Origin of the sequence: Streptococcus sinensis (assembly GCF_000767835.1) — a bacterium.
Taxonomy (GTDB): Bacteria; Bacillota; Bacilli; order Lactobacillales; family Streptococcaceae; genus Streptococcus; species Streptococcus sinensis.
Window position 1 is genome coordinate 1 of sequence record NZ_JPEN01000012.1, and the last position, 57,671, is coordinate 57,671.

The window sequence follows — 57,671 nt, forward strand, 5'->3', positions numbered from 1 at the left end:
CTTTATTTTCGTGTTTCTGTGGGTGACGGCTATGTCGTCATGGCTGTCTGTCCCAGCCTCTTTCTGTTGTTAATAATTCAAAAACTGTTGATTTCCTGCTTTTCGATTTGTTTACCATGCTGGCAGACTGAGCAGGCGAGGTAGATTTTTTTGCCATAAGGAAAGATTGGAATCTAGTAAAGTGTAAACTTTCAGCCAGTTTCAACAATGTCGCAAGGTGCAGCATTGTTATAGTTTGCGCACTTGACACCTGCTTTTGGTCTGTCCCAAAGCTTTTTGATAGCCTTTATATCCTCAGATAATCATCTTGAGTTCCCTTCTTTATTCGTTGGGTAGCAAGCTTATTTGCTGAAGTCATAGTCCTTGATAATCTCGATTTTTTCAATCTTGATGTCGTCTTTGGGTTTGTCGTTGCTGTCAGTTTCTGCAGCAGCAATTTTATCTACTACATCCATGCCTTCAATCACTTGCCCAAAGACAGTATATCCACCATCAAGACTTGGATTTCCACCGTTTTTGTAAGCTTCAATGATTTTAGCTGGAAATGTATCTGTAGGTAATTGGTTGGATAAATCTTTCTTACTTTGGTTGATGAAAAATTGACTGCCGTTCGTGTCTTTTCCGGCATTGGCCATGGCTAATGCACCACGCAAGTTGTAGAGATAAGGGGAGTATTCGTTTTTGAAGCCGTTTCCTGAGTCAATGGCAGTATCTTTTCCTTTCCAAATGGATTCGCCGCCTGTGCCATTTCCTTTTGGATCACCTGCCTGAATCATGAAATCATTGATAACGCGGTGAAAAATGATGCCATTATAATAACCTTCCTTAGCATGTGTCAGAAAATTTTCGACAGCTAGAGGAGCGTATGTTGGAAAAAGCTTGAGTCGGATGTCTCCTTGAGTAGTAGTGATTTTGACCTCGGCTTCGTCTTCGGCAACTTCTGTAGATAGCTGTGGGAAGTTGGCATTTTCGTTGGTCATAGCATCCTTGTATTGCTCGCGGAGCTTCTGCGTCTCAGCATCTTCAGAGCTGGTATTGGTAGCAGAAGACTGATTAGTAACGCTGGAGGACTTGGTGGAGGACTCTTCTTTGGCGGAGCAGCCTGTCAGGGCAAGAGCGGATAAAAGACTGAAAAGAATAATTTTTTTCATAAGGAACCTTTCTGATCATAAGTTTATAAACTATTGATATTTTACTATAAGTGGTTTAGTTTTTCAAACTTTCCTGTGTCAGAAATTCCAAGAGCAGGGATTTGAGACTTTCTGGGCGCAGATTGTGGCTGTCAATATCTCGCAAGCTGACCCATTCAGGCTGGTAAATGTTTTGACGACTACTGCGCTGGACTTCCTCGCCCTGCATCAGAGGAGTGTCAGCTGTACTTAGGTCGGTATAAAAATAATGCTCCTCTTTCCCCTGATTATTAAGGGAAAAAGCCGTGCGCAGTTGGTCAGCAGAAAAGGTAAGATCGACTTCTTCCTTAATTTCTCGCAGAGCGGCTTCTAAAGGTCTTTCTTCAGGTTCGATAGTTCCCCCAGGAATCACGAAATACTCTTGTCCATCCTTCCAACGGTGAATCAGCAAAATCTTATCCAAGAAAGGATTGTAGATAATGATACCTGCTCGCATCCTTTTTCTCCTTTTCAATGGTTTTCTTCTACTTAGTCTAGCAAAAATAGCCGAAGATTGCCAATCTGAACCTATGAAAACATTTTCTTGAAATTCTGCTTACGAGAAAAAATATTTATGCTAGAATGAATGTTATTCATCACAAATGGAGTGCTTATGCCTAGAAATTTTAAGGAAGCTATGTTCTTCACCTTGCTCATGTGTAGTCTGATGGTCCTGGGAATGTCCATTTGGAATCTCTATCTACTAGGCCATTTCTCTTTGGGAAATTTAGCCGCTGGCTTTTTACCAGGTTTTATAACTGCTTTTTTATTAGATGTTCTTTTGGTAGGACCCTTGGTCAAAGGACTGTCCTTCCGCTTTTTGAAAGACTATCACAAGCGCTGGCAAAAGAGTGCGGTCATATCTGGGGGTATGGTGCTAGCAATGGTATCATTGATGTCTGTTTATGGGTTGCTTTTTAATAGAGTACCTTTGTCAATGGAAAGCTATTTGGGAGAGCTTGGGGAACAAATTTTGTAATGGCTTTTCCGCTCAACTTTCTGCTGGTTGGTCCCTTCTCTCGTTTTATAATAGGGCGTATCCAGAAACCTTTCCCATGCGAGGAAAAGCTCGAAGACTTTGAAGACGACGATGAACTTCCGACGATTATTTAAGGAAAAATTGTGGTAAAATAATGTGAGAATCATTCGTTTAGTTTGACAAAAATTTGTAGTCCGTCTGAAGGAGGCTTGATTATGGCAAGACGATTAACAAGAAATGCCAATGATAAAATCATTGCAGGGGTGTGCTCCGGCTTAGCTCGATATTTTAATATAGATCCAGTCATTATCCGTGTTATCTGGGGAGTTTCTTTTTTGGCTTATGGGATAGGACTTCTTCCCTACCTCATTTTCTGGTTGATTCTGCCAGAAGAATAAGTCCAAAGCTAGTTGCAAAATGCAGCTGCTTTTCTTTTTAAATAAATATATTTCCAAAAATGAAATTAAGGGTACTTAACTGTTGACAGTCCTTCTAAATAGGAGTATAGTAAGAGTGTAAATCGGTAGGTGAGGCTACCATAAGGATACGGATGACTACCGCAAAGCAGTGGAGACACTACTCGTTGGTCAACAGTCCTGATCGCCAAGGTCAAGACTAAGTTCATTACATCGCCTTATGGAGTTAAAGCTTGAACGGTCAATGCTTGCTTTATGTGTGTTTAAAACAATGAAGCGAATAACCTGACATGCAAACACCCCTGCCGATATTGGCAGGGTCTTCTTTTTTGCTGAAAGTAGTTTAAGTAAGTAAATAGTTGATTCCCTACAAATCAAGAATAAAAGAAAGGAGAAGCACGATGCAAATTGACGATCATCCGGAACCGCACATACACAGCCAATCGCTGATTTGTGTCGTTCTGTCCTCATAAAGTGATTGGTCTCTGTGTATGAAAATTATCAATCATACATAAAGGAGAAACCAATGAAAACAGTAAAAGAAAGATTAGTTGCAGCTTTGCAGCTTCCTGTAAAAGAGACTTTAGCATTCTACAATAGTGCCTTTCGAGGCCTGACAGAAGAGCAGGTCGAAGAAAATCGGGACCTCTATGGGGAAAATATCATCACGAAGGGGCAAGAAGACTCCATTTTTAAGAAGATTTACGAGTCTATTATTAACCCCTTTACGGTTATTTTGCTAGTGATTGCTCTGGTGTCCTTAGTGACAAATGTCTGGCTGGCCAAGCCCGGTGAGGAAGACCCGACGACTTCCATCATTATTGTCGTTTTGGTGCTGATTTCCGGAGGCATTCGTTTTGTTCAGGAATTGCGGAGCGACCGCGCTGCTAGCAATCTGTCTCGACTGATTGTCAACACAGCTACGGTTATCCGAGAAGGAGCAGAGCAGGAACTTCCGATTGATGAGCTTGTTGTAGGAGACATCATCAAGCTTAGTGCCGGAGATATGATTCCTGCGGATGTGCTGTTGCTGGACTCGCGTGATTTCTTTGTTCAGCAGTCCAGTCTGACAGGGGAAAGTGATGCAGTAGAAAAGCTCTGTTTGAACAAGGCGGATGGGCAAAACTTTGATAGCCTTTTAGAAACAGAGTCGCTGGCCTTTATGGGAACCAACGTTATTTCCGGGAGAGCTACAGCTCTGGTGCTGGTGGTTGGTGACGAGACCATGATGGGAGCCATTGAGCAGACGCTTAATACCTACGATGAGCCGACCTCTTTTGAGCGCGAGATGAATAGCATTTCTTGGCTCTTGATTCGTTTGATGCTGGTCATGGTGCCAGTTGTCTTCTTCATCAACGGGCTGACAGACGGTGACTGGTTGGAAGCAGGGGTCTTTGCCCTCAGCGTTGGAGTTGGACTGACGCCAGAAATGCTGCCGATGATTATCACGGCGAGCTTAGCTAAAGGATCCATTATCATGGCTCAGGAAAAGGTCGTGATAAAAAAACTGAATGCTATTCAAGACCTAGGAGCTATTGATATCCTCTGTACGGATAAGACGGGGACACTGACTCAAGACGAGATTGTCTTGGAATACCCACTAGATATTCATGGTGATTTAGACTTGGCAGTGCTCCGTCGTGCCTTTCTCAATTCCTATTATCAAACGGGCCTTAAAAATCTCATGGATCGGGCTATTATTAACCGGACGGAGAAAGAAGCAGAAAAGCATGAGATTGTCCGTGATTTAGACCAAACCTTTAAGAAAATTGATGAACTTCCTTTTGACTTTGAACGCCGCCGCATGAGTGTCATCGTCAAGGATGATGAGGATGTGATTAGCATGGTGACCAAGGGAGCCTTGGAGGAAATGCTGGCCATCTCTAGCTATGTAGAATACAAGAACCGCATTACGGAACTGACTGATGAAATTCGTCAGGAAATCCTCGCTGAAGTGGCCCAACTCAATGAGCAAGGGCTGCGCGTGCTTGGTGTTAGCTACAAGTCAGACTTAGAAGAAGATTACGCCTTTGAAGTGAAGGATGAGTCCGACATGATTTTGACGGGCTATCTAGCCTTTCTGGATCCACCTAAATCATCCGCGGCTCCAGCCATTGAAACCTTGGCTGAGTATGGCGTTGCTACTAAGATTTTGACGGGCGATAATGAAAAGGTTACTCAGGCAGTCTGTGAAAAGGTTGGCCTTGATGTAGAAAATATCTTGCTAGGTGTAGAGGTAGATGCCTTATCTGATGAGGAATTGAGCCAAGCAGTAGAAAGTACAACGGTCTTTGCTAAGCTCTCGCCTGACCAAAAAGCGAGGATCATCCTTCAGCTCAAGGCCAATGGCCATAAGGTTGGCTACATGGGCGATGGCATCAATGATGCGCCTTCTATGAAAGTAGCAGATGTGGGTATTTCTGTTGATACGGCTGTCGATATTGCTAAGGAAACGGCTGATGTTATTCTGTTAGACAAGGACCTCATGGTTCTGGAGAAAGGGTTGGTAGAGGGACGCAAAGTCTATGCTAATATGACCAAGTATATCAAGATGACGGTCAGTTCCAATTTTGGGAATATCTTTTCTCTTCTCTTTGCCAGTATTTTTCTGCCTTTTCTGCCTATGGCACCAGTTCATTTGATTGTCCTCAATCTGGTTTATGACTTGTCTTGTATAGCTCTGCCCTTTGATAATGTGGACAGGGAATTTCTCAAAAGACCTCATATCTGGTCAGCTAACTCTATTACCCGCTTTATGGCTTGGATTGGACCAATATCATCCGTTTTTGATGTTTTGACCTATCTGGTGCTTTACTTTATTATTGTGCCTATGATCACAGGAGGCAGCTATCAAGTTGGCACTGAACAGGCAGCGATCTTTATCACTCTTTTCCAAACTGGGTGGTTTATTGAGTCTATGTGGACCCAAACTATGGTCATCTATATGCTACGCTCACCTAAATTGCCATTTGTGCAAAGTCGTCCTGCTTTGTCTGTCATTGTTACCACTATGGTGGCTGCTCTCTTTGTTACTTCCTTGCCATATAGTCTCTTTGCATCTGTTCTCAAAACAGCTCCGCTTAATGGCGCGTATTTCCTTTTCCTTCTACTGATTATTGTGCTTTACATGGTTAGTGTAACCTTTGTTAAACGCTTGTATATCAGACGCTATAAGGAATGGCTTTAGAACCAAGAAAATCTCTAAAATGGCTTGCTTATGGCAAGCCTTTTCAATATTTTTTTGATATAATAAGAAGAATAAATTGAAAGAAGGAAATCCAATCATGGGAAAACTTGAAGTTATCGCTCATCCACTTATTCAGCATAAATTGTCTATCTTGCGTCGTACAGATACCTCTACCAAGGCTTTTCGTGAATTAGTAGATGAAATCGCAATGCTGATGGGATACGAAGTTTTGCGCGATTTACCACTTGAAGATGTAGAAATTGAAACACCAATTACGAAAACAGTTCAAAAGCAGATTGCAGGGAAAAAATTGGCCATCGTACCAATCTTGCGCGCAGGTATTGGCATGGTGGATGGCCTTCTGAGTTTGGTTCCAGCAGCTAAAGTTGGTCACATTGGAATGTACCGTGATGAAGAAACCTTGAAGCCGGTTGAATATCTGGTGAAGCTGCCAGAAGATATTGACCAACGTCAGATTTTCGTTGTAGATCCAATGCTAGCTACTGGTGGTTCTGCTATCTTGGCTGTGGACTCTCTCAAGAAACGTGGTGCTAGCAATATTACATTTGTCTGCTTGGTGTCTGCTCCAGAAGGTGTCAAAGCTTTGCAGGAAGCTCATCCAGATGTGGATATTTTCACAGCAGCGCTGGATGACCATCTCAATGAACACGGCTATATCGTACCAGGACTGGGAGATGCGGGAGATCGTCTTTTTGGAACCAAGTAAAAGTTTCTATTTGACCTTTTTTGACCAAAAGGATATAATAGTCTCGTAATTTGAAATTCTATTTCCTAGTTTGATAGAAAATTAAATAAAGAGAAAGAGAGAAAACTATGATTCCTGTAGTTATTGAACAAACCAGCCGTGGTGAACGTTCTTATGATATTTACTCACGACTTTTAAAAGACCGTATTATTATGCTGACTGGTCCTGTTGAGGACAATATGGCTAACTCTGTTATTGCCCAGTTGCTTTTTTTGGATGCTCAGGACAATACCAAAGACATTTACCTTTACGTTAATACGCCGGGTGGATCTGTTTCTGCTGGTTTAGCTATTGTTGATACGATGAACTTCATCAAATCAGACGTGCAAACTATTGTTATGGGAATGGCAGCTAGCATGGGAACCATTATTGCTTCTAGCGGTACCAAGGGGAAACGCTTCATGCTTCCGAATGCAGAATACATGATTCACCAGCCGATGGGTGGCACTGGCGGTGGTACCCAGCAAACAGATATGGCGATTGCAGCTGAGCATTTGCTTAAGACTCGGAAGACCTTAGAGCAAATCCTAGCTGACAATTCTGGAAAATCTGTTGAGCAAGTTCATAAAGATGCTGAGCGGGATTATTGGATGAGTGCCCAAGAAACTCTAGAATACGGTTTTATTGACGAAATTATGGCAAATAACAATTTAAGTTAGTCAATCTACTTAATCTGTTTTGAAAAAAATGCTCCGTAAGGGCATTTTTTTGATATAATCAATAGAGCAAGTAGAACGAAAAATAAAAGAGAGGAGTTTTATGTTTACAAAAGAGGAAAGAATAGGCTTAATTATCTACCTTTATTATAATCGCGATGTTAAAAAATTAGAAGATGTTGGCGATATTGTGTATCATTCTAAAAAGCACCGTTATCTTCAATTGTATGTTAATAAAGATCATGCTGATGAACTAAAAAAACGTTTGTCAAAGGAAAGATATATTAAAAGAATCCGATTTTGTCATATTAAAGATCTAGATACCGATTTTGTTGGTAGTCTCCATAGGAGTCAAGAAAACGCTATTATTTAAAAAATAGTTTATTTGGGTTGACAATTGTCAGATAATTCGGTATATTCTTACTATATCATTTGCAAATAACAAAATAGAGGAGAATTATTATGAAGAAAAAATTTGCACTTTCTCTTGTAGCTTTTGCTAGTGCTGCACTTTTAGCAGCTTGTGGTGAGGTTTCGACAAACAACTCATCCGCTACTGGAACAGAAATTGGTAATACACTTAAGTTCGGTTTCAACTTTGAAGAAACTGGAGCTGTAGCAGCTTACGGTACTGCAGAACAACACGGTGCTCAGCTTGCTGTTGATGAAATCAACGCAGCTGGCGGTGTAGATGGCAAGAAGATCGAAGTCACTGATAAAGATAATAAATCAGAAACAGCAGAAGCAGCTACTATTTCTACAAGCTTGGCGACTCAAGATAAGGTGAATACAATCATCGGTCCTGCGACTTCAGGTGGGGTTGCGGCTGCGATTGCCAATGCTGGTAAAGCTGGTGTGCCCTTGGTAACACCAAGTGCTACACAGGATGATTTGACTAAAAACCAAGACTATCTGTTTCGTGCAACTTTTATAGATGGTTATCAAGGTAAAATCATTTCTAAGTATGTAACTGAAAACTTGAAAGCTAAGAAAGTTGTTCTCTATTATGACAACTCAAGCGACTACGCTAAAGGAATGGCTGAAGCCTTCAAGAAAGAATACAAGGGTGAAATCGTTGCGACAGAAACCTTCGCTTCTGGTGACTCAGATTTCCAAGCTGCTTTGACAAAAATCAAAGGCAAAGAATTTGATGCATTGGTTGTGCCAGGTTACTACACAGAAGCTGGTAAATTGGTGAACCAAGCGCGTGGTTTGGGTATCACTCAAACAATCGTTGGACCAGACGGATTTAGCGATGCTAAGTTTGTAGAGCAAGCAACTCCAGCAGCAGCAACCAATGTTTATTATGTATCTGGTTTCTCAACTTCAGGTGACATGACAGATAAAGCGAAGAAATTCGTTGAAGCCTACAAAGCTAAGTACAATGAAGAACCTTCTATGTTTGCAGCGCTCTCATATGATGCAGTTTACATGGCAGCAGAAGCATCTAAGGGTGCAAAAACATCTGTAGATATTAAAGATAACCTTGCTAAGTTAAAAGACTTTGAAGGAGTTACTGGATCCATTACCATTGATAAAGATCACAACCCTGTTAAGACAGCCTTGATGATTGGTTTGAAAGATGGTAAAGTAGATACTGTTGAGACAGTTAAACCTGAATAAAGGGTCTGAGGCTGGGAGCATTCCCAGTCTTTGGCTTGTTTATTACTTGCTTATGATGTTTGAGTAGAGACGGCAAGACAAGGCTTCGTCTGAGATTGTTGTTTCTGCTCTTATTTTATATTAGAAAGAGTGGTGTGGAATGCTCGAACAAATTCTTCAGCAGCTAGCCAATGGATTGATTTTGGGGAGTGTTTATGCGCTTCTGGCCTTGGGTTATACCATGGTTTACGGGATTATCAAATTGATCAATTTCGCGCATGGTGACATTTATATGATCGGTGCTTTTATGGGATATTACCTGATTAACACCCTTCACCTGAATTTCTTTGTGGCCCTTATTTTATCTATGGTTGGAACAGCTATCCTCGGTGTAGTGATTGAGTTTTTAGCCTATCGACCGCTACGCAATTCGACACGGATTGCAGCCTTGATTACGGCGATTGGGGTTTCTTTCCTTTTGGAATACGGCATGGTCTTCTTTGTAGGTGCCAATACTCGTTCCTTCCCTCAGGTAATTGAAACGGTGCGTTATACGATTGGACCAGTCTCGATTTCCAATATCCAACTAATGATTTTGGGTATTTCTATTTTACTCATGGTTGGTTTGCAGTTTATCGTGCAAAAAACCAAAATGGGGAAAGCCATGCGGGCTGTTTCCGTGGATAGCGACGCTGCCCAACTGATGGGAATCAATGTCAATCGTACGATTAGCTTTACTTTTGCCTTAGGTTCAGCCTTGGCAGGAGCTGCTGGCGTCCTGATTGCCCTTTACTACAATTCACTTGAGCCACTAATGGGAATGACACCGGGTATCAAATCTTTCGTTGCGGCAGTTTTGGGCGGAATCGGTATCATCCCAGGAGCAGCTTTAGGTGGATTTGTAATCGGTCTGTTGGAAACTTTTGCAACAGCAGTTGGACTGTCAGATTTCCGGGATGCGATTGTGTATGCTATCTTGATTGTTATTCTATTGGTTCGTCCTGCTGGTATTCTAGGTAAAAACGTGAAAGAGAAGGTGTAATGTATGAAAAAGAATTTAAAAGTAAATGCGTTATGGCTTGCTCTAATCGTCGCTGGATACGGTTTGATGACAGTGCTTGCCAGTGCAGGTATGTTGAATCCTTTTTATCTTCAAATTTTTGAGCAGATTGGGATTAATATTATTTTGGCTGTCGGACTCAATCTCATCGTTGGTTTCTCTGGGCAATTCTCGCTTGGTCATGCTGGTTTTATGGCGATTGGTGCCTATGCAGTAGCTATTATGGGTTCAAAATCACCGACCTACGGAGCTTTCTTTATTGCCATGCTGGTTGGAGCTGTTATTGCTGGAGCTGTGGCACTACTTGTCGGTGTTCCTACTCTTCGATTAAAGGGAGATTACTTGGCAATTGCGACGTTGGGTGTTTCTGAAATTATTCGGATTTTGATTGTCAATGGAGGCGAATTGACCAATGGTGCAGCAGGTATCCTGTCTATTCCTCCATTTACATCTTGGCAGATGGTTTATGTCTTTGTAGTGATTACGACTATTTTAACCCTCAACTTTCTCCGCAGTCCTATCGGGCGCAGCACCTTGTCTGTTCGTGAGGACGAGATTGCAGCAGAATCTGTCGGTGTCAATACAACAAAAATTAAAGTGCTTGCTTTTGTTTTCGGAGCTATCACAGCCTCTATCGCAGGCTCTCTGCAGGCAGGGTTCGTTGGTTCTGTTGTACCAAAAGATTATTCTTTCATCAATACGATTAACGTTTTGATTATCGTCGTTTTTGGTGGTCTCGGGTCAATGACTGGAACAATTGTAGCTGCGGTGGTACTGGGTATCCTCAATATGCTTTTGCAAGATATTTCTAGCGTCCGGATGATTGTTTACTCACTGGCCTTGATTTTGGTGATGATTTTCCGTCCAGGAGGCTTGCTGGGTACTTGGGAACTGAGCCTGTCTAAGCTCTTTAAAAAGAATAAGGAGGTCAAAGAATAATGGCGCTTCTTGATGTACAAAAATTAACCAAAAATTTCGGAGGACTGACGGCTGTTAGCGATGTAAGTCTGGAATTGAACGAGGGAGAACTGGTCGGTCTTATCGGTCCTAACGGTGCTGGGAAAACAACTCTTTTCAACCTTTTGACAGGCGTCTACGAGCCGAGTGAGGGAACGGTCACTTTGGATGGTCACTTGCTGAATGGCAAGGCACCTTACAAAATTGCAACTCTGGGTCTCAGCCGGACATTCCAAAATATTCGTCTTTTTAAAGATTTGACAGTGTTGGATAATGTGTTGATTGCTTTTGGTAATCACCATAAACCTCATGTACTGGCTTCTTTCTTCCGCCTTCCGGCATTTTATAAAAATGAAAAAGAATTGAAAGCGAAAGCTTTGGAGTTGCTGGCCATCTTTGACTTGGATAAGGAAGCAGAAACCTTGGCTAAAAATTTGGCCTACGGTCAGCAACGTCGTCTGGAGATTGTTCGGGCGCTTGCTACAGAGCCTAAGATTCTCTTCTTGGATGAGCCAGCTGCTGGGATGAATCCTCAGGAAACTGCTGAGCTGACTGCCCTGATCCGTCGGATTAAAAATGAATTTAACATTACCATCATGCTGATTGAGCATGATATGAGTCTGGTTATGGAAGTGACCGAGCGCATTTATGTGCTGGAATACGGCCGCTTGATTGCCCACGGGACGCCAGATGAGATTAAGAAAGATAAGCGCGTTATTGAAGCTTATCTAGGAGGTGAAGCCTAATGTCCATGCTCAAAGTTGAAAATCTATCCGTCCACTACGGCATGATTCAGGCTGTCCGTGATGTCAGCTTTGAAGTCAACGAAGGAGAAGTCGTTTCGCTTATTGGTGCCAATGGTGCTGGGAAAACGACCATCCTCCGCACGATTTCTGGTTTGGTTCGCCCAAGTGCGGGAAAGATTGAATTTTTAGGCAATGAAATTCAAAAAGTACCCGCTCAAAAAATCGTAGCAGCGGGTCTTTCGCAAGTACCAGAAGGTCGTCATGTCTTTCCTGGCTTGACCGTCTTGGAAAATCTTGAAATGGGCGCCTTCCTCAAGAAAAATCGGGAAGAAAACCAAGCTAATTTCAAAAAAGTCTTCTCTCGTTTTCCACGCTTGGAAGAGCGTAAGAACCAAGATGCAGCGACTCTATCTGGTGGTGAGCAGCAAATGCTAGCTATGGGACGAGCGCTCATGTCTACGCCTAAGCTCTTACTCTTGGACGAGCCGTCAATGGGGCTGGCTCCAATCTTCATTCAAGAAATCTTTGATATCATTCAAGATATCCAAAAGCAGGGAACAACTGTGCTTTTGATCGAGCAAAATGCCAATAAAGCCTTATCCATTGCTGATAGAGGCTATGTCCTTGAAACCGGGGAAGTCGTCCTTTCGGGTACGGGACAAGAACTCTTGACTTCCGACGAAGTCCGCAAAGCATACTTAGGTGGCTGAAACAATCTGGGAGATTGTTTCAGGTTACAGATGGGAACTCGCGGTAGCGAGTTTTCTTTGTTTGAAACTTCCATGAATTTTTAAAGTGTTGGTTAGGAAACTGATGCAACAGTTTCTCATTAGTCTTTTCCTAAATCTGTTTCTTCATTTTAAGTATTGGGTGAAAATATGATAAAATATGGGAGGAGGAAAACTGCTCTGGTTTAAATGCAAACTCTAACTCCCTTCAGAAAGATTTGGAAAGAAAATTCAAGGAATACGACGCACTTGTTGGTGGTGATTGGCGAGATACAGAGCAATTTTAGTTTCTGAAATGAAAAAGGGTGATGTTTTCAGGTTGGCTTGACGAATTTATCTTGCGGAATCCAAATTCAGATGCAGAAGTTATGAGTGGAAAAAGCTTCTTGGTATCCAGATTTAGGTACTTTATTGTTGAACTATCTTGAAAACTGGGGATGCCAAAATAGGAGGAAGAGCCTTTTCGTTGTGACCTTATCCGTATATGCACCGATTTTTTATGTTAAGAGGGATATGAGGAGATAGATTGAGTTTCTTTGACTGATATGATAGAGTAGGGAATATTTGTTTTCGAAAACATTTAAAATAAGTTATAGAGGATTTAAAATGAAAATAGTCAGTGAAAGTCTTTTGAAAAAGGTTATTGTAAATCGGCCGCCAGAGAGCCATAAAGGAGATTATGGTCGCCTGCTCTTGATTGGCGGAACCTATCCTTATGGCGGAGCTATTATCATGGCAGCCTTAGCCGCAGTAGGAAGTGGGGCCGGTCTGGTGACAGTTGCGACTGAACGGGAGAATATTTCCGCCCTCCATGCTCATCTGCCAGAAGCCATGGCCTTTGATTTGCGGGAACAAGAGCGGCTGATGGAGCAGATTCGTAAGGCAAGTGTTATTTTAATCGGTCCGGGTTTGGCTGAGAACCCTTTAGAGAAGTCAGTATTACAACTGGTTTTGAATCTTGTGGACAAACGACAAATATTGATTATGGATGGTGGAGCCATCTCGCTTTTTGCCAAGCAAGCTCTGCCTTTTCCAAGCTCCCAGATAATCTTTACTCCTCATCAAAAAGAGTGGGAAAGCATGTCTGGCTTGCCTATCGAGTCACAAGATGAGACATCCAGTCAAAAAGCTGTTGACCAATTTTCTGAAGGTACTATAGTTGTTCAGAAAGGCAATAGAACACGAGTTTTTCAGAGTGGGGTAAAAGACTTTTATCAGCTGCAGGTTGGCGGCCCCTATCAGGCAACTGGTGGGATGGGAGATACCTTAGCAGGGATGATTGCTGGATTTGCAGGACAATTTCAGCAGGCTTCACTTTTTGAACGGGTGACGGCTGCAACTTACTTGCATTCAGCTATTGCGGATGAATTAGCCGAGGAGGCCTATGTCGTTTTACCGACGGAGATTAGTCGGGCAATCCCAAGATGGATGAAGAAAATTTGTCCCTAGTTTTCCTTATCAGTGACTTTTTCTCTTAGTTTTTGCTTAAGCTGGGTTCTATTTAGAAAGTCCCAGCTTTTTAGCTTTTTTCAGGACATTTTTTTAGGTTTGAAATCGGTTTTTTATACAGATTTTTGTTATAATAAAAGTTACGAAAACATTAGGAAATAGAAAGGAGGAGGCATGCCAGATTATTTATCGGTTTCGACTTTGACCCGCTATCTGAAGATGAAGTTTGACCGGGATCCTTATCTAGAACGGGTCTATCTGACTGGTCAGGTCTCCAATTTTCGTAAGCGGCCTACCCACCAGTATTTTTCGCTTAAGGATGAGAAGGCAGTCATTCAGGCGACTATCTGGTCTGGTATGTATAAAAAGCTGGGCTTTGAGTTAGAAGAAGGGATGAAGGTCAATGTCATCGGACGTGTTCAGCTCTATGAGCCAAGTGGGTCTTATTCCATCGTCATTGAAAAGGCTGAACCAGATGGCATTGGTGCCCTGGCTGTTCAATTTGAGCAGCTCAAGAAAAAGCTGGGAGAAGAAGGGCTTTTCCAAGATAAATTTAAGCAGTCCCTACCCCAGTTTCCTAAGAAAATTGGGGTGGTGACCAGTCCTAGCGGAGCTGTCATCCGAGATATCATCACTACAGTCAGCCGCCGTTTTCCTGGCGTGGACATCTTGCTTTATCCGACCAAGGTTCAAGGCGAAGGAGCCGCTTCCGAGGTAGCAGCCAATATCCGTCGGGCCAATGAGCGGGAGGATTTGGATGTTTTGATTATTGGTCGAGGTGGCGGCTCTATTGAGGATCTTTGGGCTTTTAATGAGGAAATCGTTGTACGGGCTATATTTGAGTCTCAGCTTCCTATTATTTCCAGTGTGGGGCATGAGACAGATACAACTCTGGCTGACTTTGTTGCAGACCGACGGGCAGCGACCCCAACAGCAGCAGCTGAATTGGCGACACCAGTCACCAAGCTGGATTTTCTGGGGCATTTGAGCCAGCAGCAAAATCGTCTGTCTAATGCAGCTGCAAATCGTCTGGCTTACCAGCGGGAACGATTGCACAAGCTGGCTTCTTCTGTTATTTTTCGGCAGCCAGAACGGCTTTATGATGGCTATCTGCAAAAGTTAGACCAGCTTAATCTACGTTTAAAGCAAAAAATTCGCGAATATTATAGTGAAGAAGTCCAGCAGGTCAAGATTCTCTGGCACCGCTTAGAGTCTCTGTCACCTCTGCGGCAGGTGCAGCGCTATCAGGAGCAGGTTCACCAGCAGGAACGCTTGTTGCGTAGTAATATGGCGGTTATCTATGACCACAAGGTGGCTGAAGCCAAGCGGCTGTCAGATGCGTTGCTCATGCTGGATACCAGTCGAATTGTGGCGCGGGGCTACGCTATTATCCAAAAAAATGAAACAGTAATCGAGTCCAGTCAGGATATCAAGGAGAAGGACCAGCTGACCATTCTCATGCGAGATGGTCAGGTCCAAGTTGAGGTAAAAGATGTCAAAAGACAAAAAATTTGAAGAAAATTTAGCTGATTTGGAAGCCATTGTCCAGAAGCTGGAAAATGGAGATGTCGCCTTGGAAGAGGCAATCGCCGAATTCCAGAAGGGCATGCAGTTGTCTAAAGAGCTGCAAAAGACGCTAGATCAGGCAGAAAAGACCTTGGTCAAGGTCATGCAGGCGGATGGCACGGAAACGGATATGGAATGACAAGAGAGTTTAAAATCAGGCAAATTGGCCTGACGATTCAAGATTTTTATCAAAGCAAGGAAGTGTCATCAGATTTGACAGAGACCATTCTCTATTCTGTCGAGGCGGGTGGTAAGCGGATTCGCCCTCTCTTGCTTTTGGAATTGTTAGAGGGCTTTGGTCTGGAATTGACTCCCGCTCACTTTCAGGTGGCGGCAGCCTTAGAGATGATTCACACTGGTAGTTTGATTCATGATGATCTGCCGGCTATGGATAATGATGACTACCGCCGTGGGCGTCTGACCAGCCACAAGAAATTTGGGGAGGATATGGCCATTTTGGCGGGAGATTCTCTCTTTTTGGATCCTTATGGTTTGGTGGCAATGGCAGAGCTACCTAGTCAGGTCAAGGTGGACCTGATAGCAGAGCTGTCTCTGGCAGCTGGATCCTTTGGTATGGTGGCCGGGCAGGTTTTGGATATGCAGGGAGAAGGTCGTAAGTTGACGATAGACCAGCTCCAGACCATTCATGCCAATAAGACAGGCAAGCTCTTGGCCTATCCTTTTGTAGCAGCGGGAATCATTGCTCAGGCCAGTCAGTCTGTCCTAGGGAAGCTCCGTCAAGCGGGAGAACTCTTGGGTTTGGCTTTTCAGGTGCGGGATGATATTTTAGATGTGACAGCCAGTTTTGAGCAGATTGGCAAGACACCGCAGAAGGACTTGGCAGCGGAGAAATCAACTTATCCAGCTTTACTAGGTTTAGATGGAGCCAGAACCTTTTTCGATGAAACACTGGAACAAGCAAAAAACCTGCTGGAGCAACTAGAAACAGAAAGTGATTTTTCAGCTGAAGAAATTCAAAAAATAATAGAAAGTTTGAGACTGGATGGCTAAGGAAAGAGTGGATGTACTGGCCTATCGACAAGGCCTTTTTGAGACCCGAGAACAGGCCAAGCGCGGAGTGATGGCCGGCCTAGTCGTGGCACTTGCTAATGGAGAGCGCTTTGACAAACCGGGTGAAAAAATCGATGATGGAACAGAGCTTAAACTCAAGGGAGAAAAACTCAAGTATGTCAGCCGTGGCGGTCTGAAATTAGAAAAGGCTTTACAAGTGTTTGGCCTTTCGGTAGCAGACCGAGTGGCCTTGGATATCGGAGCTTCGACCGGGGGATTTACCGATGTCATGTTGCAGGCGGGAGCACGATTGGTTTACGCTGTTGATGTCGGAACTAACCAGTTGGCTTGGAAACTCCGCCAAGACGAACGGGTCGTCAGCATGGAGCAGTTCAATTTTCGCTATGCGGAACCAGCTGATTTTGACTTCCGACCCAGCTTTGCCAGCATTGATGTCAGCTTTATCTCGCTCAGCTTGATTTTGCCGGCCCTCTATCAGATTTTAGAGGAGGGAGGTCAGGTCGTGGCCTTGATTAAGCCTCAGTTCGAGGCTGGCCGCGAGCAGATTGGCAAGAAGGGGATTATCAAGGACAAGAAAGTTCATTTGGCGGTTCTGGAAACCGTGACAGCCTTTATGCTGGAAGCAGGTTTTTCAGTCAAAGGTTTAGATTATTCTCCGATTCAAGGTGGACATGGAAATGTCGAATTTTTAGCCTTTCTGGAGAAAAGTGAACAGCCGAAAAATGACTTGGAGAAAGACTTAGTCGCTGTCGTAGAGGCAGCCCACAAGGAATTTAAAGATGAAGAAGAAGGATAGATTAGAGAAAATCAGACGATTTGTCAGCGAATTTGAGATTGGCACCCAAGAGGAAATTGTGGAACATCTCAGGGAGTCTGGTATTACAGCGACACAGGCAACGGTTTCACGAGACATCAAGGAGCTAGGGATTGTAAAAATCCCTTTTAAAGATAATACCTATATCTATGAGCTTCCCAAAACAGCGACCAATAGTCTGAAGTTGGCAGAAAATAATATTTTAGCCTGTCAAAATCTGGGAAATATGATTAATCTAACCTTGGTGCCAGGGAGTACTGCTGTAGTCAAACGCCATCTTAGTAAAGAATTTACTGAGGAAATTTTCAGCATCATTGCGGATAATGACAGTATTTTAGTCGTTGCAGTAAGTGAAAGTGCAGCCAAAAAAGTAACGGCTGAAATTGATAATTGGTAGGAAAGCCTATGTTATTAGAAATTTCGATTAAAAATTTTGCCATTATTGAGGAAATTTCCCTTAATTTTGAGCAAGGTATGACGGTTTTGACCGGGGAAACCGGAGCCGGCAAGTCTATTATTATTGACGCGATGAACATGATGCTGGGCAGCCGTGCTACTACGGATGTTATTCGTCATGGGGCACCCAAAGCTGAGATAGAGGGACTTTTTTCGCTGGAAAATAGCAGAGCTTTGCGAGAGATTTTTGAGGAGCAGGGCTGGGAGCTGACCGATGAGCTGATTATCCGTCGGGAAATTCTGCAAAACGGCCGCAGTGTCAGCCGTATCAATGGTCAGATGGTGAATCTGTCTGTTCTAAAGGCTGTCGGTCAACACTTGGTGGATATTCATGGTCAGCACGATCAGGAAGAGTTGATGCGACCTCAGCTTCATATTGCTATGTTAGACGAGTTTGGCTCGGCAGATTTTGTAAATTTAAAAGGTCGCTATCAGGAAACCTTTGACCGCTATCGAAGCCTGCGTAAGCAAGTCCTGACTTTGCAGAAAAATCAGCAGGAGCATAAGGCCAGGATTGAGATGCTGGAGTTTCAGATGGCGGAGATTGAGAGTGCAGCCCTCAAAAGTGGTGAAGACACTGCTCTACATCAGGAGCGAGACCGCTTGCTCAACCACAAGCTCATTGCGGATACGCTGACCAACGCCTATACCATGCTGGATAATGAAGATTTTTCCAGTCTGACCAATGTCCGCTCAGCTATGAATGACCTTGAGTCTATCGAGGATTACGAACCGGCTTACAAGGAACTTTCCAGCAGCTTGTCAGAGACCTATTATGTCTTAGAGGACGTTAGCAAGCGCCTAGAGGATATTTTAGATGGACTGGACTTTGACGGAGATCGGCTACTGCAGGTGGAGAGTCGTCTGGATTTGATTAACAGCATCACACGTAAATTCGGCGGCCAAGTAGATGATGTGCTGGATTACTTTGCTCAGATTTCCAAAGAATACAGCCTTTTAACTGGAAGTAACTTGTCCTCAGAGGATATGGACCGAAAGCTGAAGGTCATGGAGAGAGAGCTGGTAGAGCTGGCCCAGGAGCTGAGTCAGGCTCGTCACAGCCTAGCAGCCCAGCTGGAAGCGGAAATCAAGCAAGAGCTGCAGGACCTCTACATGGAAAAGGCGCGCTTTAAAGTGCAGTTCACTAAGGGAAAGTTTAACCGTGAAGGTAATGAGCAAGTAGAGTTTTACATCTCGGCCAATCCGGGCGAGGATTTCAAACCTTTGGTAAAGGTTGCGTCTGGGGGCGAGCTCTCCCGTCTCATGTTGGCTATCAAGTCTGCCTTTTCTCGTAAGGAAGGCAAGACCAGCATTGTCTTTGACGAAGTGGATACGGGCGTTTCTGGCCGAGTGGCCCAGGCTATTGCTCAGAAGATTTACAAGATTGGCTCTAACGGCCAAGTCTTGGCCATTTCCCATCTGCCTCAGGTCATTGCGATTGCGGATTATCAGTTCTTTATTGAGAAGATTTCGGATGAGAATTCGACCGTCTCAACGGTACGCCTGCTGACGGCTGACGAGCGTGTTCAGGAAGTTGCTAAGATGTTGGCTGGCGAAGATGTGACGGAGGCTGCCTTGACGCAGGCTAGAGAATTATTAAAAAAATAAACAAGCGAGACTGAGACATGAGTGTTTCGGTCTTCTTTAGAAAGTGGCAACTATGACAAAATATTTTGCAATCGGTGATGTCCATGGCAAGGCAGGTATGCTAGATGTGCTGCTCCAGCACTGGGATGGTCGCAGCCAACTAGTCTTTCTAGGGGACTTGATCGATCGTGGCGAGGACAGCCGAGCAGTTTTGGAGCGGGTCAAGGCTCTAGTGGACCAAGAAGGAGCTGTCTGTCTTTCTGGCAATCATGAGTATATGTTTCTGACTTGGCTGGACAATCCTGAAAAGTCTTATGACCACTACCGACGCAATGGCGGAGATACGACGATTAATTCGCTTTTAGGCCGACCACTCAATGCTCCTGTAGACGGGGTGGCGGATGCGGAAGGTGTCAAGACAGAGGCGGCCGATTTAGTCGACTTTATTCGTCAGATGCCTTTCCTGTTGGAGACGGAGCATTACATTTTTGTCCATGCTGGTCTTGATTTGGAACTGAAAGACTGGCGGGAGACCAGTGATTATCAAAAGGTTTGGATTCGGACGCCTTTTCACGAGGGCAGCAATCAGACTGGCAAAAGAATTGTCTTTGGTCATACACCGACATTCTACCTTTTGCATGAGGCGCCGGGAACTGACCAGCTCTGGATGACTGAGGATGGCAAGATTGGCATGGATGGCGGAGCTGTTTATGGAGGTGTTCTTCATGGCATTCTCTTTGGAGATAGCGGAATACTGAAGCACTATTTTGTTGAAAATGATGACTTGGCAGCAAGAAATTAAAAGGGAGTATCTAGGGGAAGGTGAGAATCTGTAAATATTTGATTTGCTGCAGATTGCCAAATCATCAAAACGACCAATTGAAATCTGTTCCCTATAGTTTTAGATTGAAGAAATTATCCATTGAGGTGAGTTTTCTTCAATCTTTTTTATATTCCTAACTAGATACAGGATTTTAGCTTGTTTTTACTTTTTTAGAACTTGAATATACAATATAAGTGCATAATAAAAAAGCAAACTTTTAAGAAAGGATAATTGCCTTCTTAAAAGCTTGCAAGGTTGGTTCTTTTTTTGATTGAAGAATGGGAAATAAAAGTCTTTTTCTTCAGTCGTTACTCATCTGAGTGGACAAAGCTTTGAAATCATTGGGAATTGTCAAACAGTTTTTTATAGGTTTTCATTTTATCTTTTAAAGGAGATAATTGATTCAAATCCAAATAGTGAGGAAAGCCATTTAATTTTCCTTGGGAAGTATACTGGTGCAGATCATATTCTTGCTCCGTATTAGGGGCGGCATTATAATAACCATCATCAGCCCCGTAGGTAGGAATCCAAACCGCAGAAAATTTATCCGTTGAGATGCTATGTTCTTCCATAAAGAAAGTTCCAACATAAATCCCAATATTTTTAGCACCTAGTTCTTCGAGTTTTGAGCGAAAAACTTCAACTCCCGCATTCATGTCAGGCATGGTCTTTTCTTCAACATCGAGCCAATAGTAGGTCGGTTCGTACTTTGAAGCAGCCTTATAAAAATGTTCTGCTTCTTTTGCCATTTCTTTTTCGCTGTCGGCGGCTATATATGCATACACTGCGACGGGGATATTTCTCTTTTGAAACTCAGTGATATGAGTCTTATAAGCTTTATCCAGTCCGTTTAAGTGGGTTGCAGCATTCTCTTTTTTAGCCTGATTGCCACTATGAACTCGAACAATGACGCCGGATATATTTTTTGATAAAATATCATAGTCAATCTCACTTGGTAACTGCCAGCCAGATATATCAATGACAGGTTTATTGATGAATTCTTCATCTAAAATCGAAGTTTGCTCTTCATCTGATGAATTGGCTGTTATTTGTGCAGATTGTGAATTTGTTGCTTTTGCTTGCTTAGCTGCCGAATCAGAGATTTGTTTATTTATTAAAAGAAATACAATGAAACAAATAAAAAACAGGAAGAATGCAAGCGGTTTAATTCTCTTTCTCATACATTTTTATTCTAACCCAAAGTGAAATAAAAAGCAAAAAATATCTCTAAATTTGCAAAATAATGAATAAAATGTCATACAATTGAAATATAAAGAGTTTTAGTTGTTCCATTGCTGTGCTAATTTGAAAAAGTTGGCTCTGAACTTTCCGTAATACTTTTTTTTCAATTGGAAAGGTGATATAATGAAGATTGAATTTTTAGAAATTTTATGGTGAAATATGAAAATTGATAAGAGACACCTGTTGAATTATTCAATTTTAATTCCTTATATGATTCTGTCTGTTATAGGATTGATTATTGTTTATTCAACGACAAGTCCATCCTTGATTCAAGCTGGCGCAAGCGGATTTAGTATGGCTATAAATCAAGGACTATTTTGGATTGCTAGCTTGGTCGCCATTACTATTTTGTATAGGATGAAAATGTCCTTCTTAAAAAACGGTAGTTTCATTACGCTGATTATTTTTGTGGAAATAATCCTTTTGCTTCTTTCGCGCTTTGTAACTAAAACGGTCAACGGAGCTCACGGCTGGCTGATTATTGGCCAATTCAGCGTTCAGCCAGCGGAGTATTTGAAGATTATTCTGATTTGGTTTCTGGCCTATCGTTTTTCCAAAAAGCAGAAAGAAATCGAAATTTATGACTACCAAGCCCTGACTTTAAATCAATGGCTTCCAAAAGCTTTTAATGATTGGCGGATAATCGTAGCCCTGCTGATTGGGATTGTTGCAATGATGCCTGACTTAGGGAATGCGACCATTTTGTTTTTAACAGTCATCATTATGGTGGCGGTCAGCGGCATTGGCTATCGATGGTTTTCCACTATGCTGGGAGTCATTCTTGGAAGTTCAGGGCTGGTCTTGGCTAGCATTTGGCTTATTGGGGTTGAACGGGTTGCAAAGATGCCGCTCTTTGGCTATGTTGCGAAGCGGTTCAGCGCTTTCTTTAATCCTTTTAATGACTTGTCTGGCTCAGGACATCAGTTAGCTAATTCATATTATGCTATGAGTAACGGTGGCTGGTTTGGTTTAGGTTTAGGCAATTCGATTGAAAAACGGGGGTATCTTCCCGAAGCTCATACCGACTTTGTGTTTTCTATCGTGATTGAGGAATTAGGTTTTTTTGGAGCTAGTTTGATTTTAGCATTGCTGTTTTTCCTTATCCTAAGAATTATCCTAGTGGGTATCCGAGCTAAAGATCCTTTTAATTCAATGATGGCCTTAGGAATTGGCGGCATGTTTTTAACACAGACCTTCATAAACATTGGCGGAATTTCTGGTTTGATTCCATCAACTGGAGTGACCTTCCCTTTCTTGTCTCAAGGGGGGAATAGTCTGCTCGTCCTATCGGTAGCCATTGCCTTTGTGTTAAATATTGATGCCAATGAGCGCAGAGAAGATATCTATCAGCAAATGCAAACTGCTGGCCGATAAGAATTTGGCCATTTCTGAAGCATATTTCTAAAGTAGAAAAATCCTTGAAAAATGAGAGGTATAGATTATGTCATTTAACAAATTGGAAAGCTATAGCAATAAAGAAGTCATTCGTGAAGAGGTTTCAATTCTAACAGATCTGCTTGCAGATATTACGCAAAATATCTTAGGTCCCGAGACTTTTGAAAAAATTTCTACTATGAAAGATTTGGCAATTGATTCGAGATATCAAGAATTAAAAGCCATCGTAGAGAAGTTGACGACAGACGAGATGGTCTATATTTCTCGCTATTTCTCAATCTTGCCGCTATTAATCAATATTTCTGAAGATGTTGATTTGGCCTATGAAATCAACCATCAAAACAATGTCAATCGCGATTATTTAGGAAAGCTTTCTACAACAATAGATTTGATTTCAACTCGGGAAAATGCTCAAGAAATTCTAGAGAACCTGAATGTCGTGCCAGTACTGACGGCTCACCCAACTCAGGTTCAGCGCAAGACCATGTTGGATTTGACCAATCATATCCATACATTGCTGCGTCAGCACCGTGATGTAAAGGCTGGTTTGGTAAATGAGAAGAAATGGTTGGCGAATTTGCGCCGCTATATTGAGCTCATGATGCAGACCGACATGATTCGCGAGAAAAAACTGAAGGTAACCAATGAAATTACCAATGTCATGGAATACTATAATAGTTCTTTTCTTCAGGCTATTACCAACTTTATGCTGGAATACAAGCGTTTGGCAGAAGAAAAAGGGATTCATTTAGAAAATCCAAAACCAATTACTATGGGAATGTGGATTGGTGGTGACCGTGATGGTAATCCGTATGTAACAGCAGAAACGCTAAAATTGTCAGCAACTGTTCAAAGTGAAGTTATTTTGAACTACTATATCGATAAGGTCTATACTCTTTATCGAAATTTTTCGCTTTCATCTAAGTTTTCGGAAACCAGTGAAGCAGTAATGAAAATGGCTGCTTTGTCCAGTGATAAATCAGTTTATCGTGAAAATGAGCCTTACCGCCGAGCTTTTCACTATATTCAGTCCAAGCTGATTCAGACCTTGCTTTATTTAAAAGAAGGGAATTTTTCTAGTGAAGGACATCATCTGGCAGATAAGGTTGGTGAGGTTTTGAATGCTAATGCTAGTGTGTCTGTTACCAACAACGGTAAAGAAATCATTCCGAATTATATCCAGTCCCGTATTACAGATACCATAGATGGCTTGAGCAAGGAGCAGGTGTTATCTTACAAGACTGCTCAGGAATTTAAGGAAGACTTGCTAGTTATTCGTGATTCTTTGCTAGAGCACAATGGGCAAGCTTTAGTTACAGGTGAGTTGACTGAATTATTGCAGGCAGTCGATGTCTTTGGTTTCTTCTTAGCAAGTATTGATATGCGGCAGGATTCCAGTGTTCATGAAGCCTGTGTGGCCGAGCTCCTAGCATCAGCAAATATTGTAAAGGACTACAGCTCTCTCTCAGAGGATGAAAAATGTCAGGTTCTGCTTAAACAACTTTTGGATGATCCAAGGATTTTGTCGGCTACTCATGTCCAAAAATCAGAGCTTTTACAAAAAGAACTGGCTATTTTCAAAACTGCCCGTGAGCTTAAAGATGTGTTGGGAGAAGAAGTTATTAAACAAAATATTATTTCTCACTCAACTAGTGTATCGGACTTGCTTGAATTAGCCATTATGCTCAAAGAAGTAGGATTGATTGATGAAAATGGGACACGTGTTCAGATTGTTCCTCTCTTTGAGACCATTGAAGACTTGGATAATTCTTGCGATACTATGGAGAAATACCTGTCCCTGCCGATTGCTCAGAAGTGGATTGCTTCCAAGGATAACTATCAGGAAATCATGCTGGGCTACTCAGACAGTAACAAGGACGGCGGCTACTTATCTTCGTGCTGGACTCTCTACAAGGCTCAACAACAGCTGACAGCCATCGGTGATAAATTTGGCGTAAAAATCACCTTCTTCCATGGTCGGGGAGGTACAGTAGGACGTGGTGGCGGTCCAACTTATGAAGCCATTACTTCTCAGCCGCTACGCAGTATCAATGACCGAATCCGTCTGACCGAGCAGGGAGAAGTCATTGGTAGCAAATATGGAAATAAAGATGCAGCCTACTATAACTTAGAAATGCTGGTTTCTGCTGCTATCAACCGCATGGTAACCCGCAAGAAGAGTGATACTCATACTTCCAATGAGTATGAGCGGATTATGGATCAAGTGGTTGAGCGCAGCTATCAGATTTATCGTGATTTAGTCTTTGGCGATGAGCGCTTTTACGATTATTTCTTTGAGTCCAGTCCGATTAAGGCTATCTCCAGCTTTAATATCGGTTCTCGTCCAGCAGCCCGTAAAACGATTACTGAGATCGGCGGTCTCAGAGCGATTCCTTGGGTATTCTCTTGGTCTCAAAGCCGGGTTATGTTCCCAGGCTGGTATGGTGTTGGGTCTAGCTTCAAGGAATTTATTGATGAAGATCCTGAAAAGAATCTGGCCTTCCTGCAATTTATGTATAAGAGATGGCCATTCTTCCAGTCTCTCTTGTCAAATGTAGATATGGTGCTGTCTAAGTCTAATATGAATATTGCCTTTGAGTATGCACAACTGTGCGAAGACAAGGATGTGCAGGATATTTTCAATATTATCTTGGACGAGTGGCAGCTGACTAAGAAGGTCATCTTGGCTATCGAAGGGCACGATGAGCTCTTGGCGGAAAATGCTTATCTCAAGGACAGTTTGGATTACCGCATGCCTTACTTTAATGTGTTGAACTATATTCAGTTGGAGTTGATTAAACGTCAGCGACGTGGCGAACTTTCACCAGAGCAAGAACGCTTGATTCACATCACTATCAACGGAATTGCTACAGGACTTCGGAATTCTGGCTGATACATGAGAATACAAAATGGCTACTTTACCATTATAAATAACGAAAAATCGGATTTTGTCCGATTTTTCTGTTTTTGTAACCAAAAGACTTTTCCATTCGTTATACTAGTGAAGGAGGGGGGTGAGCTTATCAAACTAGATGAATATGAAACAATCTTGATAGGCTTTGCTCGCGAGATTGTCTCCTATCTGCAGAAGTCAGGGGCTTCTAAAGCGGAAGCAGAAGATGTAGTGCAGGACGTTTTTGTCAAGATGTTAGAAACGGATCTTGTCCTTCCAGAAGATAAGATGCGAGCTTGGATGTATCGGGTTTCCATCCGGCGCTATATCGACAGATATAGGAGAGATAAACGTTATTTGGAGATTTTGCGAAAAGAATTTTTTGGAAAAGATCTGGTCAATCCCTTTGAAAATGAAGATTATGAGTTGCTAAGAAGTATGATAGAAGCTCTGCCACTAAAGGAAGCTACGCTTTTAGAGCTCTATTATTTTCAAGATTTTACGGTCAAGGAGATTGCCCAAATTATGTCTTACTCAGTGAGCAAGGTCAAGATTCAGCTGATGCGCAGTCGTGCTAAACTCCGAAAGGAGCTGGAAAAGAAAGGATATCGAAATGGAAACATTTGAAAATGTTGCAAAGAGAAGCAGAAGAAAAAGACTCTGGAAGACAGTCGTCATTAGTTCCTTTGTATCTTTAGTTCTCTTAGGTCTCCTAGGTCTTCTAGGAAAGGGGCTGGCAGAATTAGCCTCTAGTAACGGACGAGACTTGCAGAAACAGTACGAAGTTATGTCCGAAATCGCCTATCCTAATGTTGACTATGACAGTCTATACTACAATCCGACCTCTTATCTTTCAGGAACATTACGTTCTGATCGTTTTAAAGACCTTGATGGAGTGATGGTGGATTATCCAGCCTATGAGGGGAACTATTCACTAACAGGTTCTTATAAAAATCCGACGTCAGAGGCGACTTATTCCTCTACCTCAGGGACCTATACGCGAGAGCTTCGGCAGAAATATCCGGTCTTTTACAATGTCAATGCCAAACAGACGAAGTCTTCAGATCCAGCACCTCAGGAACTTGTATCTGTCAAAGAAATGCCGAATCAATTGGTGGAAGTAGCTTTGACTTTTGATAAGCCTTATACCTATAAGGAAATCCAGCAGATGATACCGAACAATCTCAAAATCAACTGGTACTGGATTGGCAGTCAGTCAGAAGATGGTGAAAATGGTATGGCATTGCGCACCGATCCTCAGACGACTTACGGAGCTAATAGTACGCTGCTTAATCCCTATCCGTCGGACGGCAAAAAAGAGAGCGAAGAGGCTAAGCAAGAGCAGCAGACCTTCTTGGACTATTTGAAAAAGGCCAATAAAAACCTTTTCCCAACTGTCAACAAGTACAACATGTACGATGACGTTAAGGCCTATCTCAAGAAATTTGGTCAGTTAGATATTCGTGAAGCAGAAAATCGGGATCAATTGACCTTTTCTGGTATTATTCTGACTGGGAAAGCTGAGAATTTCAGCCAATTAGAAGGGAAAGAATGGATTGCTGCTTCGAGTATTGGTGCTTCCGTTTCCAATCAGCCTTACTATCAGTTAGATAAGGAATAATTCACAAAAAAAGACTAAAAGGCTTGCATTTTCAGTGAAATTTGATAAAATAGTAAGGAAAGTTAGACTGTATTGCCTACTGTCTATCTATAAAATATATTTTATTGGAGGCTTTTACTCAAATGGCAAAAGAAAAATACGATCGTAGTAAACCACACGTTAACATTGGTACTATCGGACACGTTGACCACGGTAAAACTACTTTGACAGCAGCAATCACAACTGTTTTGGCACGTCGCTTGCCTTCAGCAGTTAACCAACCAAAAGACTATGCGTCTATTGATGCTGCTCCAGAAGAACGCGAACGCGGTATCACTATCAACACTGCGCACGTTGAGTATGAAACTGCTAAGCGCCACTACGCTCACATCGACGCTCCAGGACACGCGGACTACGTTAAAAACATGATCACTGGTGCCGCTCAAATGGACGGAGCTATCCTTGTAGTAGCTTCAACTGACGGACCAATGCCACAAACTCGTGAGCACATCTTGCTTTCACGTCAGGTTGGTGTTAAGCACTTGATCGTCTTCATGAACAAAGTTGACTTGGTTGACGACGAAGAGTTGCTTGAATTGGTTGAAATGGAAATCCGTGACCTCTTGTCAGAATATGACTTCCCAGGTGACGATCTTCCAGTTATCCAAGGTTCAGCTCTTAAGGCTCTTGAAGGTGATACTAAGTACGAAGACATCATCATGGAATTGATGGACACTGTAGATGAGTACATCCCAGAACCAGAACGTGATACTGACAAGCCACTCCTTCTTCCAGTCGAAGACGTATTCTCAATCACTGGACGTGGTACTGTTGCTTCAGGACGTATCGACCGTGGTACTGTTAAAGTCAACGATGAAGTTGAAATCGTAGGTATCAAAGAAGAAATCCGCAAAGCAGTTGTTACTGGTGTTGAAATGTTCCGTAAACAGCTTGACGAAGGTCTTGCAGGGGACAACGTTGGTGTGCTTCTTCGTGGTATCCAACGTGATGAAATTGAACGTGGACAAGTTCTTGCTAAACCAGGTTCAATCAACCCACACACTAAATTCAAAGGTGAAGTTTACATCCTTACTAAAGAAGAAGGTGGACGTCATACTCCATTCTTCAACAACTATCGTCCACAATTCTACTTCCGTACAACTGACGTAACTGGTTCTATCGAGCTTCCTGCTGGTACTGAAATGGTTATGCCTGGTGATAACGTGACTATCGACGTTGAGTTGATCCACCCAATCGCCGTTGAACAAGGTACTACTTTCTCTATCCGTGAAGGTGGACGTACTGTTGGTTCAGGTATGGTTACAGAAATCGAAGCTTAATTTGATTAAGTTCCCAGAATAATAATTATAAAGTCAGACACTAAAAACCCCGCTCAGCGGGGTTTTTTTGTGAAGATGAAAGGAGAATATTACATTTTACAAATCGAATTTAAGATTGAAAATTCGCTGATGAATCTCTAAATTACTTGTTTTCGTATTTAATGACAAAAGTTAGATTAGATATTTTATTTTTATGAAAATCTGTGGCTAACCTTTATTAATTGGTAAATTTATGATACAATATAACGNCCATTTATTGCCGGTAACTGGAAAATGAACAAAAATCCAGAAGAAGCAAAAGCTTTTGTGGAAGCAGTAGCTGCTAAACTTCCGTCTTCTGAGCTTGTAGAAGCTGGGATTGCTGCTCCTGCACTTGACTTGACAACTGTTCTAGCTGCTGCAAAAGGTTCAAACCTTAAAGTTGCTGCACAAAACTGCTACTTCGAAAATGCAGGTGCTTTCACTGGTGAAACTAGCCCACAAGTTTTGAAAGAAATCGGTACTGACTACGTTGTTATCGGTCACTCAGAACGTCGTGACTACTTCCATGAAACTGATGAAGATATCAACAAAAAAGCAAAAGCGATTTTTGCAAACGGTATGCTTCCTATTATCTGCTGTGGTGAATCACTTGAAACTTACGAAGCTGGTAAAGCTGCTGAATTCGTAGGTGCTCAAGTATCAGCTGCTCTTGCTGGATTGACAGCTGAACAAGTTGCTGCGTCAGTTATCGCTTATGAGCCAATCTGGGCTATTGGTACTGGTAAATCAGCTTCACAAGACGACGCACAAAAAATGTGTAAAGTTGTTCGTGATGTTGTAGCTGCTGACTTTGGTCAAGAAGTTGCTGACAAGGTTCGTGTTCAATACGGTGGTTCAGTTAAACCTGAAAATGTAGCATCATACATGGCTTGTCCAGATGTGGATGGAGCTCTTGTTGGTGGAGCATCACTTGAAGCTGAAAGCTTCCTTGCTCTTCTTGATTTTGTGAAATAAAAAAGATTTTAGGTTTTAAATAAAATTGCTTGTTGCCTTAAGGTGGCAAGCTTTTTAAAATTCGGAGAGAAAAGTTGAAATCAAAAGAAATAGTTTATTTAGCGAGTACAGCTGTCTTATTAGCTGCAACGGCTAATATTGCTCGTGCTGAAGAGAACACAAGTACGGCAGCAGATTTAGAGGTTCCAAAAACGGAACTTCAGGTAAAAAATGATAGCCAAACTCAAGAAGCTCCAGCAGCACTGGAAACGATTGCTGATGAGAATACAAAGGGGCAGGAAAATACAAGTCCGACAGCAAATGGCTCTGTGATTGATCAAAGCCAAAATAGGGCTTCTGATTTGATAAAGGGTGAATTTTCTGGCAGTGAAAGTGAGACGGGGAGTGACACTCATGCTGAATCCACAGGAAATCAGATAGGGTCAGATCAATCTTCGCCGGCTGTGAGTAGTACAGAAGTAACTTCTGAGAAGAGAAAAGCAGTGTTTTATAGCGCTCCTCCGTCAGGACAAACAGCTCGCAGCAATCCTCAAGCGGACATTAAAGGTTCTTCCTTTGTGGATGTGAGTAGTCACAACGGTTATATCAGTGTGGAAGACTATCGCCAACTAGCATCCAAAGGTGTCGGCGGTGTCGTTGTCAAACTGACAGAAGGAACGACTTATACAAATCCTTTTGCTGAATCTCAGGTAAAAAATGCGCAAGCAGCCGGTCTGCAAGTCTCGACCTATGCCTTCTCGCACTATACCAGCGATGAGGAAGCGAGAGCGGAAGCCCGTTATTATGCTGCATTCGCCAATAGGCTGGGCTTGCCCAAAAATACGGTCATGGTCAATGACATGGAAGATCCGAAAATGCAAAACGGAATCAACCAGCATACTCAAGCTTGGGCTGAGGAAATGCGCAAACACGGATATAAGAACCTAATGTACTATACTAGTGCTAGTTGGGTCGACCAAAACAACCTGCGCCAAAAAGGACCAGTAAATACAGCTTTGTTTGGCCTTGATAATTTTTGGATTGCCCAATATCCAGCACCAAAACTAAGTGCAAATGATGCTAGAAGCCTGAAATACAATAGCAGATCAGGGGCTTGGCAATTCACTTCTCAGGCGGAGTTATTAGCAGGCAAGCATGTTTTCGACCAGAGTATTGACTATTCTGGTAGATTTACAGCCAAGTCTGCTTTAGCTAAGCAACCACTGACGGGTACGATTAGTATTCAAAATAATAACCCCAAAACCGGTACTTTTGATGTCATCGTTTCCAAAGTTTCAGCACCACATGGAATTCAGGAAATTAAGCTTCCAATTTGGTCTACTGAGAATGGTCAAGATGATATTGTTTGGTATACTGCAGCAAAACAAGCCAATGGAACCTATAAATTGACTGTCAATGCGGCGAATCATAAAGGTTCGACTGGTGAATACAACATTCATTTATATTATATACAAGGGGACGGTCAGATGGTCGGTGTCGGCGGAACCACCACCAAGGTTTCGTTCGGAAAACCAGAGGGTAAGCTGACGATTGCCAATAACAATCCTAAGACGGGCACCTTCGATGTGATTGTTTCTCAGGTTTCCAGCCCGCAGGGGATTCGTGAGGTCTTGCTTCCGACTTGGTCGCATGAGCACGGTCAGGATGATCTGATTTGGCACAAGGCTCAGAAACAGTCTGACGGTACCTATAAGTTTACCGTTCGTGCCAGCGAGCACAAGAATTCTGTCGGTGACTACAGTGTGCATCTGTATTATGTCCAAGATAACGGTCAGATGGTCGGTGTCGGCGGAACCACCACCAAGGTTTCGTTCGGAAAACCAGAGGGTAAGCTGACGATTGCCAATAACAATCCTAAGACGGGCACCTTCGATGTGATTGTTTCTCAGGTTTCCAGCCCGCAGGGGATTCGTGAGGTCTTGCTTCCGACTTGGTCGCATGAGCACGGTCAGGATGATCTGATTTGGCACAAGGCTCAGAAACAGTCTGACGGTACCTATAAGTTCACCGTTCGTGCCAGCGAGCACAAGAATTCTGTCGGTGACTACAGTGTGCATCTGTATTATGTCCAAGATAACGGTCAGATGGTCGGTGTCGGCGGAACGAAAGTAACCGTTACTCGCACGGAGTCTATTCCAAGTGTCAAGGTTGAAATAAAAGATGTAAGACAGACAGAGGGAGTTTACCGAGTTGTTGTAAATCGTCCTTCTGGTGCTAAAGAGATTAAAAATATACGGGTTGCTGCTTGGTCTGAAAAAAATCAAGGTAATCTTCATTGGTATAAGACAGCTCCGACTGGGGATAGTACAGAAGTTGTCGTTAATTCGGCTAACCATTATTTTCTTAAAGGAGACTACATCACTCATGCTTATATTGACTACACTGACGGAACTACAGATGGTTTCAATGTAGGAAATCATGAATTAGATCCTCAGATAAAGGGGCAGAGAGATCGAGTCGTACAGTCAGCAGCAGCACTTGTTGGTGTTCAGGGGGGCAGCGAGCAGCACCGTCTGTTAGTGGCGGATTATAATCGCATTCGTCCATTGCCAGTGGGATATGCTGTCAAGGAAACGGATGACTGGTGTGATATTTTTGTCACTGTGGTTTTCCAAAGACAGGGTTTGAGTGAACTTATCGGTCGCGAGTGCGGAGTAGAACGTCATATTCAAATTTTCAAACGCTTGGGTATTTGGAATGAAGATGGGAATTCAACACCTAAAGCAGGCGATATCATCACTTTTAACTGGGATCAAAACAGCCAGCAAAATGACGGCTGGGCGGATCATATTGGTATTGTAGAGAAAGTGGAGAATGGCATTATTTATACTATCGAAGGAAACAGTACCAATAATCAGGTGCAACGCAAAACCTATCGTATTGGTCACGGGAATATTCGCGGATTTGCTAGTCCTCTATATAAATAAGTAAAGAAATTCTTTGCACACAGGAAGCAAGTGCCGATAAATTTCAATTGTAATAAGCATCTCATTTAAGCACTACAAACTTTTTCTAGACTCTTTTAGTTCAATCTTGAGAGAAGACGGACTAAACCGTAGCGGAAGTAGGCAACTCATCAGAGGAATTTTAAAAAGGGAAATTTAGAAGAGAGTAACAAAAACAACAGTACAAAATTAGTGCTGTTGTTTTTGTTAATTCAAATGCATTTTTAAATATTACTAGATTTTGCAAAGATTCTTGGGCTGACCTTTTTGAGTTGTGGAATGAAGACCAGACTGACTCCGATAACGAGAAGTCGGTCTGCATAGTCAGTCAGTGCTTGGACGATGATGGTACTGGTGACCAAATCTAAGCCTAAGCCATGTAAGCCCTGAACGATGAGGCTGGAACCACTTGGAGTAATCCCTTTGAAGACGATGACGGTAATCAGAGAGGCCAAGGCAGTGGCTGGCAGGGAAACCATAAAAGATTTCCAGAAGAGGTTTAGCCTAGGTTTTGAATCAGCCTTGAAAAAGACTGAGATGAGCAGTGCCAAAAGAATGGCTACTGGAGAGAAATATATAGCAGAAATGTCCGTTGTAAAAGCACTAATCAGAGCGCTGGCAATCGCAGTTCCTACTCCGAAAATAGGTCCTAAAACAAGGCTGGCTAATATCGTTCCAAACGTATCCAAATAAACAGGAAGTTTTAGAAAAAGAGCGATGTTGGCACCGGCATAGTTAAGAGCGATGCAGACAGCAGTAAATGTGATGATAAATGGTGATGTTTTTTTCATAATCTTATCCTAAGTTTAAAGTTTGTAGATCTTGGCAGATGATTTCCTTTGAGGTATTGAGTATCACAGCGAGAAAATCCTGAAAAAAGAGTTTGGTATCTACTTGAGTCAACACTTTAGTGTTTGCTTCTTTATTATAAAAATGATAAGCATCAACCAGCGTTTGTCCCATGGCAATACCCTCCGTTGCAACATCTACATAGGAATCAAAACCATGGCAAAGGTCTTCATGCAGGAAATGGGCAACAGCCAACGGATCGTTGATGACACAACCGATGATATGTTCATACTCCCAATGAAAATCCCAATAGAAACGAGTGATTTTCCCGATGACGTCAGCGACTTCAAGATTAATAAAACGCATATATTCCAATAGATTGGGTGTTAAGACAATCTTTCGAGTGACATCTAGACCGACCATTTCAATCTTTTTTCCAAGTTTTTCGTAGGTTTCTTGAGCTGCATGCGGATCGCACCAGTAGTTGTATTCGGCCACAGGTGAACAGTTGCCGTGCGATTTGTAGCTGCCGCCCATGCTGATAAATCGGTCTAGATGTTGACCAAGTGTAGGATTTTTCCTGAGAGCTAAGGCAATATTGGTCAAAGGCCCCAGCGCGATGATAGAAGTATTCTTATTGGTCTGAAAATAGTCTGCCAGAAAGTCATAGGCTGTTTGTGGTTGGGCTTGGGTGGAGCTGCTTCGTGCTATCCCGCTTTCCCCCAATCCATCCATGCCGTGGGTGTCCTGAGCGGAGATGAATTCACGAACCAAAGGCTTGTCGGCTCCTGCATAAATTGGAATATCCAGCCGATTCAGCCTTTCCAATATTTTGAAGGCATTTTCAAGACCAAGTTCCACTGGGACATTTCCAGCAACTATGGTCAAAGCCATGACCTCTAAGTCAGGGTGTTGCAGGGCATAGAGCAGGGCTAGGATGTCATCTATGCCGGGATCACAATCAATAATAACTTTTCTTTTCATAGGTCCTCCTTTTGAGAAATAAAATAAGGTTGAAACCTCCGTCTCAACCTCTCAGTTAGTTCTGCCAAAGCGGCAGGACACCAGAAAAAACTATGCGCAATTACATTACTTTAGAATATAAGGGTACTTAGTTTTTTATACTGGGAAGTTTGCGAACCAGTCCAAAATAGGTGTTTTGAATTATGCATTTACTATCATAAAGAAAAAATCTTTAAAAGTCAATGGTGGGTAAGACATGAATAGTCAGCCTCGGGAGTTTATGATATAATAAGATAAAAGAAATGAGGAGATTATGATGGCAAAAATAGTACAAACAGATAAAGCACCAGCGGCAATCGGGCCTTATGTCCAAGGAAAAATCGTCGATAACCTTTTATTTGCCAGCGGTCAGATTCCTTTGTCACCAGAGACAGGAGAAATTGTAGGAGCAACGATTGAGGAGCAGACCCAGCAGGTTTTGAAAAATGTAGGAGCCATTTTAGAAGCAGCTGGAACAGATTTTGACCATGTGGTCAAGGCGACCTGTTTCCTGAGTGATATCAATGATTTTGTACCATTTAATGAAGTCTACAAAACAGCCTTTAAGAGCGAGTTTCCAGCTCGTTCGGCAGTAGAAGTGGCTCGCTTGCCTCGGGATGTTAAAATCGAAATCGAAGTCATTGCTGAGATTGTGGAATAAATGTTTGGGGCTGGGAAAAGTTTCCTGTCCCTTTTTAGACATGATAGGTTAGAGAAAGGAGAAAGAATGACTGAACACAAGATTCAATTAGTGATTGTGACGGGAATGAGCGGTGCTGGAAAGACCGTTGCTATCCAGTCTTTTGAGGATTTGGGCTATTTTACGATTGACAATATGCCGCCGACTCTGGTGCCAAAGTTCTTACAGCTGGTCGAAGGGACCACTGACAATGATAAATTGGCTTTGGTTGTTGATATGCGCAGCCGTTCTTTCTTTTTGCAAATCCAGAATGTTTTGGATGATTTAGAGCAAAATGAGAACATCGATTTCAAGATTCTTTTCCTAGATGCGGCGGATAAGGAGTTAGTGGCTCGTTATAAGGAAACACGGCGCAGCCATCCGCTGGCAGCTGATGGACGGATTTTGGATGGGATTAAGCTGGAGCGTGAGCTCTTGGCCCCTCTGAAAAATCTCAGTCAAAATGTTGTGGACACAACAGATTTGACACCACGGGAGCTCAGAAAGACCATCTCTGAGCAATTTTCAAATCAGGACGAGATGCACAGTTTCCGGATTGAAGTCATGAGTTTTGGTTTCAAATACGGTCTGCCTTTGGATGCAGATTTGGTCTTTGATGTACGTTTCCTGCCCAATCCGTACTATAAGCCCGAACTGCGCAATCAGACAGGCTTGGACAAGGATGTCTTCAACTATGTCATGAACCATGCTGAGTCAGAAGAATTTTACCAGCATCTGCTGGGCTTGATTGAGCCGATTTTGCCGGGTTATCGGAAGGAAGGAAAATCTGTGCTGACCATCGCAGTCGGTTGCACGGGCGGACAGCACCGCAGCGTGGCCTTCGCTCAGCGTTTGGCGGATGATTTGGCAAAAAACTGGCTAGTTAATGCCAGCCATCGCGACAAAAATCGTCGGAAGGAAACGGTGAACCGCTCATGAGAAAACCTAGAATAACAGTCATTGGTGGCGGCACAGGAATCTCAGTTATCTTGGACAGTCTGCGGAAAAAAGAAGTGGAAATCACAGCTATTGTCACAGTAGCAGATGATGGCGGCAGTTCTGGCGAGCTGCGGAAAAATATCCAACAGCTGACTCCTCCGGGTGATTTGCGAAATGTTTTAGTAGCCATGTCTGACATGCCAAAGTTTTATGAGAAGGTCTTCCAGTATCGCTTTGCTGAAGGAGACGGAGTTCTGGCAGGTCATCCTCTGGGGAATCTGATTATTGCCGGCATTTCTGAAATGCAGGGCTCAACCTATAACGCCATGCAGCTTCTGACCAAGTTTTTCCATACGACAGGTAAAATCTATCCTTCTAGTGACAATCCCCTGACCCTGCATGCTGTTTTTACGGATGGAACGGAAGTTGTCGGTGAGAGTAATCTGGCTAGTAAGAGCGGGATGATTGAGCGGGTTTATGTGACCAATACTTATGATGATGAAAAGCCTGCTGCTAGTAAAAAGGTGGTCGAGAGCATTTTGGAAAGCGATATGGTGGTTCTGGGACCAGGTTCCCTCTTTACTTCCATTTTACCTAATCTCGTTATTGAGGAAATTGGTCAAGCCCTTCTAGATACAAAGGCAGAAGTGGCCTATGTCTGCAACATTATGACTCAACGCGGCGAAACCGAGCACTTTTCAGATAGCGACCATGTCCAAGTGCTGCATCGTCATCTGGGCAGAAAGTTCATTGATACTGTCTTGGTCAATATCGAGCCGGTCCCGCGTGAGTATATGAATAGCAATAAATTTGATGAATATCTGGTGCAGGTTGACCACGATTTTCGAGGGTTGCAGGAGCAAGTTCCTCGCGTTATTTCTTCGAATTTTCTTTGTTTGGAAAATGGCGGAGCTTTTCACGATGGCGAGTTAGTCGTTGATGAGTTGATGCAGATTATACAGGTGCGCAAATGAGTTTTACAGTTAAGGTCAAAGAAGAGCTTTTAAGCTTAGCTGTAAAGGACAAAAATGAGTTGGCTGCTATCATCAAGATGGCTGGTAGTCTGGGAATTTCTTCGTCTGGCCTTACCTTATCCATTTCAACAGAAAATGCCAAAATTGCCCGACATATCTACGAGCTGCTGATAGACATCTATCAGGTCAAGTCAGAAATCCGCCACCATCAGAAGACTAATTTGCGCAAGAATCGTGTTTATACAGTATTTCTGGATCAAAAAGTGGAAGAAATCCTATCTGATCTACACTTGGCTGACTCCTTTTTTGGTATCGAGGTAGGGATTGACCAGGCTATTCTGTCGGATGATGAAGCCAGTCGTTCCTATCTGAGGGGAGCATTTCTGGCCAGTGGCAGTATGCGGGAGCCAGACTCAGGCAAGTACCAGCTTGAAATTCTCTCCGTCTATTTGGATCATGCTGAGGATCTAGCTGCCCTAATGCGCCGTTTTCTTCTGGATGCCAAGACGATTGAGCGTAAGAAAGGAGCTGTGACCTATCTGCAACGGGCTGAGGACGTCATGGATTTTCTCATTGTCATTGGAGCTATGGAAGCCATGGCTGAGTTTGAGTCTATCAAGCTCCTGCGGGAAGCACGCAATGATCTCAATCGAGCAAACAATGCGGAGACGGCCAATATTGCCCGCACAGTGACGGCCAGTATGAAGACGATTAATAATATTATCAAAATTATTGATAGCATAGGTATTGAACAGTTGCCAGTGGACCTGCAGGAAGTAGCCCAGCTGCGTATCCAGCATCCGGATTACTCCATTCAACAGCTGGCTGATAATCTGAACCGGCCACTGACTAAGAGCGGTGTCAATCATCGCTTGAGAAAAATTAATAAAATCGCAGATGAATTATAAAAGCTGCTGAGATTGAGCTCGGCAGCTGTTTTTTTATAAGCTTGTAGAATGTTTGGGTTGGACCTTTTGGTCGGGATAAATATGGTTAATGGCATTATTGACAGCAGTAGGAGCTTCGCCCAGACCCGTTGCAATTAAATCAATCTTTCCTTCATAGGAACAGCAATCACCAGCTGCATAGATACCTGGTATAGAAGTTTCCTGCTTGCTGTTGACCAAAATCTTGCGACGGTTGAGCTCCAAGCCCCAATTTTTGAGATTGCCGACAGAAGATTTAAAACCGTAGTTAACAAAGAGATGATCCAGTGGTAGGAGCTGACTTTCGTCTCCCTTGACTTGACTGATTTCCAAGTGGGTAATCTTGCCATTTTTGCCGACCAATCGACTAGGAACGAATGGTGTCTTAATCTCAACACTAGAAGCCTTGAGTTCTTCCACACTGTGTTCTAAAGCTCGGAAGTTGTCCCTGCGATGCACCAAGCTAGTTTCTGCAATTTTTTCAAATGCCAGAGCCCAGTCAACAGCCGAGTCGCCGCCCCCCAGAACAACAACCTTTTGGTCAGCGTACTGGCTGATGTTTGAGACATGATAGTGGAGATTGCTGTAAGCTTCGGCATCGTCTAACTCTAGTGGCCGTGGCTTAAAGGCTCCACCGCCCATAGCGATAATAACGGTCCTAGTTTCATGCTGACCCTTGGACGTTTCAATTGTAAAACCATAATCCTTTTTTATAATATCCAGCACTGTTTCATTGAGGTAAATATCAGTCTGGAAAGTCTCCAGTTGCTCAATCAGACGCTGTGTCAGCTCTTCGCCAGTTAGATTGGTAAAGCCCGGCACATCCAGAATCTTCTTTTCTGGATATAGAATAGCGGGTTGTCCGCCCAGCTGAGGCAGGGAATCAATGATTTTGACGCTGGCTTTTCGCATGTGAGCATAAAAGGCGGCAAAGAGGCCGACTGGCCCGCCGCCAACAATGGTGATATCGTAGATTTCAGTCATAGTTTTCCTCTATTAATTCTTTCAAAAATAAACTCTTTTTATTGTACCATAAAATGTTTTAAAAAGGTCATGAAGTTTATTCTAAGATGCTCAGTATAATAATGAAGCAAAAAAGGAAGGTTTTCAGAAATCTCCGTTGCTACGATAAAGGGAGAGACTATATAGCTAAAAAGACTTCTTATTGTGATATAAAGCAGGAGAGTGATAGCTGGACGATAGAATCGAGACTATTAGTTTTGATTGCACTCTTCAAGAATATAGCTATAATAGCGGTTTTCACTATCTTTTCCATGATAATTTCCCCGCAAAGCTAAAAAATTTGGTATAATGTTTTATAAATAGTAAGATAAAGTAAAGATTAGAGTAGGAATTATGGCAAAAATCAAAATTGTAACTGATTCATCTATTACGATTGAACCAGAGCTTGTGAAAGAATTGGACCTAACAATTGTTCCGTTGACTGTAATGGTCGATGGCGTGGTTTATTCAGATACAAACCTGAAAGAAGGGGAGTTTCTGCGTCTCATGCAAACCAGTAAAAATCTACCAAAGACCAGCCAACCTCCCGTTGGAGTTTTTGCAGAAGTTTTTGAGGCTCTTGCTGAAGAAGATGCTCGGATTATTTCTATCCACATGTCCCATGCCCTTTCAGGAACGGTTGAAGCCGCACGGCAAGGTGCGACATTGGCCAATGCTGATGTCACTGTTATTGATAGTTCTTTTACTGACCAAGCTATGAAGTTCCAGGTCGTTGCAGCTGCTAAAATGGCTCAAGCTGGTGCAAGCTTAGAGGAAATTTTACAAAAAATAGCAGAAATTAAGGACAAAACGGAACTCTACATAGGTGTTTCTACCTTAGAAAACCTTGTCAAGGGAGGACGAATTGGTCGCGTTACAGGTTTAATTAGTTCTCTCCTTAATATTCGTGTCGTAATGCAGATGAAAAATCATGGCTTGCAACCAATGGTAAAGGGACGAGGAGCTAAAACTTTTAAAAAATGGCTGGATGATTTAATTGATGTCTTGAGGACTAAGGAGGTAGCTGAAATTGGTATTTCTTACTCAGGGAGCCCTGAATTAGCCAATGAAATGAAAGCAAGTTTACAGCCTTATGTGAAGAAAACGATTTCTGTTTTGGAAACAGGCTCGATCATTCAGACGCATACGGGGGAAAATGCTTGGGCAATATTGGTTCGCTACGAATAAATCAACATTAATTTGGAAAAAAACTGTTTAAGACTTGACCTAAGGGCATTTTTTAGATATGATAATACTTGTTAGGGTGATAAGCCCATAAAAAATTTGGAGGATTTGTTAAATGGCTAACAAACAAGATTTGATTGCAAAAGTAGCAGAAGCTACAGAATTGACAAAGAAAGATTCAGCAGCAGCAGTTGACGCTGTATTTGCAGCAGTTACTGAATTCCTTGCAGCTGGTGAAAAAGTTCAATTGATTGGCTTTGGTAACTTCGAAGTTCGCGAACGTGCAGAACGCAAAGGTCGCAACCCACAAACCAAAGAAGAAATCATCATCCCAGCTTCTAAAGTTCCAGCTTTCAAAGCAGGTAAAGCACTTAAGGATGCTGTAAAATAATCTTAGCGATTAATCAAGTTCATCATTTAATTGATGGGCTTTTTTCTTTTTTCAAAGCTCTGTCTATCTAGCTCGTATTGCTTTAAAACCCAAAGGAAATCATTTTTTCAAATGCAGTTTCTAGGCTGATGATGGACGTTAGCTAGGATTATTCTAGGTTTAAAAATAAAACTTTCATAAGTAGGGAGACATCAAAATAAGCCGAGAGATTGTTTGAGCCCATAGTACAGTGAAAATATTGTAAATAGCTGATCTGATAGTTAAGTCAATCATTAACTGTATTTGGGGCAATAGAAAAAGACGACTTTCTATTTTGAAAATCGTCTCAGCTTTAGATTAATGACTTTGATTACAAAATTTCTGTGTAGGTCTGATATTTGTTCTTAACTTTCGGGGAAATTTTATCATCTGTGACAATCGCATTGATATGGTCTAAACGATAAAATGTATAAAAAGAATAACTATCAAATTTACTATTGTCGGCTACAATGTATCGTTCAATCGCATTGTTTAAAATAATCGCATCTGCGCTTCCTTCTTCCTCATTAGCAGTAGTAACGTTATGTCCGTCAATGCCATTGACCCCAACAAAAGCTTTGGAAACCTTAATTTCTTTTAAAAGTTCAACTGCAAATTGGCCGACGAAAGTTTGAGTCTTCATACGATAACGCCCGCCAATTAAAATAATATCAAAATGTGGATTATCTTTTAATTTATCAAAAATTGGTAGAGAATTCGTAACGATATTAACATTTTTCCCATCAAGATAGTCCCCGATAAGAGCCGTTGTCGTTCCGGAGCCAATAAAAACCGTATCTCCATCGGCGATTAAATTGGCACACTTCTGGGCAATTATCTGCTTTTCCTCAATGTTCAGCATGATTTTATCCGTGTGGGGAACTTCATTGAACCCGTCTTTAACTTTTTTATGAGCACCTCCATGGACCCGAGTCAGTAACCCTTGTTTCTCCAAATCAATCAGATCGCGTCGAATCGTCATATCTGTGACATTCAGCAATTCTTTAAGATTCTTGACAGAAACAACTCCTGTTTGATCAAGTTCTTGCAGAATAATTCTATGTCGACTTTCCTTCATAGACCTGCTCCTTTCCTTCTCATGTTTTCTGTTAATCTTTATTTTATTATACTATACTTTTAAAATATAAACAAAATAATATGAAAGTTTTTTAACAAAAAAGAGTATTTATGTTTTAGTTTGTTTATTTCGAACATGGATTCGGTTTTGTTAAGACTATTCTTCTATAGTATTTTCTAAGTTTTGAGAAGCGAAAACCCCTGCCTGTAAAGGAAGGGGGTGTTTAGCTATAATAGCGGAAGTTTATATAAATATCTATGTCGTTATACACTTGTTTATACTATTCTAAAGTGTAGTTAGCAAGTTACAAAAATATTGTTTACAATACTACATATTGTAATTGTTGTAGACGAAGATAGCATTCTAAATAATTATTTATGCTTTCCTTGTTTGTTAATAATATAAGCTAATTTTTTTTGTCGAGTTTTCTGTTTGAAGAGGGCTTCAGCTGACATGGCTGCTGATTTGTCGGGATGTTCTTCCTGATAAAGTAGAGTAACAGGCAATCGGGCGCGGGTGTACTTGGCTCCCTTGCCGGACTGATGTTTTTTGAGCCGTGCGTCTACATCGGTGGTATATCCTGTGTAGAGGGAGCCGTCTCCGCACTCTAGGACATACATATAGGCTTTATTTTCCATAGTAAATCTCGTGAATTTCTGGTGTATAGCTGCCATCCTGCTCATGAATAAAGAGGGGAGGTAGGACTTTCAGTCCGTCCTGCGATCCGTCCTTGATAGCCTCAATTAAGAGCATATTGGCTTCCCTGCCCTGCTTTGGATAGACAAACTGAATGCGCTTTGGCGCTAAATTGTGAGCTGTCATGGTTGCTAAAATATCTAAAAAGCGATCTGGCCGATGAACCATAGCTAGACGGCCGTTAGACTTGAGCACCCGCTGGGCCATAGCACAGATCTCTTCTAAGTTGGTAGCGACTTCGTGACGAGCTAGAAGATAATGCTCACTGCCATTGAGATTAGAACGCTCATCTACCTTGAAATACGGCGGATTGCAGAGGATGATATCGACCAAGCTACCGGTAATATAACTGCCTAAGTTTTTCAAATCATCATGGATAACCTGCATCTGCTGACTCAGGTTATTCAGTTCAATGGAGCGCTGAGCCATATCTGCCAAACGTTCCTGAATCTCTACAGCTATAATTTGAGCCTTAGTGCGAGTACTGGCAAAAAGGCCAACTGCCCCATTTCCAGCACAGAGATCGACGATTAATCCCCGATTGGGAAGTTTGGGAAAGCGAGAAAGCAGAACGCTGTCAACCGAGTAGCTGAAGACCTCACTATTTTGAATGATTTTAATATCAGTGGAAAAGAGCTGATTAACTCTTTCTCCGTCTTTTAATTTTGCTTCTGTCATACCAACATTATAGCATGATTTAGCAAGGATTCCAAAGGAATATGGGAAGTTTTTGAACAATCAAAATAAAAAACACGCGATGGTTCTCGCATGTTTACATGAGCTTTAATGATAATTCTTTTTTAGCTAGCCCTTAATCAAATCTGTATTTCTGCTTGATGGTGCAGGCAACAAAGACAAGTCCGAAAACGACCATGAGAATCAGATAGACAGGCAAAGTTGCGGCTGTCAGCGTCGCAATTTCCAAAAGGTGCTGCAGGACAAAGGCTGATAGATAGAAGCCAAAGACAGAAAAAATAATGAGGAGACTGCGCCAGAGGTTGAGTGGCAGACAGGCCCTAATGACTGACAGGAAGCTGATGCTGCCTAGCAAGTAATAGGTCAGGGTTGCCATTTCTATGTCGCTCCAGCCATGGCTACTGCCCCAGATGCGGACAAATAGCACGCTGAAGACAATCATGAGGGAGCTTGGCAGAGCCAGCTGCAGGGAGCGTTTGAGGAAGTGCTTTTCAACCGGCTTAATATTGCGCTCAAAGGTGAGGACAAAGGGTGGGAAACCTTCGACAAACTGGTCAATCAAGGTGATTTGAATCGGAATGAATGGGAAAATCAAGAGGTATTCAGATTTTCCTAGCAGGATACTGGTGATACAGATGATAGCCAGGATGAAAGAATAAATGGTCTTGATGAAGAAAATCGGAGCAATCCGGCCGATGTTGTTAACAACTCGGCGACCTTCAAAAAGAATCTCAGGGACATCGTTAAAGTCGGAGTTAAGAAGGACCAGGTTGGCAATCTGCCGGGTTGCTGGGTCGCCCTCAGCCATGACGATGGAGCAGTCCGCTTCACGCAAGGCTAAAATATCATTAACACCATCTCCCGTCATGGCTGTTGTCCGACCGGCGGCCTTAAGAGTCTGGATGAGCAGTTTTTTCTGATGGGGAGAAACACGGCCGAAGATGGCAGTTTCTTCTGCTTGCTCAACCAGTTCTTGATCGCTGATTTTAGAGCAGTCGATGTAGCTGTCGTAGTTGGCAAATCCAGCCTGGCTCGCAATATGGGAAACGGTCACTGGATTGTCACCAGAGATGATTTTCAGATCAACATCCTGAGAGCGCAGGTAGTCCAGTGTCTCGGCCGCTCCCTCACGAATAGGATCAGTGATTTCCAGAACAGCTAAAGCGGTCATATCTTCAGGCAGTTGGATACTGTGTTTATCTAGCACTTGGTCGCTGTGAGCCAGCACCAAAACCCGCGATCCGCGTTTTTGAGCCTCTCCAACCGCTGCAGGATTGCTGTCCAGCAGCATTTCGGGCGCTCCCAGAAAGATGGTTCCGACACTTGATAAATGCATAGCGCCCCATTTTCGGTCACTAGAAAATGGAATAACATTGTCGCTAGTATAGGTGTGCTCCAGGTGGCCGTAGCCCTTGCGGATAGCCTGAGCAGTTGGGTTATTATCCTCGCTGGTTTGGATATAGGCTGCTAAGATTTGACTGACGGTCTCATCAGAAAACTTATCCGATAGGCTATGCAAGGCTTCAACAGTCATCTTACCTTGGGTAATTGTTCCGGTCTTGTCCAGACAGAGAGTATCCACCCGAGCCAGAGTTTCGACAGAATACATTTCCTGAACAAGAACCTTGCGCATACCTAGCTTGATGACAGCTGTCAGGAGTGATGTGACTGTCAGCAGGGCGATTCCCTTTGGCAGCATACCCAAAAGAGCTGTCGAGCTGGTAATGACAGAGTTTTTGACAGGCAGTCCCTTTATCATCAGGGCTTCAAAGAAGAGAGCCAATCCGAAAGGAATGATAATTTTTCCAGTAAAGCGGGAAATTTTCCCAAGATTGTAAAGAATGCGCGAGTTGATCGGTTTGAGGGTTTTAGCCTCAGTCATGAGCTTGTTGGCATAGTTGTCTGCGCCGACATGGTGCACCTTAGCATAGATCTGCCCACTAGCCAGAAAGCTACCGGACAGCAGCTCGGCGCCTTCTTCCTTGAGAACCAAGTCACTCTCCCCTGTCAGCATGGCTTCATTGGCTTCGGCAACCCCCTCTATCACACGGGCATCACTGGGAATTTGCTCACCAGCTGACAGCTTGATCAGGTCGCCCAGCACAATTTGTTCTGGCTGAATCTTGGCTTCCTGACCGTCGCGGATGACTGTGACCAGCTCTCGGCTGACTAGATTGAGCTTGTCAATCATGTGTTTGGCTCGTAGCTCCGTGATAATACCAGTGACGGCGTTAAAGCTGATGACGGCGAAGAAGACCAGATTGCTCCAGGCTTGGACAGAGACCAAGGCCAGAGCTATCACAAAGTTAAGAGCATTAAAAAGGGTGAAAACATTCCGCTTAACGATTTGCCAGTTACTAGTACTGGTGTCACTTGTAAAATCGTTGGTCAAGCCCTGCGAAATCTTTTCATCTACTTGGGGTTGGTTTAAACCAATTAATTCTTTCTTGTTCATGAGATTAATGATACCATTTTTTTATAGAAATAGCTATCAGAATCAGCTGCTACAAGCAAAGTTTGGAAAAATATTGCAGACTCTGGAGCGATAAGGTATAATGGGAAAGAGAACCTAATTGATTTCATGTACAATCACAGTTTGTAAGAAGGAGAGTTTATGTTTTATACTTATTTGCGAGGCTTGGTGATTTTTATCCTCTGGGCTTTAAATGGCAATGCGCATTACCACAATAAAGAAAAGATTCCTTCACAAGATGAAAATTATATCTTGGTAGCTCCTCACCGGACATGGTGGGATCCAGTTTACATGGCTTTTGCGACCAAGCCCAAGCAGTTTGTCTTTATGGCTAAGAAAGAACTCTTTGAGAATCGAGTGTTCGGCTGGTGGATTCGCATGTGCGGCGCCTTTCCCATTGACCGGGAAAATCCTGGTCCGTCAGCTATCAAGTACCCTGTCAATATGCTGAAAAAGAGCAATCGTTCCCTGATTATGTTCCCGAGCGGCAGCCGCCATTCTACGGATGTCAAGGGAGGAGTGGCAGTGATTGCTAAAATGGCTAAGGTCCGTATCATGCCAGTAGTCTATGCTGGACCGATGAGCCTTAAAGGCTTGGCAGCTGGGGAGCGCGTGGACATGAACTTCGGCAATCCAATTGATATTTCTGACATCAAAAAGATGAACGATGAAGGAGTGGAAGAGGTGGCTCGTCGGATTCAGGCGGAGTTTGACCGCTTGGATGCAGAAGTGGCACCTTACCAGACAGGCAAAAAACCAAATATCTTCTGGCGAATTTTGCGAACACTAGCCTTTATTCCGGCAGCCTTGATTGGCATTCTGACCTTCATTTTCAGTTTCCTTGCAAGCTTTGTCTGGGATCCAGATAAGCATAGAAAATAAGATACTAATCAGCTTGCTGAGCAATCTTGCTTGGGAGCTGATTTTTTTAATAGACTGAGCTATAATATTAGTATATTTTATAAGGAGGATGCCATGTCTCTTGCTTTTTTATCTTTTGTAACCTTATCATTGTTTATGCTGCACGAGTTTGATGAGATTATCCTGATTCGGCCTTGGATTTCTCAGAATCAAGACCATCAAGGCTATCAAAAGGAGATGTTCATTGCTAGGAGAGGAAGTTATCTTTCTGCTGAAAGTATTGCTTTGATGATTGCAGAGGAATTTCTACTGGCTTTTATCCTTTTGTTGCTTGCGATTCTATTTCGCATTTCCGAGCTAACTATGGCTATTGGCTTTTGTCATACCCTTCATCTTCTTGGCCATATCATGCAAGTGTTTCGCTTTCGTCGCTGGGTACCGGGCGGCTTCACAGCTTTGACGACTTTTCCTATATTCATCTTAGTCTTCGTCCTTTATCTAAGTCAGCAGTCAGTTTCTTGGCCGCTGCTGCTGATTTTAAGTGCGTTTATAATGGTTTTCCTTTTGGCAAACTTGGCTTTTTTACATAGCAGATCTCAAAAGTTAGAAGCTTGGATATATAGGATAAGTAAAGCAGACTGATATTGCAGCTCCAATTTTCGTCAGAGGGCTCTCTATCTATACGACTGCTTGCAAAATAAAGATTTTAAAATATGACAAGCTGAAAATTTTCACGGCTTGTTTTATTTTTTGAATTTTTTACGAATAAAAAGATAAAGGAGAAAAATATGCTTGAAGAAATAGTTGAAAAATTAAAGGAATACAAGATTTTTGTTGGACTTTCCTTGCTGGGAGTCATCTTTGCTGGATTTTTCTTGCTGAAGGGCAATGCTCAGCCACAGAATCAGGTCAGTGCACTGGCTCATGAAGTGGTCACATCAGCTTCATCTGAAACCGATGCAGAAAAAAGAAGTGCCACTCAGGAAAAAATTAACTCAGAAAGAGATATGGATTCAGAGGAATCTGAGGAAGAATTCACCGTTGATGTCAAAGGAGCTGTCAAAAATCCAGGAGTTTACCAGTTGCGGGCAGGAGCGCGTGTGCATGATGCCTTACAAAAAGCAGGTGGTCTACTGCCAGATGCCGAGTCAAAATCCATCAACCAAGCTCAAAAATTAACAGATGAGGCGGTTGTTTATGTAGCTAGAGTCGGTGAGGAAGGGGCAGATGTGACACAAGCTAGTCAGACGCCCGCTGGAAATGGAGAAACGGCAAAAGGGAAGTCTGGCTTGGTCAATCTCAATACGGCGACCGAAGCTGAACTTCAGACAGTTTCAGGCATCGGTCAAAAGAAAGCGCAAGACATCATCGCTTATCGGGAAGCCAATGGCCAATTTAAGTCAGTAGATGAGCTGAAAAATGTCTCAGGAATCGGTGCTAAAACCTTAGAAAAGTTAAAAGACTATGTCACAGTGGATAAATAAATTTCCCATCAAACCAATCTATTTTTGTCTTTTTCTGGTGTTGACCTACTTTGCAGTTTATACAGGTAGTCTACCAGCTTATCTAGGTTTGGCAGCTATCCTTGTTCGGCTATTTTGGCTTTATTCGACGAAGAGTAGTCTGCTTGTTTTGGTGATCTTGAGTCTTTTTGCAGGATTTTTCCTATTTCGGAGAGAAGTGGCTAATCAAGCCTTTCAAGATGAGCCGAAAACCATTTCTGCCATTGTGATGAAGCCAGATACGATCAAAGTCAATGGGGATTCGCTTTCTTTTCGCGGTCATTCCAATGGTCGAACCTATCAGGCTTTTTATAAAATCCAGTCAGAACAGGAAAAACAAGCTTTTCAAAAGCTGAGCGATCAACTGCTTTTGGAGATTGATGGAGAGCTTAGTTTAGCAGAAGACCAGCGTAATTTTTCAGGCTTTGACTATCGGGCTTATCTGAAAACGCAGGGGGTTTACAGGATTTTGAAGATCAATCAAATCAAGTCCAGTCAGCATTTTAGCAGTCTTAATCCTTGGGATTGGCTGTCGGTCTGGCGTAGAAAAGCCTTGGTTTATATCAAAGAAAACTTTCCTAGTCCCATGAGCCACTATATGACTGGACTCTTGTTTGGTGACTTGGACACAGATTTTGCTGAGATGAATGAACTTTATTCCAGTCTGGGGATTATCCATCTCTTTGCCCTATCTGGCATGCAGGTCGGCTATTTCATGGATGGTTTTCGCCGGATTCTCCTGAGATCTGGTTTAAAAAGGGAAACCGTCGATTGGATTCAGCTGCCTTTTTCCTTCATCTATGCGGGTTTGACGGGCTTTTCGGTATCGGTCGTGAGGAGTTTAGTGCAAAAGTTGCTCTCGCAGTTCGGTGTGACCAAGCTGGACAACTTTGCTTTGACGATTATGCTCTTAGCTATTTTCATGCCCAATTTTCTCTTGACGACGGGTGGCGTTCTTTCCTGTGCCTATGCTTTTGTCATCTCGGTCATGGATTTTGAACATTTACCTCCCGTGCGAAAGGTGTTGGCAGAAAGTCTGACCATTTCACTGGGGATTTTGCCGATTCTGATTTTCTATTTTTCCGAGTTTCAGCCTTGGTCTATTCTGCTGACCTTTCTATTCTCAGTCGTTTTTGATCTTTTTATGCTTCCGGCTCTGACCCTTATCTTTGCTCTGTCGCCTTTTTTGAAAATCACTCAGGTCAATGTCTTATTTGAACTGCTGGAAGAGTTGATTCGTTGGACGGCGTCTATTTCCTCACGGCCAGTGGTTTTTGGCCAGCCATCTATCTGGATGATGCTAGGCCTGCTTGTCACTCTTGGCTTGCTCTATGATTTTCGCAGCCAAAAGAAAGTTTTGGTCCTTCTCAGCTTGGCTCTTGCTCTGCTCTTTTTCCTCACTAAGCATCCTTTGCAAAATGAAATCACCATCATCGATATTGGGCAGGGAGATAGTATTTTCTTGCGCGACTGGCGGGGGAAATCTATTCTGATTGATGTGGGTGGCCGAGTGGAGATTGGCAAGAAAGAAGCTTGGCAGAAGCGGATTTCTTCGACAAATGCAGAAAAGACCTTGATTCCCTATCTGAAAAGTCGGGGAGTGAGTCACTTGGATGTGCTGGTTTTGACCCACACCGATACGGATCACATGGGCGATATGCTGGAAGTAGCCAAGCATTTTTCTATAAAGGAAATTTATGTATCTAAGGGAAGTTTGACCCAGTCGGATTTTGTGGAGAAACTGGAGCGGATGCAGACGAGAGTCCATGCGGTAGAAGTAGGAGATAGCCTTCCAATTTTTGATGGAGCTTTGCAGGTTCTCTATCCTGAGGATACGGGCGACGGTAGCAATGATGACTCTGTCGTTTTGTACGGGAAGTTTTTTGGAACCAGCTTTTTGTTTACAGGAGACTTAGAGGAGAATGGCGAAGCTACCTTGATGCGACGTTTTCCGCAACTCAAGGTGGATGTTTTAAAAGCAGGACACCACGGTTCTAAGGGCTCCTCTAGCCCAGAATTTTTACATCAGCTTCAGCCCCAAATTGCCCTCATTTCTGCGGGTAAGAATAACCGTTACAACCATCCCCATCAGGAAACTTTGGACAGATTTGAGAACATTCAGACACAGATTTTCCGAACAGATGAGCAAGGAGCCATTCGCTTCAGTGGCTGGGATTCTTGGCAGATTAAGACAGTGCGTTAGAAAATAAGAATACTAACTTATCAAAGTGTTATCAATTGTCTTCTCTTATTTCGTTAAGCTGTGCAACTGTGAGTTTTACCAGTTTCTTATGGGATACAATAAACGAGAAAAGAGCCGTCAATAACGAGAAGCTAGTTAGCTTTACATTTAAAAACGGCATGTTCGGATCTATATAGGTTAGGTTCGACTCATTTTTGATCTAGAATTTGGAGATTAAGTGATATTAAGCTGTATCTGAATTTTAGTGATAGAAGCTAAAATATGGTATAATATCATATAAGTTTGGAGAATAAAATTAGAATTTAGAGACAGTATTGTGAATATTTATAATTGGATTCAGAAAATAATCTTTAATACATACGAAGAATGGCACATGAAAAGCCCTATATATAATAGTAGCGGTTTTCACATTGTGGGAATTGATAATTCGCTAAAGGCTATGCAGGATGGATATATTATGTATACCGAGATATATCCCCCACATGCTATAAATGGCTGTACATCTATGAAGGCAGTCGTCGGTAAAAGCGAAGAAGTTCTGAATTTATATATGGAAATCAATGGTAAAAAATATGCTATTTTTGACTTAAGCTATGGCGATGCAGTGCAGATCATGAGAACTTTCGTGAAAAGATCAGCTCTTCCGGACGAAAAAACATATACAGAAGTTTTGGGAAATGACAATGAGAAGATTAAGGCTTCTTTTACTGAATTATCAGAACTGCTGATAGGAGATTCTAAGTATGCTCAAAGCTTTCTTAAGAGAGTAAAGCCAGAAAATATGGAAGATATCGAAATTGCATGGGAAGAACTTTATGAAGAACTGTTAAGACTGGGAAAGGCGGTTGAATTAGACTGGAAAGGTAGAAAGGATATTTTTGTTCAAGCAGTAAAAACATTGAGTTTAGGTTTGAAACTTGAAATAAATGAAGACATACTTGACGTGAATGAAGATATTCCGAGATGGAGCAAAGTGACTAATTCTTTATGGGAAGATCATATTTTAGCAGCAATGGATATGGGCAGTGACAGCTATGTATTGATTATCCTTAGTAAAGAAAATTTTAGTAGAGTAAAAGAATTAGCGAGAATAATTTTGCATCGTATAGCCGCTGCTGAAGAGATGTGAAAAATTCTAATTTGCAGAATAAACCACTTGATAAACACTTTTTCAATGAAGCTTTCATGAACAGTGTCTCATTCGTTTGGCCGACAAAATTGACCGTTGTATTGATTTATTTATGTAACTGTGCTATTATATAAGTTATAAAAATTATAAAGGAGAATGTTATGTTTGCTGCGTATAAAAAGTTCTGGGTTCAATATGCTGATTTTAGTGGTCGTTCAAGCCGTTCTGATTTCTGGTGGGTTGTCCTATGTAATTTTTTAATTACCCTACCATTTTCGTTGATTGCCCTTTTTGGTTTTCTCATTCCGCTTTTTAGTGAAGTTTATTATGCAGGGCTATACGATTATGAACCAGATTTTTCTGGAGCTATGGCTGGCGCTGGTTTTGCTGCGTTCATAATGTTCTTGCTTGCTATCTATGGATTTGCAACTATCGTTCCTAATCTTGCTATCACTGTTCGTCGTCTTCGTGATGCTGGTTTCCATTGGGCATTTATTTTTCTCACTGTAGGACCATCAATAGCTTCCTTCATTCCAGTGTTGAATATCCTAGCTGCTTTAGTCAGCTTACCATGTGGTATTGCCATGATCGTTCTCCTTTGCCAAGCTAGCAAACCAGCTCAGCCAGTTAATGGGGCTCCTTATGGTCAACAAGGATTCCAAGGTCAGCAATTTGGTCAACCGCAAAACCAGCAGTTTGGTCAGTCAGGATTCCAAGGCCAGCAATTTGGTCAGCCACAAGCGCCAGTTCAGAATCAACAGTTTGGTCAACCGCAACAACCGGTTCAAAACCAGCAGTTTGGTCAGCCGGGATTCCAAGGCCAGCAAATTGGTCAGCCACAAGCGCCAGTTCAGAATCAACAGTTTGGTCAACCGCAACAACCGGTTCAAAACCAGCAGTTTGGTCAGTCAGGATTCCAGGGACAACCATTTGGTCAGCCGCAAGCACCAGTTGAAAATCAACAGTTTGATCAACCACAACAGCCAATTCAAAATCAACCATTTGGCCAAGCAGTTGAACAGGAAGTTCAGGCAGCAGTTGAATCTGCACCAGACCAATCATTCGTATCCCCATTCCAAGAACAGCAAGAGCCTGTTTCAAATGAAAATGGAACTGAGGAAACATCAGAAAACTAATAAAAAATCAAAGGGGTTGGGATATGATTATCCTAGCCTCGATTTGTTATGGAAAAAACTCTTGATGCGGAGGCGGATTGCTAGAATAGTCCACTGGACTACTTTAGCTTGGAGATGAAATATCCGTAAAAATGTGTCAATAGTATTGCTCTGACAATTTTTAGATTAAAGGGATTGCTTTTGGAGAAAGAATAAATGTTGTTCGTAAACTTTCCTGTAGCAAACTCTAGCTTTATTTGTCGAATCGTGAAAAACAGCAGACTTTCCTGCTGTTTTTTGTTACAATTTAAACATGAGAAAGAATCAAGTAAAAATGAAAAGGGAGTGTCAATGTGTTAGCAATTGAAAAAATCAGAGAAATCACTCCTGCCAATCTTCCGAGTCTAACAATTTTGACAGGAGACGACTTAGGGCAATTTGAGCTGTTAAAAGATGAGTTTCTGAAGCAGATTCAATACGATCCAGCGGATTTGAATGTCACCCTGTTCGATATGAAGGAGGCAGCTTATCAAAATGTGGAGCTAGATTTAGTCAGCCTACCCTTTTTTGCAGATGAAAAGATTATTATTTTAGATCAATTTGTGGATTTAACGACAGCAAAAAAGCGCAATTTATCGGATGATGAGCTCAAATCCTTTGAGCAGTATTTGGAAAATCCAAGCAGCACAACTAGATTGGTGATTTTTGCAGAAGGGAAACTGGATAGTAAGCGTCGTATCGTCAAGATGCTCAAGCGAGACGGACAGATCTTTGAAGCAGCTGAAATCAAGGAAGCAGATTTACGCCAGTATTTTGCCAAACAGGCGCAGCTTGAAGGTCTGGACTTCGCTCCGAAGGCTTTTGACCACTTGCTCATCAAATCAGGCTTTCATTTCAGCGAAATCAGTAAAAACTTGGCTTTTCTGAAGTCTTATAAGGAGTCGGGACAAGTCAGCTTAGAGGACATCGCTGAGGCTATTCCCAAAACCTTGCAGGACAACATTTTTGATTTGACCCAGTTGATTTTACAGAAACAAATTGATGCAGCGAGGAGTCTGGTGCGAGACTTGACTCTGCAGGGTGAGGATGAGATCAAGTTGATTGCCATCATGCTAGGCCAATTTCGGATGTTTACTCAGGTTAAGATTTTGGCGGACAATGGCCGTTCCGAGAGCCAAGTCGTGTCGGATTTATCAGACTATCTAGGCCGCAAGATTAATCCCTTCCAAGTCAAGTTTGCGCTCAGAGATGCGCGTGGGCTTAATCTCAGTTTTTTGAAAAAGACCTTGGCCTGCTTAATTGAAACCGATTATCAGATTAAGTCTGGGCTCTATGATAAGGACTATCTTTTTGATCTTGCTTTATTGAAAATTGCAACAGAAAACTTCTGAAAGTCCAGCAAAATTGATAAGCAAAATAGTTGAAAAAAGCAGGTGTTTGCGTTATCATGCTTATAATAATAAAGAAAATGAGGACAAGTAAATGGCAATTATTTTACCAGATCTACCTTATGCATATGATGCTTTAGAACCTTACATTGATGAGGAAACAATGCACCTGCACCATGACAAGCACCATCAAACTTACGTGAATAATGTAAATGCTGCGCTTGAAAAACACCCTGAAATCGGTGAAGATTTGGAAAAACTTTTGACAGATGTTGAGTCTATTCCAGCTGATATTCGTCAGGCAGTGATTAACAACGGCGGTGGCCATCTGAATCACGCACTTTTCTGGGAATTGATGACAGCAGAAAAGACAGAACCATCTGCAGAGTTAGCAGCAGCTATTGATGCGACTTTTGGTTCATTTGAAGATTTCAAGACAGCCTTCACAACAGCAGCAACGACTCGTTTCGGTTCTGGCTGGGCTTGGCTGGTAGTCAACCAAGAAGGTGGTCTGGAAGTTGTCTCAACTCCTAACCAAGACACACCAATTTCTGATGGTAAAGCACCAATCTTTGGCTTGGATGTCTGGGAGCATGCCTACTATGTCAAGTACCGCAATGTCCGTCCAGACTACATCAAGGCTTTCTTCTCAGTGATTAACTGGAACAAGGTCAACGAGCTCTATGCAGCAGCTAAATAATAGAAATACAAAGCGAATCTCAATGATTCGTTTTTTTCTCTTCCAAATTGCCCTTTATACTTGTTATTTTTGGGATATTTTTTTATAATACTAAAAAATCAGGAGAAATATTTTGAATAAAAACGATATAATGAAATTTGCTGGAATGTTTTTAGCATCCTTCTTGCTTATTTGTGGATTGACTTTATTTTACCAACAAAACCAACAAGTTAAAAAGGCCGTGCCGGAATCTAGTCTAGCAATCACCTCTTCGTCCTCTGGAGAAGAGACAAAAACAAGCACAGAGCTGACTCCGATTGCTGCTAAGACGCCGGAAGAGAAACAACGGGTGATGGAAGAAGACCTCCCGACCATGGAAGCCTTGGGCTTATCTTACGATTATGCGAATATGACCTTGACACAAGTCATCCAAGCCTACATGGATGAAGTAGGGATTGACCATTCTCAGATTGCTTTTTCATACAAGGATCTGACAAGCGGGCAAACCTATGCTATGAACGATACCCAGCCCATGACAGCCGGCTCCACTTATAAACTGCCTCTCAATATGTTGGTCGTTGATGAGGTGGTTGCAGGCAAATTATCATTGGAAGAGCGTTTTGATATTACGAACACTAGTTACGAATACAAAGGAGAACATGATAATTATGTAGCAGCCTTCAATGGTGCTATGTCTATTCCAGATATGCAGGAGTATTCGCTGATTTACTCTGAAAATACACCAGCTTATGCTTTGGCAGAGCGATTGGGTGGGATGGATAAGGCTTATAATTTGTTTAAAAAATACGGCCAATCAAAAGCGGAAATCAAGACCATCAGTAAAGAAAATAAAACAACAACGGATTATTATATTCAAGTCCTAGAGTATCTATGGAATAATCAAGAAAAATATAAGGATCTTCTCAATTTCATCGGGGTTTCTTTCCCAAATGAATATTACAAGCGCTATGTTCGTGGCATTACCATTTATCAAAAGCCTGGCTATGTCCGTGAGGCACTCAATGTCGACGCGATTGTCATGGAGGAGAAACCTTATATTGTGGCCCTCTATACGGCCTATTTGGGTGGCAGTACGGAGGCTAGTGACGAGATTAGCGGTGTCGGAATTGATCAGGTTGGTCAGCTTGCTTATATCATCAATGAGTGGCATCGTGTAAATATGAACTAATCTAATAGAAATCACAAATCAATACGCTTTAGATGAAAATCTGGGCGTATTTTTGGTTTTTATTGCAGTAGAGCTTGATGATTTTTAGATTGAAATCTATTTAGAAAAAAATCAAAATAGATTTGACAGAAAAAAAGGAAAGATGTATAATCTATTTAGAAAAAAATCTAAACAGTTCAGGAGAAAAAACGATGATTTCCATTCATATCTTGATTGCTATGCTGCTGATTTTAGGGGCAGTCCTTGTTCCTTTGGTTTATTTTAAAAAGACCAAGCACATTTCTCTATTAGTCTTTCTTTTAGGGGGGGTTGGTTTTTATTTATCGAGTCAAGTTCTGGAAAATATTTTGCACCGTATCGTTTTACAGCCTCAGGCTGATGGAACTATCGCTTTGCAGACGGAAAATCCTTGGCTATATGTCCTTTATGGTATTGCTGCGGCAGCTATTTTTGAAGAAACAGCCCGCTGGGTCATCTTTTACTGGCTGCAGAAGAAGCGTCCACTGACCTTTAGGGATGGTGTAGCCTATGGCTTGGGTCATGGTGGTATTGAGGCTTTGTTTGTTGGTATTGTCAGCCTCTTAAACCTTTGGGTTATGGCTCAAGTAGTGACTCAAGGGAATGCCCAGACGCTGGCTCAAATTCCCCAAGCAACGATTGATTATGTCCGTTCCATGAGCGCTGGCAGCATCTATCTTTTAGCTCTTGAACGGATCTTGGCTATTCTCATCCAAATTCTGCTGACTTTCTGGGTTTGGAAGGCGGTTAAGGAGAAGGCGCCAGTGTATTTTATAGCCGCTCTGGGACTTCATGCCCTGATTGACTTAGCGCCTGCTCTAGCTCAGGTAGGCTTTCTTCCGCCACTGGCTGTTGAGGCTCTGCTCTTAGTAGAAGTAGTGGCACTAGTCTTTCTGACCAAGAAAATTTTGAAAGTTTACCTGAAGGAAAGGTTCAATCATGGGGATCAGTCAAACGCTTAAAGCCCTAGCTGATCCAGTTCGGAGGGGGATTCTGGAAATGCTCAAGCATGGTCCGAAGTCAGCAGGGGAAATTGCTCAAGCTTTTGAGCTGACTCCTGCGACGGTATCCTACCACCTCTCTCAGCTAAAGAAAGCCGGTCTGCTCATAGAAGAAAAGCAGAAGAACTTTATTTATTACAGCTTAGATGTCACGGTTTTTGAAGAAATTCTTGTCTGGTTTCAATCTCTTGGAGGAGGAAACGAAAATGAAAAAAAATAGTTTACAAGAATTAGGATGGGCACTTGGCGTCATGCTCTTGCCAGTTTTATATGCCATCTGGGTCTATAAAAAATTACCAGAAAACCTAGCTATTCACTTTGACTTATCTGGAAAAGACGATTCCTTTTTACCTAAGTTTTTAGTAGTTTCGGCTTTTCCAATTGTCATGATGCTGCTAGAAGTTATGATTTACTGGACAACCATTGCCAAAGATATCTTGAATAGAACCTTTAAGCACCTTATTCGATGGATATTTCCTTTTACCTTTGTTTCGCTATATCTAGCTACCATTTATCAGGGCTTACATGAGAGTTTTGATATACGTAAAATAGCAACTATGCTAGTGGCTTTGGTTTTTATAATTGTAAGCAATTACTTACCTAAAAAAATACAGGCTGATAGAGAGCCTATGAATAGAAAGTGGGCACACTTCTTTGTTCTGCTAGGATTTCTTCTTTTTATAGTAGGGATTTTCTTCTTGTAAGCGGATTTATGCTATAATCGTAATAGTATCAAACAAAAAGGTTTATTATGATCAATAAGGAACATTATCAAATTATTAAACAACATCCAGCTTTTGCTAATTTACCTGTGGAACTTTTTGACAAAATGGCTGTTGAGATTCAATTTCGTAAGATTCCCAAAGGGCAGATTATCTTTTTTTCAGGGGATCGTCGGGAGCGGCTTTTCCTTTTGCATCAGGGCTATGTTCGTATCGAGCAATATGATTCAACGGATACATTTTCCTACATGGACTATATTAAAAAGGACAGTATTTTTCCTTATGGGGGCATGTTTTTTGATGAGCGTTATCATTATACTGCCAGTGCGGTCACTAATGTGGAGTATTTCAGCATTCCCATGGACTTGTTTGAGAATTATTCAAAGAGGAGTGTAGAACAGTTGCTATTTATCACCAAGCGGTTATCGCAGATTTTAGAATTTCAGGAGCTCCGCTTGAGAAATGTTGTATCAGCCAGTGCCACCGATCGTGTTATCCAATCTCTCTCCATTTTATGCATGGATTTATGCAGGGAGGGAGACAGTCTGCCTTTCCCAATCAGCATGAAAGAATTAGCCAAGCTGGGAGCTACAACACGCGAAACAGTCAATC

General features: G+C 42.3%; 56 protein-coding genes, 1 pseudogene and 2 riboswitches (1 of these 59 running past the window's edge). Of the genes and pseudogenes, 46 read left to right on the forward strand and 11 right to left on the reverse strand.

What is annotated here, in order from left to right:
- Positions 1-69 precede the first annotated feature (69 nt).
- From SSIN_RS11055 to SSIN_RS00195, 3 genes and pseudogenes are all read right to left on the reverse strand, one after another.
- Positions 70-270 (reverse strand): annotated as a pseudogene (locus SSIN_RS11055) (zinc-ribbon domain-containing protein).
- 71 nt (positions 271-341) lie between these two features.
- Positions 342-1,151: a peptidylprolyl isomerase gene (locus tag SSIN_RS00190; protein WP_037614410.1), complete on the reverse strand. Its 810-nt coding sequence runs from the start codon at positions 1,149-1,151 to the stop codon at positions 342-344.
- 55 nt (positions 1,152-1,206) lie between these two features.
- The gene (locus SSIN_RS00195) at positions 1,207-1,626 is read right to left on the reverse strand and encodes an NUDIX hydrolase (protein ID WP_037614412.1); all 420 of its coding nucleotides are present in this window, start codon (positions 1,624-1,626) and stop codon (positions 1,207-1,209) included.
- Between the two features lie 156 nt (positions 1,627-1,782).
- On the opposite strand from SSIN_RS00195, the gene SSIN_RS11095 reads away from it, so the two are divergent.
- From SSIN_RS11095 to SSIN_RS00290, 20 genes are all read left to right on the forward strand, one after another.
- On the forward strand, positions 1,783-2,148 hold the full coding sequence (locus SSIN_RS11095) for a DUF2798 domain-containing protein (RefSeq protein ID WP_425314560.1): 366 nt from the start codon (positions 1,783-1,785) through the stop codon (positions 2,146-2,148).
- Positions 2,148-2,282 (forward strand): hypothetical protein, encoded by a 135-nt coding sequence (locus SSIN_RS11170; RefSeq protein WP_483316107.1) that lies wholly within the window; start codon positions 2,148-2,150, stop codon positions 2,280-2,282. Before SSIN_RS11095 ends, SSIN_RS11170 begins: the two co-directional genes overlap by 1 nt.
- 81 nt (positions 2,283-2,363) lie before the next feature.
- Positions 2,364-2,546 (forward strand): PspC domain-containing protein, encoded by a 183-nt coding sequence (locus SSIN_RS00205; protein ID WP_037614413.1) that lies wholly within the window; start codon positions 2,364-2,366, stop codon positions 2,544-2,546.
- Between the two features lie 114 nt (positions 2,547-2,660).
- Positions 2,661-2,813: riboswitch (M-box (ykoK) riboswitch) on the forward strand.
- Between the two features lie 277 nt (positions 2,814-3,090).
- Positions 3,091-5,751, forward strand: a complete 2,661-nt coding sequence (gene mgtA, locus SSIN_RS00210) for a magnesium-translocating P-type ATPase (protein WP_037614415.1) — start codon at positions 3,091-3,093, stop codon at positions 5,749-5,751.
- 97 nt (positions 5,752-5,848) lie between these two features.
- Positions 5,849-6,478, forward strand: coding sequence for a uracil phosphoribosyltransferase (upp, locus tag SSIN_RS00215; protein ID WP_037614417.1), 630 nt, complete (start codon positions 5,849-5,851; stop codon positions 6,476-6,478).
- 107 nt (positions 6,479-6,585) lie between these two features.
- Entirely contained in the window at positions 6,586-7,176 is a 591-nt protein-coding gene (locus SSIN_RS00220; RefSeq protein ID WP_037614419.1) for an ATP-dependent Clp protease proteolytic subunit, read from the forward strand.
- Positions 7,177-7,276: 100 nt separating this feature from the next.
- Positions 7,277-7,546: a DUF2129 domain-containing protein gene (locus SSIN_RS00225; RefSeq protein ID WP_037614420.1), complete on the forward strand. Its 270-nt coding sequence runs from the start codon at positions 7,277-7,279 to the stop codon at positions 7,544-7,546.
- An 89-nt stretch (positions 7,547-7,635) separates the two neighbouring features.
- Positions 7,636-8,796, forward strand: coding sequence for an ABC transporter substrate-binding protein (locus tag SSIN_RS00230; RefSeq protein WP_037614421.1), 1,161 nt, complete (start codon positions 7,636-7,638; stop codon positions 8,794-8,796).
- Positions 8,797-8,947: 151 nt separating this feature from the next.
- Positions 8,948-9,817 (forward strand): branched-chain amino acid ABC transporter permease, encoded by an 870-nt coding sequence (locus SSIN_RS00235; protein ID WP_156956256.1) that lies wholly within the window; start codon positions 8,948-8,950, stop codon positions 9,815-9,817.
- 3 nt (positions 9,818-9,820) lie between these two features.
- Positions 9,821-10,774 carry a branched-chain amino acid ABC transporter permease gene (locus tag SSIN_RS00240; protein WP_037614423.1) on the forward strand — a complete coding sequence of 318 codons (954 nt, stop codon included), beginning with the start codon at positions 9,821-9,823 and terminating at the stop codon, positions 10,772-10,774.
- A complete protein-coding gene (locus tag SSIN_RS00245; protein ID WP_037614424.1) occupies positions 10,774-11,538 on the forward strand; it encodes an ABC transporter ATP-binding protein in 765 nt (254 codons plus the stop codon). The genes SSIN_RS00240 and SSIN_RS00245 overlap by 1 nt, the downstream gene beginning before the upstream one ends.
- Positions 11,538-12,248, forward strand: a complete 711-nt coding sequence (locus SSIN_RS00250) for an ABC transporter ATP-binding protein (RefSeq protein ID WP_037614425.1) — start codon at positions 11,538-11,540, stop codon at positions 12,246-12,248. The genes SSIN_RS00245 and SSIN_RS00250 overlap by 1 nt, the downstream gene beginning before the upstream one ends.
- A 624-nt stretch (positions 12,249-12,872) precedes the next feature.
- Positions 12,873-13,715 (forward strand): NAD(P)H-hydrate dehydratase, encoded by an 843-nt coding sequence (locus SSIN_RS00255; RefSeq protein ID WP_037614426.1) that lies wholly within the window; start codon positions 12,873-12,875, stop codon positions 13,713-13,715.
- Between the two features lie 174 nt (positions 13,716-13,889).
- Positions 13,890-15,230 (forward strand): exodeoxyribonuclease VII large subunit, encoded by a 1,341-nt coding sequence (gene xseA, locus SSIN_RS00260; protein WP_037614427.1) that lies wholly within the window; start codon positions 13,890-13,892, stop codon positions 15,228-15,230.
- Complete coding sequence (locus SSIN_RS00265; RefSeq protein ID WP_037614428.1) at positions 15,208-15,420, forward strand: exodeoxyribonuclease VII small subunit; 213 nt, start codon at positions 15,208-15,210, stop codon at positions 15,418-15,420. Before xseA ends, SSIN_RS00265 begins: the two co-directional genes overlap by 23 nt.
- On the forward strand, positions 15,417-16,292 hold the full coding sequence (locus tag SSIN_RS00270; protein WP_037614429.1) for a polyprenyl synthetase family protein: 876 nt from the start codon (positions 15,417-15,419) through the stop codon (positions 16,290-16,292). The genes SSIN_RS00265 and SSIN_RS00270 overlap by 4 nt, the downstream gene beginning before the upstream one ends.
- On the forward strand, positions 16,285-17,109 hold the full coding sequence (locus SSIN_RS00275) for a TlyA family RNA methyltransferase (RefSeq protein ID WP_037614431.1): 825 nt from the start codon (positions 16,285-16,287) through the stop codon (positions 17,107-17,109). Before SSIN_RS00270 ends, SSIN_RS00275 begins: the two co-directional genes overlap by 8 nt.
- Positions 17,093-17,524 (forward strand): arginine repressor, encoded by a 432-nt coding sequence (locus SSIN_RS00280; RefSeq protein ID WP_037614433.1) that lies wholly within the window; start codon positions 17,093-17,095, stop codon positions 17,522-17,524. The genes SSIN_RS00275 and SSIN_RS00280 overlap by 17 nt, the downstream gene beginning before the upstream one ends.
- Before the next feature lie 8 nt (positions 17,525-17,532).
- The gene (gene recN / locus SSIN_RS00285; protein WP_037614434.1) at positions 17,533-19,191 is read left to right on the forward strand and encodes a DNA repair protein RecN; all 1,659 of its coding nucleotides are present in this window, start codon (positions 17,533-17,535) and stop codon (positions 19,189-19,191) included.
- A 52-nt stretch (positions 19,192-19,243) separates the two neighbouring features.
- A complete protein-coding gene (locus tag SSIN_RS00290; RefSeq protein WP_037614435.1) occupies positions 19,244-19,972 on the forward strand; it encodes a metallophosphoesterase in 729 nt (242 codons plus the stop codon).
- Between the two features lie 359 nt (positions 19,973-20,331).
- On the opposite strand, the gene SSIN_RS00295 is transcribed toward SSIN_RS00290, so the two are convergent.
- The gene (locus SSIN_RS00295; RefSeq protein WP_037614436.1) at positions 20,332-21,174 is read right to left on the reverse strand and encodes a glycoside hydrolase family 25 protein; all 843 of its coding nucleotides are present in this window, start codon (positions 21,172-21,174) and stop codon (positions 20,332-20,334) included.
- A gap of 220 nt (positions 21,175-21,394) precedes the next feature.
- Here SSIN_RS00295 and ftsW point away from each other — a divergent pair, with 220 nt between their 5' ends.
- From ftsW to SSIN_RS00330, 7 genes are all read left to right on the forward strand, one after another.
- Positions 21,395-22,609 (forward strand): cell division peptidoglycan polymerase FtsW, encoded by a 1,215-nt coding sequence (gene ftsW / locus SSIN_RS00300; protein ID WP_037614437.1) that lies wholly within the window; start codon positions 21,395-21,397, stop codon positions 22,607-22,609.
- Between the two features lie 67 nt (positions 22,610-22,676).
- Complete coding sequence (gene ppc / locus SSIN_RS00305; protein WP_037614438.1) at positions 22,677-25,523, forward strand: phosphoenolpyruvate carboxylase; 2,847 nt, start codon at positions 22,677-22,679, stop codon at positions 25,521-25,523.
- A gap of 156 nt (positions 25,524-25,679) precedes the next feature.
- Positions 25,680-26,150: an RNA polymerase sigma factor gene (locus SSIN_RS00310; protein WP_052076734.1), complete on the forward strand. Its 471-nt coding sequence runs from the start codon at positions 25,680-25,682 to the stop codon at positions 26,148-26,150.
- The gene (locus SSIN_RS00315) at positions 26,137-27,144 is read left to right on the forward strand and encodes an anti sigma factor C-terminal domain-containing protein (protein ID WP_037614440.1); all 1,008 of its coding nucleotides are present in this window, start codon (positions 26,137-26,139) and stop codon (positions 27,142-27,144) included. Before SSIN_RS00310 ends, SSIN_RS00315 begins: the two co-directional genes overlap by 14 nt.
- Positions 27,145-27,266: 122 nt before the next feature.
- Positions 27,267-28,463, forward strand: a complete 1,197-nt coding sequence (gene tuf / locus SSIN_RS00320) for an elongation factor Tu (protein ID WP_037614441.1) — start codon at positions 27,267-27,269, stop codon at positions 28,461-28,463.
- Positions 28,464-28,718: 255 nt separating this feature from the next.
- Positions 28,719-29,459, forward strand: coding sequence for a triose-phosphate isomerase (gene tpiA, locus SSIN_RS00325; protein WP_037614442.1), 741 nt, complete (start codon positions 28,719-28,721; stop codon positions 29,457-29,459).
- 74 nt (positions 29,460-29,533) lie between these two features.
- Positions 29,534-32,386 (forward strand): GBS Bsp-like repeat-containing protein, encoded by a 2,853-nt coding sequence (locus SSIN_RS00330; protein WP_037614444.1) that lies wholly within the window; start codon positions 29,534-29,536, stop codon positions 32,384-32,386.
- 242 nt (positions 32,387-32,628) lie between these two features.
- Here SSIN_RS00330 and SSIN_RS00335 read toward each other — a convergent pair whose 3' ends face one another.
- Together SSIN_RS00335 and SSIN_RS00340 are read right to left on the reverse strand one after the other, a co-directional pair.
- A complete protein-coding gene (locus SSIN_RS00335) occupies positions 32,629-33,195 on the reverse strand; it encodes a LytS/YhcK type 5TM receptor domain-containing protein (RefSeq protein ID WP_037614445.1) in 567 nt (188 codons plus the stop codon).
- A 4-nt stretch (positions 33,196-33,199) separates the two neighbouring features.
- Positions 33,200-34,177, reverse strand: a complete 978-nt coding sequence (locus SSIN_RS00340; RefSeq protein WP_037614447.1) for a nucleoside hydrolase — start codon at positions 34,175-34,177, stop codon at positions 33,200-33,202.
- Positions 34,178-34,298: 121 nt separating this feature from the next.
- Positions 34,299-34,343, reverse strand: a riboswitch (PreQ1 riboswitch).
- Between the two features lie 129 nt (positions 34,344-34,472).
- Here SSIN_RS00340 and SSIN_RS00345 point away from each other — a divergent pair.
- From SSIN_RS00345 to whiA, 4 genes are all read left to right on the forward strand, one after another.
- A complete protein-coding gene (locus tag SSIN_RS00345; RefSeq protein WP_037614449.1) occupies positions 34,473-34,856 on the forward strand; it encodes a RidA family protein in 384 nt (127 codons plus the stop codon).
- A gap of 66 nt (positions 34,857-34,922) precedes the next feature.
- Positions 34,923-35,813: an RNase adapter RapZ gene (rapZ, locus tag SSIN_RS00350; RefSeq protein WP_037614450.1), complete on the forward strand. Its 891-nt coding sequence runs from the start codon at positions 34,923-34,925 to the stop codon at positions 35,811-35,813.
- Entirely contained in the window at positions 35,810-36,787 is a 978-nt protein-coding gene (locus SSIN_RS00355) for a YvcK family protein (RefSeq protein ID WP_037614451.1), read from the forward strand. Before rapZ ends, SSIN_RS00355 begins: the two co-directional genes overlap by 4 nt.
- Positions 36,784-37,695, forward strand: coding sequence for a DNA-binding protein WhiA (gene whiA / locus SSIN_RS00360; RefSeq protein ID WP_037614452.1), 912 nt, complete (start codon positions 36,784-36,786; stop codon positions 37,693-37,695). The genes SSIN_RS00355 and whiA overlap by 4 nt, the downstream gene beginning before the upstream one ends.
- A gap of 33 nt (positions 37,696-37,728) precedes the next feature.
- Here whiA and SSIN_RS00365 read toward each other — a convergent pair whose 3' ends face one another.
- Complete coding sequence (locus SSIN_RS00365) at positions 37,729-38,697, reverse strand: NAD(P)/FAD-dependent oxidoreductase (protein WP_037614453.1); 969 nt, start codon at positions 38,695-38,697, stop codon at positions 37,729-37,731.
- A gap of 372 nt (positions 38,698-39,069) precedes the next feature.
- Between SSIN_RS00365 and SSIN_RS00375 the strand changes: the two genes are divergently transcribed.
- A complete protein-coding gene (locus tag SSIN_RS00375; RefSeq protein ID WP_037614455.1) occupies positions 39,070-39,903 on the forward strand; it encodes a DegV family protein in 834 nt (277 codons plus the stop codon).
- Positions 39,904-40,015: 112 nt separating this feature from the next.
- On the forward strand, positions 40,016-40,291 hold the full coding sequence (locus SSIN_RS00380; protein WP_037614456.1) for an HU family DNA-binding protein: 276 nt from the start codon (positions 40,016-40,018) through the stop codon (positions 40,289-40,291).
- 349 nt (positions 40,292-40,640) lie between these two features.
- Here the strand turns inward: SSIN_RS00380 and SSIN_RS00385 are convergent, their stop codons facing one another.
- The 4 genes from SSIN_RS00385 to SSIN_RS00400 form a co-directional block, all read right to left on the reverse strand.
- Positions 40,641-41,387 carry a DeoR/GlpR family DNA-binding transcription regulator gene (locus tag SSIN_RS00385; protein ID WP_037614457.1) on the reverse strand — a complete coding sequence of 249 codons (747 nt, stop codon included), beginning with the start codon at positions 41,385-41,387 and terminating at the stop codon, positions 40,641-40,643.
- Positions 41,388-41,758: 371 nt separating this feature from the next.
- Positions 41,759-42,025 carry a GIY-YIG nuclease family protein gene (locus SSIN_RS00390; protein ID WP_037614458.1) on the reverse strand — a complete coding sequence of 89 codons (267 nt, stop codon included), beginning with the start codon at positions 42,023-42,025 and terminating at the stop codon, positions 41,759-41,761.
- Positions 42,015-42,761, reverse strand: coding sequence for a tRNA1(Val) (adenine(37)-N6)-methyltransferase (locus SSIN_RS00395; RefSeq protein WP_037614460.1), 747 nt, complete (start codon positions 42,759-42,761; stop codon positions 42,015-42,017). The genes SSIN_RS00390 and SSIN_RS00395 overlap by 11 nt, the downstream gene beginning before the upstream one ends.
- A gap of 133 nt (positions 42,762-42,894) precedes the next feature.
- Complete coding sequence (locus SSIN_RS00400) at positions 42,895-45,234, reverse strand: cation-translocating P-type ATPase (RefSeq protein WP_037614463.1); 2,340 nt, start codon at positions 45,232-45,234, stop codon at positions 42,895-42,897.
- A gap of 159 nt (positions 45,235-45,393) precedes the next feature.
- Here SSIN_RS00400 and SSIN_RS00405 point away from each other — a divergent pair, with 159 nt between their 5' ends.
- The 13 genes from SSIN_RS00405 to SSIN_RS00465 form a co-directional block, all read left to right on the forward strand.
- Entirely contained in the window at positions 45,394-46,134 is a 741-nt protein-coding gene (locus SSIN_RS00405) for a lysophospholipid acyltransferase family protein (RefSeq protein WP_037614465.1), read from the forward strand.
- 72 nt (positions 46,135-46,206) lie between these two features.
- Positions 46,207-46,755 (forward strand): HXXEE domain-containing protein, encoded by a 549-nt coding sequence (locus SSIN_RS00410; RefSeq protein WP_037614501.1) that lies wholly within the window; start codon positions 46,207-46,209, stop codon positions 46,753-46,755.
- Positions 46,756-46,901: 146 nt separating this feature from the next.
- Positions 46,902-47,597, forward strand: a complete 696-nt coding sequence (locus SSIN_RS00415; RefSeq protein WP_037614467.1) for a helix-hairpin-helix domain-containing protein — start codon at positions 46,902-46,904, stop codon at positions 47,595-47,597.
- The gene (locus SSIN_RS00420; protein WP_037614469.1) at positions 47,578-49,818 is read left to right on the forward strand and encodes a DNA internalization-related competence protein ComEC/Rec2; all 2,241 of its coding nucleotides are present in this window, start codon (positions 47,578-47,580) and stop codon (positions 49,816-49,818) included. Before SSIN_RS00415 ends, SSIN_RS00420 begins: the two co-directional genes overlap by 20 nt.
- Before the next feature lie 316 nt (positions 49,819-50,134).
- A complete protein-coding gene (locus tag SSIN_RS10835) occupies positions 50,135-50,947 on the forward strand; it encodes a DUF6630 family protein (protein WP_037614472.1) in 813 nt (270 codons plus the stop codon).
- A 161-nt stretch (positions 50,948-51,108) separates the two neighbouring features.
- Complete coding sequence (locus tag SSIN_RS00430) at positions 51,109-52,083, forward strand: DUF805 domain-containing protein (protein WP_037614474.1); 975 nt, start codon at positions 51,109-51,111, stop codon at positions 52,081-52,083.
- A 332-nt stretch (positions 52,084-52,415) separates the two neighbouring features.
- Entirely contained in the window at positions 52,416-53,453 is a 1,038-nt protein-coding gene (gene holA, locus SSIN_RS00435; RefSeq protein ID WP_037614475.1) for a DNA polymerase III subunit delta, read from the forward strand.
- Positions 53,454-53,544: 91 nt separating this feature from the next.
- Positions 53,545-54,150 (forward strand): superoxide dismutase, encoded by a 606-nt coding sequence (locus SSIN_RS00440; protein WP_037614476.1) that lies wholly within the window; start codon positions 53,545-53,547, stop codon positions 54,148-54,150.
- Between the two features lie 112 nt (positions 54,151-54,262).
- Positions 54,263-55,318 (forward strand): serine hydrolase, encoded by a 1,056-nt coding sequence (locus tag SSIN_RS00445; RefSeq protein WP_037614477.1) that lies wholly within the window; start codon positions 54,263-54,265, stop codon positions 55,316-55,318.
- Between the two features lie 191 nt (positions 55,319-55,509).
- A complete protein-coding gene (locus tag SSIN_RS00450) occupies positions 55,510-56,298 on the forward strand; it encodes a YhfC family intramembrane metalloprotease (RefSeq protein ID WP_037614478.1) in 789 nt (262 codons plus the stop codon).
- A complete protein-coding gene (locus tag SSIN_RS00455; protein ID WP_002896078.1) occupies positions 56,276-56,557 on the forward strand; it encodes an autorepressor SdpR family transcription factor in 282 nt (93 codons plus the stop codon). Before SSIN_RS00450 ends, SSIN_RS00455 begins: the two co-directional genes overlap by 23 nt.
- Positions 56,544-57,041, forward strand: coding sequence for a DUF1648 domain-containing protein (locus SSIN_RS00460; RefSeq protein WP_037614479.1), 498 nt, complete (start codon positions 56,544-56,546; stop codon positions 57,039-57,041). The genes SSIN_RS00455 and SSIN_RS00460 overlap by 14 nt, the downstream gene beginning before the upstream one ends.
- A 47-nt stretch (positions 57,042-57,088) precedes the next feature.
- Positions 57,089-57,671 carry the 5' portion of a Crp/Fnr family transcriptional regulator gene (locus SSIN_RS00465; RefSeq protein ID WP_037614480.1) on the forward strand. The gene runs 104 nt beyond the window's last position, so only the first 583 of its 687 coding nucleotides appear in the window; the start codon lies at positions 57,089-57,091; its stop codon lies beyond the right edge, outside the window.

What these genes read in the sequence shown, in the direction of transcription:
- SSIN_RS00190 (WP_037614410.1), bottom strand. Translation starts at nt 1,151, where the DNA reads ATGAAAAAAATTATTCTTTTCAGTCTTTTATCCGCTCTTGCCCTGACA.
- SSIN_RS00195 (WP_037614412.1), bottom strand. Translation starts at nt 1,626, where the DNA reads ATGCGAGCAGGTATCATTATCTACAATCCTTTCTTGGATAAGATTTTG.
- SSIN_RS11095 (WP_425314560.1), top strand. Translation starts at nt 1,783, where the DNA reads ATGCCTAGAAATTTTAAGGAAGCTATGTTCTTCACCTTGCTCATGTGT.
- SSIN_RS11170 (WP_483316107.1), top strand. Translation starts at nt 2,148, where the DNA reads ATGGCTTTTCCGCTCAACTTTCTGCTGGTTGGTCCCTTCTCTCGTTTT.
- SSIN_RS00205 (WP_037614413.1), top strand. Translation starts at nt 2,364, where the DNA reads ATGGCAAGACGATTAACAAGAAATGCCAATGATAAAATCATTGCAGGG.
- mgtA (WP_037614415.1), top strand. Translation starts at nt 3,091, where the DNA reads ATGAAAACAGTAAAAGAAAGATTAGTTGCAGCTTTGCAGCTTCCTGTA.
- upp (WP_037614417.1), top strand. Translation starts at nt 5,849, where the DNA reads ATGGGAAAACTTGAAGTTATCGCTCATCCACTTATTCAGCATAAATTG.
- SSIN_RS00220 (WP_037614419.1), top strand. Translation starts at nt 6,586, where the DNA reads ATGATTCCTGTAGTTATTGAACAAACCAGCCGTGGTGAACGTTCTTAT.
- SSIN_RS00225 (WP_037614420.1), top strand. Translation starts at nt 7,277, where the DNA reads ATGTTTACAAAAGAGGAAAGAATAGGCTTAATTATCTACCTTTATTAT.
- SSIN_RS00230 (WP_037614421.1), top strand. Translation starts at nt 7,636, where the DNA reads ATGAAGAAAAAATTTGCACTTTCTCTTGTAGCTTTTGCTAGTGCTGCA.
- SSIN_RS00240 (WP_037614423.1), top strand. Translation starts at nt 9,821, where the DNA reads ATGAAAAAGAATTTAAAAGTAAATGCGTTATGGCTTGCTCTAATCGTC.
- SSIN_RS00245 (WP_037614424.1), top strand. Translation starts at nt 10,774, where the DNA reads ATGGCGCTTCTTGATGTACAAAAATTAACCAAAAATTTCGGAGGACTG.
- SSIN_RS00250 (WP_037614425.1), top strand. Translation starts at nt 11,538, where the DNA reads ATGTCCATGCTCAAAGTTGAAAATCTATCCGTCCACTACGGCATGATT.
- SSIN_RS00255 (WP_037614426.1), top strand. Translation starts at nt 12,873, where the DNA reads ATGAAAATAGTCAGTGAAAGTCTTTTGAAAAAGGTTATTGTAAATCGG.
- xseA (WP_037614427.1), top strand. Translation starts at nt 13,890, where the DNA reads ATGCCAGATTATTTATCGGTTTCGACTTTGACCCGCTATCTGAAGATG.
- SSIN_RS00265 (WP_037614428.1), top strand. Translation starts at nt 15,208, where the DNA reads ATGTCAAAAGACAAAAAATTTGAAGAAAATTTAGCTGATTTGGAAGCC.
- SSIN_RS00270 (WP_037614429.1), top strand. Translation starts at nt 15,417, where the DNA reads ATGACAAGAGAGTTTAAAATCAGGCAAATTGGCCTGACGATTCAAGAT.
- SSIN_RS00275 (WP_037614431.1), top strand. Translation starts at nt 16,285, where the DNA reads ATGGCTAAGGAAAGAGTGGATGTACTGGCCTATCGACAAGGCCTTTTT.
- SSIN_RS00280 (WP_037614433.1), top strand. Translation starts at nt 17,093, where the DNA reads ATGAAGAAGAAGGATAGATTAGAGAAAATCAGACGATTTGTCAGCGAA.
- recN (WP_037614434.1), top strand. Translation starts at nt 17,533, where the DNA reads ATGTTATTAGAAATTTCGATTAAAAATTTTGCCATTATTGAGGAAATT.
- SSIN_RS00290 (WP_037614435.1), top strand. Translation starts at nt 19,244, where the DNA reads ATGACAAAATATTTTGCAATCGGTGATGTCCATGGCAAGGCAGGTATG.
- SSIN_RS00295 (WP_037614436.1), bottom strand. Translation starts at nt 21,174, where the DNA reads ATGAGAAAGAGAATTAAACCGCTTGCATTCTTCCTGTTTTTTATTTGT.
- ftsW (WP_037614437.1), top strand. Translation starts at nt 21,395, where the DNA reads ATGAAAATTGATAAGAGACACCTGTTGAATTATTCAATTTTAATTCCT.
- ppc (WP_037614438.1), top strand. Translation starts at nt 22,677, where the DNA reads ATGTCATTTAACAAATTGGAAAGCTATAGCAATAAAGAAGTCATTCGT.
- SSIN_RS00315 (WP_037614440.1), top strand. Translation starts at nt 26,137, where the DNA reads ATGGAAACATTTGAAAATGTTGCAAAGAGAAGCAGAAGAAAAAGACTC.
- tuf (WP_037614441.1), top strand. Translation starts at nt 27,267, where the DNA reads ATGGCAAAAGAAAAATACGATCGTAGTAAACCACACGTTAACATTGGT.
- SSIN_RS00335 (WP_037614445.1), bottom strand. Translation starts at nt 33,195, where the DNA reads ATGAAAAAAACATCACCATTTATCATCACATTTACTGCTGTCTGCATC.
- SSIN_RS00340 (WP_037614447.1), bottom strand. Translation starts at nt 34,177, where the DNA reads ATGAAAAGAAAAGTTATTATTGATTGTGATCCCGGCATAGATGACATC.
- SSIN_RS00345 (WP_037614449.1), top strand. Translation starts at nt 34,473, where the DNA reads ATGGCAAAAATAGTACAAACAGATAAAGCACCAGCGGCAATCGGGCCT.
- rapZ (WP_037614450.1), top strand. Translation starts at nt 34,923, where the DNA reads ATGACTGAACACAAGATTCAATTAGTGATTGTGACGGGAATGAGCGGT.
- SSIN_RS00355 (WP_037614451.1), top strand. Translation starts at nt 35,810, where the DNA reads ATGAGAAAACCTAGAATAACAGTCATTGGTGGCGGCACAGGAATCTCA.
- whiA (WP_037614452.1), top strand. Translation starts at nt 36,784, where the DNA reads ATGAGTTTTACAGTTAAGGTCAAAGAAGAGCTTTTAAGCTTAGCTGTA.
- SSIN_RS00365 (WP_037614453.1), bottom strand. Translation starts at nt 38,697, where the DNA reads ATGACTGAAATCTACGATATCACCATTGTTGGCGGCGGGCCAGTCGGC.
- SSIN_RS00375 (WP_037614455.1), top strand. Translation starts at nt 39,070, where the DNA reads ATGGCAAAAATCAAAATTGTAACTGATTCATCTATTACGATTGAACCA.
- SSIN_RS00380 (WP_037614456.1), top strand. Translation starts at nt 40,016, where the DNA reads ATGGCTAACAAACAAGATTTGATTGCAAAAGTAGCAGAAGCTACAGAA.
- SSIN_RS00385 (WP_037614457.1), bottom strand. Translation starts at nt 41,387, where the DNA reads ATGAAGGAAAGTCGACATAGAATTATTCTGCAAGAACTTGATCAAACA.
- SSIN_RS00390 (WP_037614458.1), bottom strand. Translation starts at nt 42,025, where the DNA reads ATGGAAAATAAAGCCTATATGTATGTCCTAGAGTGCGGAGACGGCTCC.
- SSIN_RS00395 (WP_037614460.1), bottom strand. Translation starts at nt 42,761, where the DNA reads ATGACAGAAGCAAAATTAAAAGACGGAGAAAGAGTTAATCAGCTCTTT.
- SSIN_RS00400 (WP_037614463.1), bottom strand. Translation starts at nt 45,234, where the DNA reads ATGAACAAGAAAGAATTAATTGGTTTAAACCAACCCCAAGTAGATGAA.
- SSIN_RS00405 (WP_037614465.1), top strand. Translation starts at nt 45,394, where the DNA reads ATGTTTTATACTTATTTGCGAGGCTTGGTGATTTTTATCCTCTGGGCT.
- SSIN_RS00415 (WP_037614467.1), top strand. Translation starts at nt 46,902, where the DNA reads ATGCTTGAAGAAATAGTTGAAAAATTAAAGGAATACAAGATTTTTGTT.
- SSIN_RS00420 (WP_037614469.1), top strand. Translation starts at nt 47,578, where the DNA reads ATGTCACAGTGGATAAATAAATTTCCCATCAAACCAATCTATTTTTGT.
- SSIN_RS00430 (WP_037614474.1), top strand. Translation starts at nt 51,109, where the DNA reads ATGTTTGCTGCGTATAAAAAGTTCTGGGTTCAATATGCTGATTTTAGT.
- SSIN_RS00440 (WP_037614476.1), top strand. Translation starts at nt 53,545, where the DNA reads ATGGCAATTATTTTACCAGATCTACCTTATGCATATGATGCTTTAGAA.
- SSIN_RS00450 (WP_037614478.1), top strand. Translation starts at nt 55,510, where the DNA reads ATGATTTCCATTCATATCTTGATTGCTATGCTGCTGATTTTAGGGGCA.
- SSIN_RS00455 (WP_002896078.1), top strand. Translation starts at nt 56,276, where the DNA reads ATGGGGATCAGTCAAACGCTTAAAGCCCTAGCTGATCCAGTTCGGAGG.
- SSIN_RS00460 (WP_037614479.1), top strand. Translation starts at nt 56,544, where the DNA reads ATGAAAAAAAATAGTTTACAAGAATTAGGATGGGCACTTGGCGTCATG.